At 52.7% G+C, this 55,413-nt stretch carries 58 protein-coding genes and 2 tRNA genes (1 of these 60 only partly in view); 44 read left to right on the forward strand and 16 right to left on the reverse strand.

The window, feature by feature from the left end:
- Positions 1 to 309: GFA family protein (locus ACT3R7_RS09880; protein WP_444280675.1), on the forward strand; the 309-nt coding region annotated here is incomplete at its 5' end.
- A 15-nt stretch (positions 310 to 324) separates the two neighbouring features.
- On the opposite strand, the gene ACT3R7_RS09885 is transcribed toward ACT3R7_RS09880, so the two are convergent.
- Positions 325 to 1,206 (reverse strand): LysR family transcriptional regulator, encoded by an 882-nt coding sequence (locus tag ACT3R7_RS09885; RefSeq protein ID WP_192539852.1) that lies wholly within the window; start codon positions 1,204 to 1,206, stop codon positions 325 to 327.
- A 161-nt stretch (positions 1,207 to 1,367) separates the two neighbouring features.
- Between ACT3R7_RS09885 and leuC the strand changes: the two genes are divergently transcribed.
- The 15 genes from leuC (at position 1,368) to ACT3R7_RS09960 (ending at position 18,068) form a co-directional block, all read left to right on the forward strand.
- Complete coding sequence (gene leuC, locus ACT3R7_RS09890; protein ID WP_192539853.1) at positions 1,368 to 2,819, forward strand: 3-isopropylmalate dehydratase large subunit; 1,452 nt, start codon at positions 1,368 to 1,370, stop codon at positions 2,817 to 2,819.
- 3 nt (positions 2,820 to 2,822) lie between these two features.
- Positions 2,823 to 3,470 (forward strand): 3-isopropylmalate dehydratase small subunit, encoded by a 648-nt coding sequence (gene leuD, locus ACT3R7_RS09895; protein WP_192539854.1) that lies wholly within the window; start codon positions 2,823 to 2,825, stop codon positions 3,468 to 3,470.
- 116 nt (positions 3,471 to 3,586) lie between these two features.
- Positions 3,587 to 4,666: a 3-isopropylmalate dehydrogenase gene (gene leuB, locus ACT3R7_RS09900; RefSeq protein ID WP_192539855.1), complete on the forward strand. Its 1,080-nt coding sequence runs from the start codon at positions 3,587 to 3,589 to the stop codon at positions 4,664 to 4,666.
- A 127-nt stretch (positions 4,667 to 4,793) separates the two neighbouring features.
- Positions 4,794 to 5,906 carry an aspartate-semialdehyde dehydrogenase gene (asd, locus tag ACT3R7_RS09905; RefSeq protein ID WP_192539856.1) on the forward strand — a complete coding sequence of 371 codons (1,113 nt, stop codon included), beginning with the start codon at positions 4,794 to 4,796 and terminating at the stop codon, positions 5,904 to 5,906.
- 192 nt (positions 5,907 to 6,098) lie between these two features.
- Complete coding sequence (locus ACT3R7_RS09910) at positions 6,099 to 7,610, forward strand: type IV pilus assembly protein FimV (protein WP_192539493.1); 1,512 nt, start codon at positions 6,099 to 6,101, stop codon at positions 7,608 to 7,610.
- A gap of 26 nt (positions 7,611 to 7,636) precedes the next feature.
- Entirely contained in the window at positions 7,637 to 8,584 is a 948-nt protein-coding gene (gene truA / locus ACT3R7_RS09915) for a tRNA pseudouridine(38-40) synthase TruA (RefSeq protein ID WP_192539492.1), read from the forward strand.
- Positions 8,571 to 9,209, forward strand: a complete 639-nt coding sequence (locus ACT3R7_RS09920; RefSeq protein ID WP_192539491.1) for a phosphoribosylanthranilate isomerase — start codon at positions 8,571 to 8,573, stop codon at positions 9,207 to 9,209. The genes truA and ACT3R7_RS09920 overlap by 14 nt, the downstream gene beginning before the upstream one ends.
- 186 nt (positions 9,210 to 9,395) lie before the next feature.
- Positions 9,396 to 10,583, forward strand: a complete 1,188-nt coding sequence (gene trpB, locus ACT3R7_RS09925) for a tryptophan synthase subunit beta (protein ID WP_193091697.1) — start codon at positions 9,396 to 9,398, stop codon at positions 10,581 to 10,583.
- Positions 10,584 to 10,642: 59 nt separating this feature from the next.
- Positions 10,643 to 11,446 carry a tryptophan synthase subunit alpha gene (gene trpA, locus ACT3R7_RS09930; protein WP_193091696.1) on the forward strand — a complete coding sequence of 268 codons (804 nt, stop codon included), beginning with the start codon at positions 10,643 to 10,645 and terminating at the stop codon, positions 11,444 to 11,446.
- Between the two features lie 91 nt (positions 11,447 to 11,537).
- Positions 11,538 to 12,545, forward strand: coding sequence for an acetyl-CoA carboxylase, carboxyltransferase subunit beta (accD, locus tag ACT3R7_RS09935; protein WP_193091695.1), 1,008 nt, complete (start codon positions 11,538 to 11,540; stop codon positions 12,543 to 12,545).
- Positions 12,523 to 13,818 (forward strand): bifunctional tetrahydrofolate synthase/dihydrofolate synthase, encoded by a 1,296-nt coding sequence (gene folC, locus ACT3R7_RS09940; RefSeq protein ID WP_226940125.1) that lies wholly within the window; start codon positions 12,523 to 12,525, stop codon positions 13,816 to 13,818. Before accD ends, folC begins: the two co-directional genes overlap by 23 nt.
- Positions 13,819 to 13,852: 34 nt before the next feature.
- Positions 13,853 to 14,521, forward strand: a complete 669-nt coding sequence (locus ACT3R7_RS09945) for an SPOR domain-containing protein (protein ID WP_193091694.1) — start codon at positions 13,853 to 13,855, stop codon at positions 14,519 to 14,521.
- 3 nt (positions 14,522 to 14,524) lie between these two features.
- Positions 14,525 to 15,097, forward strand: coding sequence for a CvpA family protein (locus ACT3R7_RS09950; RefSeq protein ID WP_192539486.1), 573 nt, complete (start codon positions 14,525 to 14,527; stop codon positions 15,095 to 15,097).
- 123 nt (positions 15,098 to 15,220) lie between these two features.
- Positions 15,221 to 16,741, forward strand: coding sequence for an amidophosphoribosyltransferase (gene purF, locus ACT3R7_RS09955; RefSeq protein WP_193091693.1), 1,521 nt, complete (start codon positions 15,221 to 15,223; stop codon positions 16,739 to 16,741).
- Positions 16,742 to 16,868: 127 nt separating this feature from the next.
- Positions 16,869 to 18,068, forward strand: a complete 1,200-nt coding sequence (locus ACT3R7_RS09960) for an O-succinylhomoserine sulfhydrylase (RefSeq protein WP_192539484.1) — start codon at positions 16,869 to 16,871, stop codon at positions 18,066 to 18,068.
- 101 nt (positions 18,069 to 18,169) lie between these two features.
- Here ACT3R7_RS09960 and ACT3R7_RS09965 read toward each other — a convergent pair whose 3' ends face one another.
- Positions 18,170 to 18,448 (reverse strand): hypothetical protein, encoded by a 279-nt coding sequence (locus tag ACT3R7_RS09965; RefSeq protein ID WP_192539483.1) that lies wholly within the window; start codon positions 18,446 to 18,448, stop codon positions 18,170 to 18,172.
- 363 nt (positions 18,449 to 18,811) lie between these two features.
- On the opposite strand from ACT3R7_RS09965, the gene ACT3R7_RS09970 reads away from it, so the two are divergent.
- From ACT3R7_RS09970 to ACT3R7_RS09980, 3 genes are all read left to right on the forward strand, one after another.
- Positions 18,812 to 19,369 (forward strand): cytochrome b, encoded by a 558-nt coding sequence (locus ACT3R7_RS09970; RefSeq protein WP_193091692.1) that lies wholly within the window; start codon positions 18,812 to 18,814, stop codon positions 19,367 to 19,369.
- Between the two features lie 119 nt (positions 19,370 to 19,488).
- Positions 19,489 to 20,073 carry a YceI family protein gene (locus ACT3R7_RS09975; protein ID WP_192539494.1) on the forward strand — a complete coding sequence of 195 codons (585 nt, stop codon included), beginning with the start codon at positions 19,489 to 19,491 and terminating at the stop codon, positions 20,071 to 20,073.
- Between the two features lie 144 nt (positions 20,074 to 20,217).
- Positions 20,218 to 21,504: an MATE family efflux transporter gene (locus ACT3R7_RS09980; RefSeq protein WP_407648061.1), complete on the forward strand. Its 1,287-nt coding sequence runs from the start codon at positions 20,218 to 20,220 to the stop codon at positions 21,502 to 21,504.
- On the opposite strand, the gene ACT3R7_RS09985 is transcribed toward ACT3R7_RS09980, so the two are convergent.
- The 4 genes from ACT3R7_RS09985 to ACT3R7_RS10000 all read right to left on the reverse strand — a co-directional run bounded on the left by ACT3R7_RS09985 (position 21,501) and on the right by ACT3R7_RS10000 (position 25,660).
- Positions 21,501 to 22,985: an NCS2 family permease gene (locus tag ACT3R7_RS09985; RefSeq protein WP_193091690.1), complete on the reverse strand. Its 1,485-nt coding sequence runs from the start codon at positions 22,983 to 22,985 to the stop codon at positions 21,501 to 21,503. The two genes, ACT3R7_RS09980 and ACT3R7_RS09985, sit on opposite strands and share 4 nt — an antisense overlap.
- A 225-nt stretch (positions 22,986 to 23,210) precedes the next feature.
- On the reverse strand, positions 23,211 to 24,401 hold the full coding sequence (locus tag ACT3R7_RS09990) for an amino acid aminotransferase (protein ID WP_192539479.1): 1,191 nt from the start codon (positions 24,399 to 24,401) through the stop codon (positions 23,211 to 23,213).
- Positions 24,402 to 24,740 (reverse strand): 4a-hydroxytetrahydrobiopterin dehydratase, encoded by a 339-nt coding sequence (locus ACT3R7_RS09995; RefSeq protein WP_193091689.1) that lies wholly within the window; start codon positions 24,738 to 24,740, stop codon positions 24,402 to 24,404.
- A 23-nt stretch (positions 24,741 to 24,763) separates the two neighbouring features.
- Positions 24,764 to 25,660, reverse strand: a complete 897-nt coding sequence (locus ACT3R7_RS10000) for a GGDEF domain-containing protein (RefSeq protein WP_192539477.1) — start codon at positions 25,658 to 25,660, stop codon at positions 24,764 to 24,766.
- 295 nt (positions 25,661 to 25,955) lie between these two features.
- On the opposite strand from ACT3R7_RS10000, the gene cobA reads away from it, so the two are divergent.
- The 4 genes from cobA to dcd all read left to right on the forward strand — a co-directional run bounded on the left by cobA (position 25,956) and on the right by dcd (position 29,588).
- Complete coding sequence (gene cobA / locus ACT3R7_RS10005; RefSeq protein ID WP_193091688.1) at positions 25,956 to 26,738, forward strand: uroporphyrinogen-III C-methyltransferase; 783 nt, start codon at positions 25,956 to 25,958, stop codon at positions 26,736 to 26,738.
- Positions 26,739 to 26,876: 138 nt separating this feature from the next.
- A complete protein-coding gene (locus ACT3R7_RS10010; protein ID WP_193091687.1) occupies positions 26,877 to 28,034 on the forward strand; it encodes a coiled-coil domain-containing protein in 1,158 nt (385 codons plus the stop codon).
- Between the two features lie 175 nt (positions 28,035 to 28,209).
- The gene (gene apbC / locus ACT3R7_RS10015; RefSeq protein ID WP_192538290.1) at positions 28,210 to 29,010 is read left to right on the forward strand and encodes an iron-sulfur cluster carrier protein ApbC; all 801 of its coding nucleotides are present in this window, start codon (positions 28,210 to 28,212) and stop codon (positions 29,008 to 29,010) included.
- Between the two features lie 11 nt (positions 29,011 to 29,021).
- Positions 29,022 to 29,588 (forward strand): dCTP deaminase, encoded by a 567-nt coding sequence (gene dcd, locus ACT3R7_RS10020; RefSeq protein ID WP_018917236.1) that lies wholly within the window; start codon positions 29,022 to 29,024, stop codon positions 29,586 to 29,588.
- A gap of 108 nt (positions 29,589 to 29,696) precedes the next feature.
- Here dcd and purN read toward each other — a convergent pair whose 3' ends face one another.
- Together purN and purM are read right to left on the reverse strand one after the other, a co-directional pair.
- A complete protein-coding gene (gene purN / locus ACT3R7_RS10025) occupies positions 29,697 to 30,449 on the reverse strand; it encodes a phosphoribosylglycinamide formyltransferase (protein ID WP_192538285.1) in 753 nt (250 codons plus the stop codon).
- Positions 30,446 to 31,513, reverse strand: coding sequence for a phosphoribosylformylglycinamidine cyclo-ligase (gene purM, locus ACT3R7_RS10030; RefSeq protein WP_193091686.1), 1,068 nt, complete (start codon positions 31,511 to 31,513; stop codon positions 30,446 to 30,448). The genes purN and purM overlap by 4 nt, the downstream gene beginning before the upstream one ends.
- A gap of 198 nt (positions 31,514 to 31,711) precedes the next feature.
- On the opposite strand from purM, the gene ACT3R7_RS10035 reads away from it, so the two are divergent.
- The gene (locus ACT3R7_RS10035; RefSeq protein ID WP_193091685.1) at positions 31,712 to 32,824 is read left to right on the forward strand and encodes an AI-2E family transporter; all 1,113 of its coding nucleotides are present in this window, start codon (positions 31,712 to 31,714) and stop codon (positions 32,822 to 32,824) included.
- On the forward strand, positions 32,821 to 33,525 hold the full coding sequence (gene hda / locus ACT3R7_RS10040; RefSeq protein WP_192538282.1) for a DnaA regulatory inactivator Hda: 705 nt from the start codon (positions 32,821 to 32,823) through the stop codon (positions 33,523 to 33,525). The genes ACT3R7_RS10035 and hda overlap by 4 nt, the downstream gene beginning before the upstream one ends.
- Positions 33,526 to 33,580: 55 nt before the next feature.
- Here hda and ACT3R7_RS10045 read toward each other — a convergent pair whose 3' ends face one another.
- Positions 33,581 to 33,955 carry a phasin family protein gene (locus ACT3R7_RS10045; protein WP_192538281.1) on the reverse strand — a complete coding sequence of 125 codons (375 nt, stop codon included), beginning with the start codon at positions 33,953 to 33,955 and terminating at the stop codon, positions 33,581 to 33,583.
- A 267-nt stretch (positions 33,956 to 34,222) separates the two neighbouring features.
- Here ACT3R7_RS10045 and ACT3R7_RS10050 point away from each other — a divergent pair, with 267 nt between their 5' ends.
- Entirely contained in the window at positions 34,223 to 35,599 is a 1,377-nt protein-coding gene (locus tag ACT3R7_RS10050; protein WP_193091684.1) for a class II fumarate hydratase, read from the forward strand.
- Positions 35,600 to 35,642: 43 nt separating this feature from the next.
- On the opposite strand, the gene ACT3R7_RS10055 is transcribed toward ACT3R7_RS10050, so the two are convergent.
- Positions 35,643 to 36,716 (reverse strand): endonuclease/exonuclease/phosphatase family protein, encoded by a 1,074-nt coding sequence (locus tag ACT3R7_RS10055; protein ID WP_193091683.1) that lies wholly within the window; start codon positions 36,714 to 36,716, stop codon positions 35,643 to 35,645.
- Positions 36,717 to 36,896: 180 nt separating this feature from the next.
- On the opposite strand from ACT3R7_RS10055, the gene ACT3R7_RS10060 reads away from it, so the two are divergent.
- The 3 genes from ACT3R7_RS10060 to ACT3R7_RS10070 all read left to right on the forward strand — a co-directional run bounded on the left by ACT3R7_RS10060 (position 36,897) and on the right by ACT3R7_RS10070 (position 37,640).
- Positions 36,897 to 36,973 (forward strand) — tRNA-Val (locus ACT3R7_RS10060).
- A 19-nt stretch (positions 36,974 to 36,992) separates the two neighbouring features.
- A tRNA-Val gene (locus tag ACT3R7_RS10065) sits at positions 36,993 to 37,069 on the forward strand.
- Between the two features lie 295 nt (positions 37,070 to 37,364).
- The gene (locus tag ACT3R7_RS10070; protein ID WP_192538278.1) at positions 37,365 to 37,640 is read left to right on the forward strand and encodes a hypothetical protein; all 276 of its coding nucleotides are present in this window, start codon (positions 37,365 to 37,367) and stop codon (positions 37,638 to 37,640) included.
- On the opposite strand, the gene ACT3R7_RS10075 is transcribed toward ACT3R7_RS10070, so the two are convergent.
- From ACT3R7_RS10075 to ACT3R7_RS10090, 4 genes are all read right to left on the reverse strand, one after another.
- Positions 37,634 to 38,104: a GAF domain-containing protein gene (locus ACT3R7_RS10075; protein ID WP_193091682.1), complete on the reverse strand. Its 471-nt coding sequence runs from the start codon at positions 38,102 to 38,104 to the stop codon at positions 37,634 to 37,636. The genes ACT3R7_RS10070 and ACT3R7_RS10075 overlap by 7 nt on opposite strands.
- Before the next feature lie 69 nt (positions 38,105 to 38,173).
- The gene (locus ACT3R7_RS10080) at positions 38,174 to 38,965 is read right to left on the reverse strand and encodes a MetQ/NlpA family ABC transporter substrate-binding protein (RefSeq protein WP_193091681.1); all 792 of its coding nucleotides are present in this window, start codon (positions 38,963 to 38,965) and stop codon (positions 38,174 to 38,176) included.
- Between the two features lie 104 nt (positions 38,966 to 39,069).
- The gene (locus ACT3R7_RS10085; RefSeq protein WP_192538275.1) at positions 39,070 to 39,723 is read right to left on the reverse strand and encodes a methionine ABC transporter permease; all 654 of its coding nucleotides are present in this window, start codon (positions 39,721 to 39,723) and stop codon (positions 39,070 to 39,072) included.
- Positions 39,704 to 40,747, reverse strand: a complete 1,044-nt coding sequence (locus ACT3R7_RS10090) for a methionine ABC transporter ATP-binding protein (RefSeq protein ID WP_193091680.1) — start codon at positions 40,745 to 40,747, stop codon at positions 39,704 to 39,706. Before ACT3R7_RS10090 ends, ACT3R7_RS10085 begins: the two co-directional genes overlap by 20 nt.
- A 468-nt stretch (positions 40,748 to 41,215) precedes the next feature.
- Between ACT3R7_RS10090 and ACT3R7_RS10095 the strand changes: the two genes are divergently transcribed.
- The 10 genes from ACT3R7_RS10095 (at position 41,216) to moaE (ending at position 49,038) form a co-directional block, all read left to right on the forward strand.
- Positions 41,216 to 41,842: a riboflavin synthase subunit alpha gene (locus tag ACT3R7_RS10095; RefSeq protein WP_193091679.1), complete on the forward strand. Its 627-nt coding sequence runs from the start codon at positions 41,216 to 41,218 to the stop codon at positions 41,840 to 41,842.
- A gap of 198 nt (positions 41,843 to 42,040) precedes the next feature.
- Positions 42,041 to 43,339, forward strand: a complete 1,299-nt coding sequence (locus ACT3R7_RS10100; protein ID WP_193091678.1) for an NCS2 family permease — start codon at positions 42,041 to 42,043, stop codon at positions 43,337 to 43,339.
- A gap of 38 nt (positions 43,340 to 43,377) precedes the next feature.
- Positions 43,378 to 43,923, forward strand: a complete 546-nt coding sequence (locus ACT3R7_RS10105; protein ID WP_192538271.1) for an adenine phosphoribosyltransferase — start codon at positions 43,378 to 43,380, stop codon at positions 43,921 to 43,923.
- A gap of 8 nt (positions 43,924 to 43,931) precedes the next feature.
- Positions 43,932 to 44,420 (forward strand): xanthine phosphoribosyltransferase, encoded by a 489-nt coding sequence (gene gpt / locus ACT3R7_RS10110; protein WP_018917220.1) that lies wholly within the window; start codon positions 43,932 to 43,934, stop codon positions 44,418 to 44,420.
- On the forward strand, positions 44,413 to 45,096 hold the full coding sequence (gene ung / locus ACT3R7_RS10115; RefSeq protein WP_193091677.1) for a uracil-DNA glycosylase: 684 nt from the start codon (positions 44,413 to 44,415) through the stop codon (positions 45,094 to 45,096). Before gpt ends, ung begins: the two co-directional genes overlap by 8 nt.
- Before the next feature lie 97 nt (positions 45,097 to 45,193).
- Complete coding sequence (upp, locus tag ACT3R7_RS10120) at positions 45,194 to 45,823, forward strand: uracil phosphoribosyltransferase (protein WP_018917218.1); 630 nt, start codon at positions 45,194 to 45,196, stop codon at positions 45,821 to 45,823.
- Positions 45,824 to 45,928: 105 nt separating this feature from the next.
- Positions 45,929 to 47,161, forward strand: coding sequence for a uracil-xanthine permease family protein (locus ACT3R7_RS10125; RefSeq protein ID WP_018917217.1), 1,233 nt, complete (start codon positions 45,929 to 45,931; stop codon positions 47,159 to 47,161).
- Positions 47,162 to 47,200: 39 nt separating this feature from the next.
- Positions 47,201 to 47,749, forward strand: coding sequence for a molybdopterin-guanine dinucleotide biosynthesis protein B (gene mobB, locus ACT3R7_RS10130; protein ID WP_192538268.1), 549 nt, complete (start codon positions 47,201 to 47,203; stop codon positions 47,747 to 47,749).
- 29 nt (positions 47,750 to 47,778) lie between these two features.
- Positions 47,779 to 48,579, forward strand: coding sequence for a cyclic pyranopterin monophosphate synthase MoaC (moaC, locus tag ACT3R7_RS10135; RefSeq protein WP_192538267.1), 801 nt, complete (start codon positions 47,779 to 47,781; stop codon positions 48,577 to 48,579).
- Positions 48,580 to 48,582: 3 nt separating this feature from the next.
- Entirely contained in the window at positions 48,583 to 49,038 is a 456-nt protein-coding gene (moaE, locus tag ACT3R7_RS10140) for a molybdopterin synthase catalytic subunit MoaE (protein WP_193091676.1), read from the forward strand.
- Between the two features lie 53 nt (positions 49,039 to 49,091).
- On the opposite strand, the gene ACT3R7_RS10145 is transcribed toward moaE, so the two are convergent.
- Positions 49,092 to 50,669 (reverse strand): ribonuclease J, encoded by a 1,578-nt coding sequence (locus tag ACT3R7_RS10145; RefSeq protein ID WP_193091699.1) that lies wholly within the window; start codon positions 50,667 to 50,669, stop codon positions 49,092 to 49,094.
- A gap of 335 nt (positions 50,670 to 51,004) precedes the next feature.
- On the opposite strand from ACT3R7_RS10145, the gene purU reads away from it, so the two are divergent.
- Positions 51,005 to 51,859 carry a formyltetrahydrofolate deformylase gene (gene purU / locus ACT3R7_RS10150; protein ID WP_192538265.1) on the forward strand — a complete coding sequence of 285 codons (855 nt, stop codon included), beginning with the start codon at positions 51,005 to 51,007 and terminating at the stop codon, positions 51,857 to 51,859.
- A 149-nt stretch (positions 51,860 to 52,008) separates the two neighbouring features.
- Here purU and lexA read toward each other — a convergent pair whose 3' ends face one another.
- Entirely contained in the window at positions 52,009 to 52,683 is a 675-nt protein-coding gene (gene lexA / locus ACT3R7_RS10155) for a transcriptional repressor LexA (RefSeq protein ID WP_192538264.1), read from the reverse strand.
- Positions 52,684 to 53,000: 317 nt separating this feature from the next.
- On the opposite strand from lexA, the gene ACT3R7_RS10160 reads away from it, so the two are divergent.
- From ACT3R7_RS10160 to ACT3R7_RS10175, 4 genes are all read left to right on the forward strand, one after another.
- A complete protein-coding gene (locus ACT3R7_RS10160) occupies positions 53,001 to 53,678 on the forward strand; it encodes a TetR/AcrR family transcriptional regulator (protein WP_192538263.1) in 678 nt (225 codons plus the stop codon).
- Positions 53,656 to 54,183 (forward strand): L,D-transpeptidase, encoded by a 528-nt coding sequence (locus tag ACT3R7_RS10165; protein WP_193091675.1) that lies wholly within the window; start codon positions 53,656 to 53,658, stop codon positions 54,181 to 54,183. The genes ACT3R7_RS10160 and ACT3R7_RS10165 overlap by 23 nt, the downstream gene beginning before the upstream one ends.
- Positions 54,184 to 54,258: 75 nt before the next feature.
- Positions 54,259 to 55,263, forward strand: a complete 1,005-nt coding sequence (nagZ, locus tag ACT3R7_RS10170) for a beta-N-acetylhexosaminidase (RefSeq protein ID WP_193091674.1) — start codon at positions 54,259 to 54,261, stop codon at positions 55,261 to 55,263.
- A gap of 52 nt (positions 55,264 to 55,315) precedes the next feature.
- Positions 55,316 to 55,413 carry the start of a hypoxanthine-guanine phosphoribosyltransferase gene (locus ACT3R7_RS10175; protein WP_193091673.1) on the forward strand. 481 nt of this gene lie beyond the right edge of the window, so the window shows 98 of its 579 coding nt (coding positions 1–98); its start codon is at positions 55,316 to 55,318; its stop codon lies off the right edge, out of view.

Raw genomic sequence — 55,413 nt, forward strand, 5'->3', positions numbered from 1 at the left:
GGCGGTGGGCCCCTTTTTGCCGCTGAGCCTATCGGTGACGTCAGTTTTATGGGCAATGAGCATATCGCCATCTTTAGTTCCTCCGAGTGGGCTGAGCGTGGGTTCTGCAAGCAGTGTGGTACACACCTGTTTTACCGATTAAAGCAGGAAGAACACTACGCTATCCCTGTCGGTTTGTTGGACGGTAGCGACTGGGACTTTACCGAACAGATTTTTATCGACCAGAAGCCCGAGTTTTATACCTTTGCCAACGATACCCGCATGCTTACGGAGGAAGAAGTGTTTGCTCAGCATGCAAACAAGTCGTAGGCGGTCAGTATTAAGCTATGCAGTTTTTTCCATTGTCGCTTCCAGCGCGTCAATCATTTTTCTTGCCGCATTGGAAAGCGTGCGGTTGGTATGCACCAGATAGCCAAGCGGCCTGTGTATCGGCGCGGTATCGATGCTTAGCTCGACCAGCTCGCTATCCACCATGCCCTCGGGTAACAGGCTCCAGCCAAGCCCGACGCTGCACATCATTTTCAACGTCTCTAGATAGTTGGTCGCCATACTTACCGGTAAGGTAAGCCCGGCTTCAGCAAACCGCTGTTCAATCAAGGTTCGGGTAAACGTCATTGCTCCAGGCAGCACACACTTGTACTGGCATAGCGTTTCAAGCGTAAGCTCAGGCGCCTGGGCTAACGGGTGATCCGGAGCGCAAACAAAGCATAGCCGGTCACGCCAGAGCTTGACCACATGGAGTTGTTCAATAGGGTGGGGCGCAAGCGTTACCACCGCGAGTTCAAGCGTGCCATCCTGTACGCCTTGATAAGCGAACTCTGAATCGAGAAAGTGCAGATCTAGCTCAACCTCCGGATGGTGCTGAGTATAGTGCTTGAGAATGGGCGGCAGGCGGTGCAGGCCAATATGATGGCTGGTCGCCAGCGTTAACCGGCCGCCGACCTGCCCAGAAAGATTGGCAAGCGCGCGTCGGCTGTCCTCTACTGCTGCAAGGATCCGCTTGGCCTGGGGGAGTAATAAATGGCCGGCTTCGGTGAGCGAGATACGCCTACCTATCCGATCAAACAGCCGCGTACTTACCTGTGATTCCAGCGTGGCAATACGTTTACTAACCGCAGGCTGGGTCAGGTAGAGCTGCTCGGCAGCCCGCGAAAAGCTTTGAGTTTCGGCAACGGCTAAAAACGCCTGTAGGCTTTGGGTATCCATGTGTAGTTCCGTCGCTAAATTCTGTCTACTATTCCAATGTGGAATCGTATCTATAAATAACATGAATTGCTTTTATGCGCGACACGCGTAACACTCGTTGCATCACTGGCGCAAAGACGTCAGCGCAAAAAACTAGCAGGGCGCTAGCCCGGGAGAGCCATATGTCAGGTCAAACCCTTTACGACAAACTCTGGAATCAGCACCTGGTGAAGCAGCGTGACGATGGCACCGCGTTGATTTATATCGACCGTCAGCTGCTTCACGAAGTGACCTCCCCACAGGCTTTTGAAGGTCTGCGCCTGGCCAAGCGTAAGCCATGGCGCCTGGATGCCAACCTGGCGACGCCGGACCATAACGTACCTACCACGTTGAAAGAGCGCGCCGAAGGCAACAGCGGCATTAAAGACCCGGTGTCGTTGATTCAGGTGCAAACCCTGGATGACAACTGCGTCGAGTACGGTATCGAAGAGTTCAAGATCAACGACCCGCGCCAGGGCATCGTCCACGTAGTAGGGCCGGAGCAGGGCGCGACACTGCCCGGTATGACCGTGGTATGCGGTGACTCTCACACAGCAACCCATGGTGCGTTTGGCGCGCTGGCCCACGGCATCGGCACTTCTGAAGTCGAGCATGTGCTGGCGACGCAATGCTTGCTGGCGCAAAAGATGAAGAACATGCAGGTGCGCGTGGAAGGTGAACTTGGCCTGGGTGTCACCGCAAAAGACGTGGTGCTGGCGATTATCGGAGAAATTGGCACCGCAGGCGGCACGGGCTACGCGATTGAGTTTGCCGGCAGCGCGATTGCCTCGCTTTCCATGGAAGGCCGCATGACCGTGTGCAACATGGCCATTGAAGCCGGAGCCCGGGTGGGTTTGATTGCTGTTGACGACACCACCATCGATTACCTGGCCGAGCGCCCCTTTGCGCCGACTGCCGAGCAGTGGGAAGCGGCGGTAGCTGACTGGCGTCAGTTGGTATCGGATGACGATGCCTCGTTCGACAAAGTAGTGACGCTGAAAGCTGAAGATATTGAGCCGCAGGTTAGCTGGGGAACCAGCCCTGAAATGGTGACGGGTATTTCAGGCCAGGTACCGGACCCCAAGGCGGCGATGGATGAAACCGTACAGCGCAGCCATACCCGCGCGCTTGAATATATGGGGCTGCACGCCAATCAAAAAATCACCGATATCAAGCTCGATAAAGTGTTTATCGGTTCGTGCACCAACTCGCGTATTGAAGATTTGCGTGAAGCCGCCAAGGTTGCCCAAGGTAATAAAGTGGCCGACACGATCAAACTTGCCATGGTCGTGCCGGGGTCTGGCCTGGTGAAACGTCAGGCGGAAGCCGAAGGGCTGGATAAGATCTTCATCGATGCTGGCTTTGAGTGGCGCGAGCCGGGTTGCTCCATGTGCCTTGCCATGAATGCCGATAAGCTGGGCGCCGGCGAGCACTGCGCATCGACCTCCAACCGCAACTTCGAAGGGCGTCAGGGGTACGGCGGTCGTACGCACCTGGTAAGCCCTGCGATGGCGGCGGCGGCAGCGATTGCTGGCCACTTTGTTGATGTACGCAGTTTATCCGCCAACGATGCTACCCACGCTCAGGAGGCTTGAGCCATGAAAAAGTTTACTCGTTTCGAGGGCGTGGTTGCCCCGCTTGATCGCGCGAACGTCGATACCGACTTAATTATTCCCAAGCAGTTCTTGAAATCGATCAAGCGCACGGGGTTTGGCGTTAACCTGTTTGATGAACTGCGTTATTTAGATGAAGGGCAGCCGGGGCAGGATTGCTCCAATCGCCCACTGAATCCTGATTTCGTGCTCAACCAGCCGCGCTTTAAAGGGGCTGAGGTGTTGCTTGCCCGGCGCAACTTTGGCTGTGGTAGCTCGCGTGAACACGCGCCGTGGGCGCTGGAAGATTTCGGTTTTAAGGTTGTCATTGCGCCAAGCTTTGCGGATATTTTTTACAATAATGCGTTTAAAAACGGCATATTGCTGATCACGTTAAGCGAAGAAGAAGTGGATCGTCTGTTTGCTGGCGTCGATGCTAACGAAGGCTACCAGCTGGATATCGACTTGGAGAACCAGCGAGTCAACACGCCGGGCGGCGAAATTCTGGAGTTTGAAGTGGACGCGTTTCGTAAGCACTGCCTGCTCAACGGCCTGGATGATATTGGCATCACACTGCAAGACGAAGATGCAATTCGTACCTTCGAGCAGAAACACAAGGATGCCCGGCCCTGGCTGTTCCGTCAGCCTGCCTGATTCAGCTCAATAAAAGCTATTTAGAATAGCTAAAAAGACATACATAGCGCGGTGCAACCCGATTGCAACGCGCTAAGCGGCGCCAAGCCGTGCTGACACTCTATTAAGGATTTAACATGACCCACAAGGTGCTTCTGTTACCCGGCGACGGTATTGGCCCAGAGATTGCGGCTCAGGCCGCGCGCTTGTTAAAAGCCTGCCAGGAAGCGGGTTTGGATATTGACGTTGAAGAAGCGCTGGTTGGTGGCTCGGCTTATGATGTGCACGGCGAGCCGCTACCCGCTGAAACGCTTGAAAAAGCCAAGGCGGCCAGCGCAATTCTGCTTGGCGCGGTGGGTGGCCCTAAATGGGACAAGATCGAAGATCTTTCCAAGCGACCCGAAAAAGGCCTGTTGGGCCTGCGCAAGAACCTTGGGCTGTTTGGCAACCTGCGCCCGGCCATGCTCTATCCGCAGTTGGCCAGTGCCTCAAGCCTGAAACCTGAGTTGGTGGCAGGTCTGGATATCATGATCGTGCGTGAATTGACCGGCGGCATTTACTTTGGTCAGCCGCGGGGGATTGAGGAGCGCAACGGTGAGCGTGTGGGCTTTAATACCTACATCTATTCCGAAAGCGAGATTGAGCGCATCGGCCGCGTGGCGTTTGAAATGGCCCAAAAGCGCGGCAAGAAGCTCTGCTCGGTGGACAAGGCCAACGTGCTGGAAGTCACTATCTTGTGGCGTGAAGTGATGGAGCGTCTGGCACCAGAATACCCGGATGTCGAGCTTTCACATATGTACGTGGATAACGCCGCGATGCAGCTGGTGCGCGCCCCGAAACAATTCGATGTGGTCGTGACGGGCAACATGTTTGGCGATATTCTTTCTGATGCCGCCGCCATGCTCACCGGCTCCATCGGTATGCTGCCTTCAGCCTCGCTGAATGAAAGCGGTCAGGGTATGTATGAGCCTTGCCACGGAAGTGCGCCGGATATCGCCGGGCAAAATATTGCCAACCCGCTGGCCATGATGCTGTCTGTTGCCATGATGCTGCGCTATTCGCTTAATGAAACGGCCATGGCAGAGCGTATAGAAGCCGCGGTAGGCAGCGTACTAGACGACGGCCTGCGTACTGCGGATATTGCGTCTGAAGGCATGCAGACTATCGGCACCGATGCGATGGGGGATGCCGTATTGGCCGCATTTGCGAAATGTTAAGTGTGTTTTGAAGCGTGCTAACTAATTGATCTGAAAGTGTGACGGCTCGGCCACTCAAAAGGGTGGCCGACGCCATTTATAAGTTTTGTGTATAATATTGGTCTCATTCTTTGCTGGAGGACTTCACATGTTGAAAGTCGGTTTCGTAGGATGGCGTGGTATGGTCGGCTCTGTGCTGATGCAGCGCATGCAGGAAGATGGCGATTTTAACGGTATTGAACCCATCTTTTTCACGACCTCCCAGGTAGGCCAACCTGGCCCCGATATCGGCGTAGACGTACCTCCGCTTAAAGATGCGTTTGCCCTTGAAGATCTGAAAGCACTTGATGTGATCGTGACGTGCCAAGGGGGCGATTACACCAAGGAAGTCTACGCAGATCTGCGTAAAAACGGCTGGCAGGGCTACTGGATTGATGCGGCTAGTACGCTGCGCATGGAAGACGAAGCCACTATCGTGCTTGACCCGGTTAACCGCAAGGTAATCGATGCGCAGCTTGCTAAAGGCGCCAAGACCTTTGTGGGTGGCAACTGCACCGTTAGCCTGATGCTGATGGGCCTGGGTGGCCTGTTTGAAGCCGATATGGTCGAGTGGATGACCTCCATGACCTATCAGGCGGCTTCCGGCTCTGGCGCCAAGCACATGCGCGAACTGCTCAATCAAATGGGGCAGCTGCGTGATAGCGTCGGTGAAGAGCTCAAGGATACATCGAGTGCAATTCTGGATATCGACCGTAAGGTAACCGCTGCCATGCGCGGTGGCGACTTCCTGACCGATAACTTCGGTGCACCGCTTGCCGGTAGTTTATTGCCGTGGATCGATACCAAGCTTGAGAACGGCCAGAGCCGTGAAGAGTGGAAAGGCTTCGTTGAGACCAACAAAATTCTGGGTCGCGGTGAAAGTCCGGTGCCGATTGACGGTCTTTGCGTGCGAATCGGCGCCATGCGCTCGCACAGCCAAGCCTTTACCATCAAGCTCAAGCAGGATGTACCGCTTGATGAAATCGAAGATCGCATTGCCAAGCACAATGAGTGGGTCAATGTAATTCCCAATGATAAAGACGCCACGGTTGCAGGCTTAACGCCCGCCGCCGCGACCGGTACGCTGAATATTCCGGTGGGCCGTCTGCGCAAGCTGAATATGGGTGGAGAATATCTTTCTGCATTCAGCGTAGGCGACCAGCTGCTGTGGGGCGCCGCCGAGCCGCTCAAGCGGATGCTGAAAATTTTGCGCGAGCAATAAATCAGCAAGGCGAGTGCTAATCAAAACGGGGAGCTTTCAGCTCTCCGTTTTTTTATGTCATTTATAAGATATAAATACATTAGGTCAAATAGGTACAAGCGTTTATTGCTTAATTATGTTAAGTATACTTGGTTATTGTTTTAGGGGCTGCACAGCGCTGTGCATTGATAAATCAAGAATTGGTTGGGTATCGTGCCAAAAAAAACTTCAAACACTCGAGCTGCCCTAAACGCCGCTGCATGGCTGACGCTGACGTCGCTAAGCTCATTTGCATTTGCCATTGAGCTAGGTCCGGCCTCTGTTTCATCACCTCTGGAAAGCCCTCTAAGTGCTTCTTTGCCGCTGCTTGATTCTGGCGCCTATCCGCTAAACGAGTTACATGTGCAGCTTGCCAATGAAGATGCGTTTTCTGCCGCAGGGCTTGAGTGGATCCCATCCATTCAACCGGTGAGTGCTGCGCTTGAAGAGCGAGAGGGCAGTCGGCACATTGTATTGAGCTCTCAGCAGCCGGTTACCGCTCCCTGGCTGGATTTGTTGCTCACGCTTGACTCTCCAGAAGGACAGCTTAACCGTACTGTTACTCTGTTATTCGATCCCGTGGGCTACTCTCCGACAGTTTCAAGCCCAGCGACCCAGAGCAGTGCGGTTGCCATGCTTGATGTGTTGCCGGGGGATACGCTGTGGCGTATCGCCGAGCGTAGCAAGCCAAGTGAGGTCAGTATTCAGCAGATGATGCTGGCCTTGGTCGAGGTCAACTCGGATATTTTTCCTGCCGGTAATATCAATAGTTTGCGTGCGGGGCAGGCGTTGTCTGTGCCCAGTGTAGATCTGGCACTAAGCCGTTCATCTGGTGCTGCCGCTCAGACCGTCCGCGCAATGGTGAATGAGGGGCGACATGCACCTACTTCTGCGCCAGTAGCCTTGCCCGAGTTTGAAGCACCGCCTACGCCGGTAGGCGAGGGTAACCAGCTGGATAAGCCCCTCATAGTAGCCTCATCTGAGGGCGCTACTTCCAATGGCGCAGGTTTCAGTGAGTGGCAAGTCGAGCAAAACAGTGCCATCGCCAAACTTAGCGAGCAGTTGGCGCAAAGCCAAACGAGCCTACTAGAAGCTCAGCAAGACCGCGAGCAGCTCCATATTGAGCTTAATGAGCTGCGTCATGGCATTGGTTTGCTTCAAGACGACATAGCGGCGGCTCAAGCTGCCTTATCCACCCCGCAAGCCTCCAGTACGGGCACTGCCACGGAGGGGGCGCTCGACCGTAATGTGCAGAACACTGGCGGTTTGCTGGCCCGGCTGGAGCGCGCTCAGTGGTTGCCCATCTGGGGCCTAGGCTTGCTGCTGATAGGCCTACTACTATTAGTAGTAGGGCTTGGATGGTTTTTTAAGCGTCGCAAAGTGCTGCCGAATGATGATAAGCAATACATAGAAGGCGCAACATTGGCTGAGCCGACAGTGTTTCGGCCCACCGATGTGGCTTCTGAGAAGGCCGCGTCTCCGTCATCTTCTGGTTCTGAAGAAAACAGCATGCAGGCCGGTGGCGAAATGGTCGATCATAAGCAAGACGCATTCTTCACCAGCGTGGCGAGAAGTCAGGCGGCCGGTTTAGCTGTACCCCTTGCAGCAAAGCCTCTGGCCCCTTCAGAGACGCAGTGGGAGATTGAAGAGGTAGCATTCAAGCCTCGAGGCCGGGATAATAGCTGACCTTTCAAATTTAATGACGTGGCTTGATGACGCTGTTCTACCACTTTGATGAAACACAACCGCTAAAAGGCCGCTTGGCGATGGGCATTGAGTACGATGGCTCACGCTTTTGCGGCTTCCAACGCCTAAAGCATGCTGCTTCTGTGCAAGCGGCTGTAGAAGATGCCCTGACGAAGGTGGCGAGTGCGCCGGTCCAGATTCATGCCAGCGGGCGTACTGATTCGGGTGTTCACGCGACGCGCCAGGTGATTCACTTCGACCCCCCCGCCGAGCGCACTGAGAAAGCCTGGATTTTTGGCGTCAATACAAACCTGCCGCGCGATGTAGCCGTGCGCTGGGTAAAGCCGGTATCGGACGACTTTCATTCACGCTTGGGGGCGCTTGGCAGACGCTATCGCTATTTAGTGCTTAACCAGATCAGCCGCCCCGTTCTTGAGCGTACCAACGTAACGTGGTGCCGTGATCCGTTGGATGCGGACGCCATGCATCGTGCCGCGCAAGCGCTCGTTGGCGAGCATGACTTCTCAAGCTTTCGTGCAGCGGGCTGCCAATCTAAGACACCATGGCGGCAGATGCATTTTATCGATGTGAAGCGTTACGGCCCATTGGTGGTGATTGATATTCAGGGCAATGCGTTTTTGCATCATATGATTCGCAATATCGCCGGAGCGCTGATTAGCGTGGGGCGTGGCGCGCAAGATGATCAGTATATTGAACGTTTGTTGGCGCTTAAGGATCGTAAGAAAGGAGATGTAACAGCACCTGCGTGCGGGCTGCATTTCGTTGACTCGATCTACGACGAGCGTTTTGAACTGCCGATGGAGCCGGTAGGGCCTAATCTGCTCGCGTTTACCGGTGAATGGACCGGCGAGCGTGAACTACCTGACAACCCCAGGATTGCGGCGCGGCGTAAACTTAGCTTTGCCAAGAAAACGCCTGACCCGGCACAGGAGGCGCTCGATGAAGATACTTAGCCCAATGCGCACGCGAATCAAGTTTTGTGGGCTCACCCGCCGTGAAGATATCGCGCAAGCGGTCAGATCGGGAGTGGACGCGCTGGGCTTTGTTATGTGGCCTAAAAGTGCGCGCAGTATCACCGTTGAGCAGTTGGCAGTCCTTTCTGCCGATGTGCCAGCGTTTGTTACCCGGGTTGGGCTATTTGTTGACCAACCTATTGAGTTGATTGAACAGTGTTTGCCGTACCTGGATCTGATTCAGTTCCACGGCAATGAGTCTCCCGAGTTTTGTGCTCAGTTTGGTCGCCCTTGGATAAAGGCCCTGCGCATGCATGAGAGTGTCGATCTGGCGAAAGCGGCGGCTGACTATCATCAAGCGCAGGCACTGCTTCTTGATGCTTATCGTCCGGGCATTCCTGGCGGCACGGGCGAGACGTTTGATTGGGCGAGAATCCCCGCAGAACTTGCAAAACCTGTTATCCTCGCCGGTGGGTTAACGGTTGAAAATATTGCTTCGGCCGTTCAACAGGTAGCGCCTTATGCCGTTGATGTATCTGGTGGAATTGAGCTGACACACGGTTGTAAGGACGTTGATAAAATGGTGTCGTTTGTCAGTCAGGTCGCGTTCGCCGACGCGCGTTAAGCTCACTGCGCAGCTTGCTTCATTTAGCTGCGTCCTATGTTTATTCAATGTTTGCCTTGTCTGGCAATCTCGTGAGGTATCTCTGTGACTATCTCAAGAACTGGCTCCGTAACTGGCTCAGCAACTGGTGATTCTAAAACCGCTTCTGAAACCGTTTCCGAAACCCGGTTCAGCGACCTAACCCGAATGCCCGACGCCCGTGGCCATTTTGGTCCTTATGGTGGCCGGTTTGTATCAGAAACTCTGAGCTTTGCCTTGGAAGACCTGGAAAAGACATACTTAAGTCTGCGTGACGATCCCGCTTTCCAGGCCGAGTTTGATTATGATCTTGCCCATTATGTCGGACGCCCGTCACCGCTCTACCATGCCAAGCGCTGGTCAGAGTCTCTGGGCGGGGCACAAATTTGGTTAAAGCGTGAAGACTTAAACCATACGGGCGCTCACAAGGTGAACAATACGATTGGTCAGGCACTGTTGGCCAAAAAAACCGGTAAGCCCCGGGTAATTGCTGAAACCGGTGCGGGTCAGCACGGCGTGGCGACGGCAACGGTTGCTGCGCGGTTGGGCCTTGAGTGCGACGTGTATATGGGCGCTGAAGACGTACAGCGCCAAAAACTCAATGTCTATCGTATGCGCTTATTAGGCGCGCGAGTAATCCCGGTAGAGTCAGGTACGCGCACCCTGAAAGATGCCATGAACGAAGCGCTGCGCGACTGGGTAACGAATGTCGATAATACGTTTTACATTATCGGTACGGTAGCAGGCCCTCACCCTTATCCGCAGCTGGTGCGTGACTTTAATGCGGTTGTCGGACGTGAAGCGCGGCGCCAGTCGCTTGAGCAGATCGGCCGCCTGCCGGATGCATTGATAGCGTGTGTTGGTGGCGGTTCCAATGCTATCGGTCTGTTTTATCCGTTCGTCGAGGATGACGGTGTTGCGATGTACGGTGTGGAAGCCGGCGGCGACGGCATTGAAACCGGCCGCCATGCAGCCCCGCTCTCGACCAATGCGCCGCGTGGCGTGCTCCACGGTAACCGCACATATTTGATGTCCGATGAGGCGGGGCAGGTGTCGGATACCCATTCGATCTCAGCGGGCCTTGATTATCCAGGTGTTGGCCCTGAACACTCGCTTTGGAAAGATGTTGGCCGAGTTAATTACGTAGCGGCAAACGATAAGGAAGTGTTGGAAGCGTTTCGCGAGCTGACGCAGATGGAAGGCATTATGCCTGCGTTGGAATCCGCTCATGCGCTTGCTCATGCCAAGGTGTTAGCGCCAACGATGCGTCCTGATCAGCACATTGTGGTCAATCTTTCTGGTCGTGGTGATAAAGACATCATGACCGTGGCCAAGATTGATGGCATCGAATTTTAAGAGCAGCTTTTAAGGACCGTTTTTAAGAACAGTTTTTAAGAACCGTTTTAAGGACAAGCATGAACCGTATCGATCAACGCTTCAGTGAACTCAAGCAGCAGAGCCGTAAAGCTCTGATTCCGTATATTACGGCAGGCGACCCGGCCCCGCAGTACACCGTTGGCTTTATGCATGCGCTTGTCGAGGCGGGCGCCGATATTATCGAGCTTGGCGTGCCGTTTTCAGATCCCATGGCAGATGGCCCGGTTATTCAAAAGGCTTGTGAGCGTGCCTTGAAGCACGGCACGCGTTTAGTTGACCTGCTGGATATGGTCGCGGAGTTTCGTCAGGTCGATACTAAAACGCCGGTTGTGCTCATGGGGTACTTGAATCCGATTGAGCGGATTGGCTACGAAACCTTTGCCGATAAGGCGGCGGCAGTAGGGGTTGATGGCGTATTGGTCGTTGATATGCCGCCTGAAGAGGCTGATGAACTTGGTCCGCTATTAAAAGTACGTAATTTAGCTGCGATTTTCCTTGTCGCGCCTACCACTTCCCATGCGCGAGCCGCTACAATATGCGCTCACGGTGAAGGGTACCTTTATTATGTTTCGCTGAAAGGCGTCACCGGTGCGGCAACGTTAAATGCAAACGATGTCGCTGAGCATTTAAAGCCGCTGCGTGATATGACCGATCTGCCGCTTTGTGTGGGCTTCGGTATCCGCGACGGTGTTACGGCGGCTGAAGTCGCCAAGGTGGCTGATGGGGTGATTGTCGGTAGCGCCCTGGTTAATCGTATTGCCGAAAATGTAGAAACGCCTGAAATTATCGCCGGTCAGCTTAGAAGTGTGTTAGCAGAAATGCGCACCGCGATGGACGCCTAACGCTGCCCCTCATCGTCTACACTGAATCGATTGACGACACTCATCAAGCTTGGCGTTGCCAGGCATTGACGTAAACGGAAGACTTTCTGATATGAGCTGGTTAGACAAGATAGTGCCCTCCATGGGGCGTATCCAGCGTAAAGACCGTCGCGCTAGCGTGCCCGACGGCCTCTGGCGTAAATGTCCCAAGTGTGAAGCCGTTCTCTATCTTCCTGAGTTAGAGAAACACAACAGTGTATGTCCTAAATGTGACCATCACTTGCGGCTAACCGCACGCAAACGCTTGGACTGGTTCTTGGATAAAGAAGGGCGTGAAGAAATTGCGGCAGAGCTTGAGCCCAATGATCGTCTTAAGTTCCGCGACTCCAAAAAGTACAAAGACCGTTTTACGGCGGCGCAAAAAGAGACTGGCGAAAAAGATGCGCTGGTCTCCATGCGTGGCAATCTAGACGGCCTGCCGGTCGTTGCCGTTGCCTTTGAGTTTACCTTTATGGGCGGCTCGATGGGGGCTGTGGTCGGCGAAAAGTTTGTCCGCGCGGCGACGCTTGCGCTTGAAGAGCGCATTCCGCTGGTCTGCTTTGCCGCGTCAGGTGGCGCGCGTATGCAGGAAGCACTGTTCTCTCTAATGCAGATGGCGAAAACCTCGGCGGCACTTGAGAAGCTTAAGCAAGCGGGTGTGCCGTATATTTCAGTGCTCACAGACCCTGTTTTTGGTGGCGTGTCTGCGTCACTGGCGATGCTGGGCGACTTGAATATCGCTGAACCCAATGCGCTGATTGGTTTCGCTGGCCCTCGGGTTATCGAGCAGACCGTACGCGAAACATTGCCTGAGGGTTTCCAGCGTAGCGAGTTCCTGCTTGAGCACGGTACGGTGGATATGATCGTGCATCGCCATGAAATGCGATCTCGCGTGGGCGGTATGTTGCGTAAACTGACCCATCACGATGCGCTTTCAATCACCGAGGAGTTGGCAGAAGAAGTAACCGTCGCCGAACCGCTGGTTGATGAAGCCCATATCGCTGATGAGGTGGAAGCACTTCATAACGACACCAGCACAGAGACGACCGATAAGAGCCATGAATCACACCGCAATGCCTAAATCCTTAGCAGAGTGGCTGCATCACTTAGAGACCCTGCATCCTGTAGGGATCGATTTAGGGCTTGAGCGCGTATCACACGTTGCAAAGCGCATGGGGTTGCTTGGCAACCCTATCGCCAAGCGCGTTGTGATTGTGGCAGGTACCAATGGTAAGGGTTCGACCCTTGCCATCATGGATGCCGTTGCCCGAGCACACGGGCAGCGTGTTGGTGCCTATTCTTCCCCCCATTTATTGCGTTATAACGAGCGCGTGCGCATCGATGGCCAAGAGGTGGAAGACGCGCTCTTGGTCGATGGCTTTGAGCGCGTTGAACAGGCGCGCCTGCAGGCGCCTGAAATAAGCCTTACCTATTTTGAAGCGGGCACTCTCTGCGCGCTTTGGTGCCTGGCGAACGCCAACCTTGATCTGGCCGTACTTGAAGTGGGTCTGGGTGGTCGGCTGGATGCCGTCAATATTATTGATGCTGACGTGGCCGTCGTTACCACTATCGCTCAGGATCATGCGAATTTTCTAGGCACCGATATTTCGCAAATCGGGCTTGAAAAAGCGGGTGTTTTCCGGCCTCTTCGCCCAGCGGTGCTAGGCAGTCAGTCGTTACCCAGCAGCGTTGCGGAGACCGCTATTGCACTGGCCGCGCCGGTATATCGGCTAGGCTTGGCGTTTAGCCACAGTGCTGATAAAGAAGGCCGTAAGCCGTGGTGCTGGCATGGATTGACAGCCTCGGGGGAGACGATTTCTATTGATGCACTTCCCGATCCTGGCCTGCCCATTGATAACGCGGCAACCGCGCTGCAAGCGTTGGCAATGACGGGACTTACGCTAATCCCGAAAGCCACGCAGGCTGCTCTGGCTAGCGTGCAACTGCCGGGCCGTATGCAATGGATAGGGCAGTGGTGTCTGGATGTAGGCCATAATCCCCATGCGGCTGCCTATCTGGCGGATCGCTTGCCAGCAACGCCGGAAGGTGGCCGGCAGTGGGCATTAATTGGCATGCTAAATGACAAGGACGCCGATGGGGTGATTGCCGCCCTGGCGCCGCGTATTTCTGACTGGGTCTGTGTAACGCTTGAAGGTGAGCGGGGCCGACCGGCTGCTGAGTTGGCTGAACGTATTACCGCTCAGGGAGGGCGCGTACATCATTGCGCAGACTCGCCTGAAGCCGGAGTGGATTATTTAGCCCCATTGCTTAACGCTCAAGATCGTATTTTGGCAACTGGTTCCTTTTTCACCGTCGCAGCCCTGCTAGCTAAGCCCCTGCCACAGGCTCAGTAGCTCTTTAGGCTAGTCTCGCTCAAGGGAGATGAAGATGAAATACGGTAAAACAGAACGCATCAGCGGTATTGTGATCCTGCTTGCGCTGCTGGCGATTTTTGTGCCCTGGTTGATGAGTGACCCGGCACCTCGCGAGGAGCGCCCGCAGCCTACCTTCATTATTGAGCAGCCGATTGAAACAGCACGGCGCGATGTGGCAGCCCCGCAAATGCCGGCCACGATTAATGCACAGCCTTCCACCAATGTGGCGAGTAACGATGAACTTGATGCGCCGATCAACGCATCCCCTTCATTGCCTCAAACGAATCAAGTTGATCCGCCAAGTCAGGCAGCCACAGCGACGCAAGAGCCAAGCCCTGCCACTAATACAGCAGCGCAGAACGATCCTATTGCTGACCTGGTAGCGGCCAATAGCTCGTCGAGTAGCAGTCAAAGCAGCAGCGCTTCTGCATCAGCCCCTGCTTCAACACAGCAGGGCGAGTGGGCCGTGCAGGTAGGTAGCTTTGGTGATGCAAGCAATGCTGAACGCCTGGGTAATCAGCTTTCAAGCGAAGGGTTTAGCGTTTTTCAGCGTCAGCGAGACAATAATCTGACGACCGTCTTGGTGGGGCCTTATGCCTCATCTGAAGATGGCGAGTCGGCAATGGCGTTGATCAAGCAGCGGGCCAATGTACAGGGCCTGCTAGTACGAGTAAGAGACTAAATAATGGCATTAACGTGGATAGATGCTGTTTTCCTGGCCGTGCTTGCGCTTTCAATGTTGGCCGGGTTTGTACGTGGCTTTGTGAGAGAGGCACTCGGCCTGGGAGCCTGGATTGTCGCCTTGATGGTGGCCCGCGTACTAGCCGAGCCGCTGGCTGAATTCATGGCGGGCTTTATTGAAAGCTTTGATGCCCGGCTTGTATTGGCGTTTGCACTCATCATTTTTGCGGTTATTTTGCTTTGCGGGATTGTGATTCGGTTGGTGCACGCCGCTATTGTCTGGGCGGGTATGGGGCTTTTGAACCGTTTTGCCGGTGCTGTCTTTGGCGTCGCCCGTGGTGCGGTCATTTTATTAGTGGCAACGGTACTTATTACGCTCACGCCCTTTGCTGAACTTCAAGCATGGCAGCAAGCGTCATTACGTCCCACCTTTGTTGAGCTACGCGATTGGGCGGTTAGCCAATTGGATCAGTGGGAGCGTGAATTGCCCGAAGCCCCTGCGTCTCTGCGGGATATTTCATTGCCGGACATTCGTTCGAGAAATGAGTTCGCGCCGCAATCGATTGATAGCCAGTGATATCATAGAGGCTGGTGCAACCAGGCTTTATTGAGTAACGCTTAAAACGCAAGTTTTAAAACGAGTTTCAAGAACGTACGGGCTTGTTTTAGCAAGCCATGGCACTAAAGCGAGGTAACTTGAATGTGCGGTATAGTAGGCCTTCTGGCCAAGCAGGCGGTAAATCAGGGAATCTACGATGCCCTGACCGTACTTCAGCATCGCGGCCAGGACGCTGCCGGCATGATGACCTGGAGCGAGGGACGCTTCCTACTGCGCAAGAGTAATGGGCTGGTGCGCGATGTCTTCCACACTCGCCATATGGCTCGCCTTAAAGGTAACCTGGGCATTGGTCACGTACGTTATCCTACTGCTGGCTCTTCCAGCGAAGCGGAATCCCAGCCGTTTTATGTCAACTCTCCTTACGGCATTGCGTTAGCGCACAACGGTAACCTGACCAACTCCGAGCAGTTGAAGCAGGAGCTTTTCTCGACCGACCTACGTCATATCAATACCAGCTCCGATTCTGAAGTGCTGCTTAACGTGTTTGCCCATGAACTAGGCAAGCAAGGGTTGCACCTGGAAGCGGAAGATATTTTTGACGCGGTACGTAGAGTGCACCGACGCTGCAAAGGCGGCTACGCGGCGGTCGCGATCATTAATGGTTTTGGTATGGTGGCGTTTCGTGATCCTCACGGCATTCGCCCGGTGGTCTTTGGTACTCGCCAAACGGATGCCGGTCAAGATGTCATGATTGCTTCTGAGTCGGTTGCCTTGGATGTGGGCGGCTTTGAACTTGAGCGTGATCTGTCGCCCGGCGAAGCAATTTTTGTGGATATGCAGGGCCAGTTCCATACCCAAGTTTGTGCTGACCGGCCGCAGCTGCGCTCGTGCATTTTCGAGCATGTGTATCTGGCACGTCCAGACTCTATTTTGGACGGTGCCTACGTGTACGGCACGCGTATGCAGATGGGTCGCAAGCTGGGTGATCGCATTCTTAACGAATGGCCGGATCACGATATTGATGTGGTGATTCCGATTCCGGATACGTCGCGCACCTCGGCGCTGGAAATGGCCCAGCACCTTGGGGTGACGTACCGCGAAGGCTTTATGAAGAACCGCTACATTGGCCGTACGTTTATCATGCCGGGCCAAACCCAGCGTAAGAAATCGGTACGCCAAAAACTCAACGCTATCGACGTTGAATTCAAAGGCAAGAACGTGCTGCTGGTGGATGACTCCATTGTGCGTGGCACAACCTGTAAGCAGATCATTCAAATGGCACGCGATGCGGGGGCGCGTAAGGTCTATTTTGCTTCCGCCGCGCCGCCTGTGCGTTATCCCAACGTCTACGGCATCGATATGCCTGCAGCAATCGAGCTGATCGCTCATGGGCGTACTGAAGATGAAGTGGGCGAGCTGATTGGCGCCGATCGCATCTTCTATCAGGATCTAGAAGATCTGAAAGATGCCTGTCGTGAAGTGAACCCCGAAATGGAAGCCTTCGACTGTTCAGTGTTTGACGGTAACTATGTCACTGGGGATATCGACGAGGCCTACTTGGCGGTGCTGGAAGCCAGTCGTAATGATTCGGCAAAAGATCAAAGTGCGGGGAATCACGCCCTGGTAGATATGCATAACCAGGATGATGACCTCGACGATTAATGGGTTTTGAAAAGCCCTAGCTAGGGCTTTTTCAGATTGAGCCGAAACGCTTCACGATGTTTATAGAAACCCGTTTATAGAAACCCGTTTATAGAAACCCGTTTATAAAAAACTAAGGGACACGCCCATGCAGAATAACAGCCCGCAGGATGAGTGGTCGTTAGAGACGCTGGCGATTCGTTCAGGCCACCATCGTACCTTTGAGCAGGAGCATTCGGAGCCGATCTTTCCCACTTCAAGCTTTGTTTATGAAAGTGCCGCTGAGGCGGCGCGCAAGTTTGGTGGCAAGGAGCCGGGCAACGTTTACTCGCGCTTTACTAACCCGAGCGTGCATACCTTCGAGCGGCGGCTAGCCGCCCTTGAAGGCGGCGAGCGCTGCGTGGCGACAAGCTCTGGTATGTCGGCGATTCTCTCCACCGCGCTTGCTCTTTTGTCGGCGGGTGATGAAATCGTGGCGTCGCGTTCGCTGTTTGGCTCAACCGTCAGCCTGTTCGACAAGTACTTGGGTAAGTTCGGGATAACCACGCGTTACGTGGAGCTTTCGAGTCTTGAAGCCTGGGACGCGGCCATCACGCCCAAAACGCGACTGCTGTTTGCTGAAACACCGTCCAATCCGCTTTCTGAGATTGCCGATATCAAGGCGCTTGCCGCCCTTGCCAAGCAGCACGATGCGCTGTTGGCGATTGATAACTGTTTTTTGACTCCCGTACTTCAACAGCCACTGGCATTGGGCGCCGATCTGGTGATTCACTCGGCTACCAAGTATCTGGACGGTCAGGGCAGGGCAATCGGCGGGGCCGTAGTGGGCAGGCACGACCTGTTGGAAGAAATTTTTGGCGTTGTGCGTACTTGTGGCCCGTGCATGAGTCCGTTCAACGCCTGGATCTTTACCAAGGGTCTTGAGACGCTTTCCTTGCGTATGAAGGCTCACTGTGAAAATGCGTTGACACTGGCGCGCTGGTTGGAACAGCACCCGGCCGTTAATAAGGTTTTCTACAGCGGTCTTGAAGCCCATCCGCAGCATGCGCTTGCCACACAGCAGCAGAAAGGATTTGGTGCCGTATTGGGGTTTGAGGTGATTAACGGGCAAGAGGGTGCTTGGCAGGTCATTGATGCCACGCGTCTGCTTTCAATTACGGGCAATCTGGGGGATGTCAAAACCACGATTACCCATCCGGCAACGACCACGCATGGCCGTCTGAGCGATGTGCAAAAAGAAGCTGCTGGTATTTCCCCAGGGCTGATTCGCGTCGCTGTTGGTTTAGAAAGCCAGCAGGATATTCAGCGAGACTTGGCCCGAGGCCTGGATGCTTTAGCTGCTGGTTAATCAAACAATTGGTATGGCTAACGAAAAACCCACCTAGCGGTGGGTTTTTTAGTGCTCATCAAATCTGAGTTTCCGCTGTTTTCAAACAGCGGCTACCGGTTTCAGGAAGCGTTGCGGTGCGGCAGGTCCGACTGGGCAATCTGGTCATTGTTGCTGGCTGAGTGGTGCGCTTCAGAGCTTGGAGCGATAACACGGTTCTTGGCTGCATCGCCATTTACCAGTGGCAGATCAGCTGGCGTGATGGACAGACTGTCGGCGCTGTGGCTTAAGGAGGAACTTGCGTGAACTACTTGGTTGAACTCATCTGAGCCCTGTTCAGCCAGAACAGCGGTCGAAGTCAGAGCCATGGCGATCGCGGCGATAAAGGTAAAGTTTTTCATGAGTGCTGTTCTCTCGTAACAATATGCATTTAGTTTTAAGTCGTAATGACGTGTCGTGTTAGGACATGCGCTAATATTAAGCGCGCAAAACAAATAGTAAAATTGATTTAAAATACCTGATTCATGCTATTTTATAGAATGATTGTAATCTTCCGAACCAGTAGTGATGCAAGCTATCTATAAAAGTCGTTAGCCCGTTATTCAGTGGTTTTTACGAATGATGCATTCAGCTTTTTTCAGCAGTAATGGTTATTACTTGTCAGTATGCTTTGCAGGTAAATTCACAATTTTTCTCATGTTAATCGCATGTGCTGGCCAGTACCCCTGTAGGCGTAATGGGTTACTTGATAAGGAATAAAAACGATGTGGCGTAATTCACGCATGCGCTGGGGGGCGGTAAGTATCTTTTTCCACTGGCTGAGCGCTCTGGCAATTATTGGCCTGTTTGTGCTGGGCTGGTGGATGACTGGGCTTGGCTATTATGACAGCTGGTATAACCTGGGCCCCTGGGTGCATCGCTCAATTGGAGTTTTGCTGCTGCTGGTCACCGTGGTGAGGATTGTCTGGCGTCTGGTGCAGGTGACGCCAGCAGGTGAAGGCAGCCGTCTTGAAAAGCTGGCTGCACACGTGGGGCATATTGCGCTTTATGTGATTTTGCTGCTTGTGCTGGGCAGCGGCTATCTGATCTCTACGGCCAACGGGCGCAGTATCAGCGTATTTGGATGGTTCGATGTACCTGCTCTGGTGCATGGGTTACCGAACCAGGCCAGCATTGCCGGTGATATCCATTGGTATAGCGCGCTGGCGCTCGTTACTCTGGCCGCCGGGCATGCGCTGGCCGCCTTTAAGCATCATTGGGTTAATAAGCACGATACGCTGCTCCGCATGATTAACCCTATGCATCGTTCCAGAAAAATGTAAATGTGAAATTTCTAACGCTTTGATTTTTAATCCGAAATAGTTTAAAGAACGAGTTTTTTGAACGCTGCGATCACGCTCTATTCGTAGTGCCTACTATGGAAAGTCAGGAGATATTAATGATGTTGAAAAAGACTGCATGTGCATCTGCCGTTGCTGCTGCATTACTATTCCCACTGAGTCAGGCGCAAGCGGCCGACTATCAAGTGGATACTGAAGGTCAGCACGCGTTTGTCCAGTTCAAAATCAGCCACCTGGGCATGTCTTACCTGCTGGGCAGCTTCAAGGAGTTTGATGGCCAGTTCACCTACGATGAAGATGACCTGGACGCTTCATCCGTCGAGTTTGAAGTAAAGGTCGACAGCCTGGATTCCAACCATGCTGAGCGTGACCGCCACATCCTGAGCGATGATTTCCTGAATGCGAGCGAGTATCCCACCGCCACGTTCACCTCAACCGGTTTTGAATCAACCGGCGATAACGAAGGTGTTCTCACCGGTGACTTGACGCTGCATGGTGAAACCCAGGAAATCGAAATGCCGGTTACCCTGATTGGTGAAGGCGATGACCCGTGGGGCAATTATCGTGCCGGGTTTGAAGGTAAGACAATGCTGACGCTGAGCGATTTTGGAATCGACATGAGCGATTTTCCCGAGCCGATGCATGAGCTTGAGCTTTACGTGACGTTTGAAGGCATCCGTCAGTAAATTTTAAAGCTTGAAACGCCACTGCCCTTGCCGGGCGGTGGCGTTTTTGTTTATAACCACCCCGTTCAAAAAGGAGTGACTAGCTTGAGCAACACCTTGCAGCAGCACGAGTTGGCCATAACCTTATGGCGCCAGACATGGCCGATGGCAATCGGTGTGTTGGCGTTATTGGGTTTTCAGCTTGTAGATAGTGCCTTTGTTGCCCGCTTGGGAACCGTTCCTTTGGCTGCGCAGTCGTTTACCTTTCCGCTCTCGTTTCTGATCATTGGCATCCAGGTGGGAATGGGAATTGCCATTGCCGCGCTTATCTCACGTGCTCTAGGCGCTGACGAACATGCCAGAGCCAGGCGGTTAAGCAGCCTGGTGCTAATTGCTGGGGGGGCGATTATCGGCGTCATCTGTATAGGCTTGTGGCTTTTCCATGTGCCTATTTTTCGCCAGCTGGGTGCCGATACCACGGCGCTTGGCTACATTCGCGTCTACTGGGCCCCGCAGCTTCTATCCGCCTGGCTCGGCGCGCTGCTTTACTTCATGTATAGCGTATTTCGCGCGCACGGTAATACACGGCTGCCGGGCAAGATGATGGTGTTGAGCAGCGTTGCCAACCTGGTGCTCGACCCGCTGCTAATCTTTGGAGTGGGCTCCTGGGAGGGCTGGGGGCTACCGGGTGCGGCCTGGGCTACCTGCATTGCCTTTACCCTGGGGCTTTTAATAACCACTCAGAAACTGATTCGCAAGCAGTGGGTAGCCTGGGTAGGGCTCTGGGAGGAAGCGGGGCGCTCCTGGCGGCCTTATCTCGGCATTGCCGCCCCGGCCATGATAAGCCAGCTGATGCCGCCTCTAGCGGGGATGTTAACCATTTCTGTGGTGGCTGGTCTTGGGGATACCCAGGTAGCAGCATGGGGCCTGGCAAGCCGGCTGGAAACGCTCTCGCTGATGGTGATACTGGCGATGACCATGTCGCTGCCGCCTTGGCTCGGCCGCTGCTATGGCGCCGGTGATTGGGGACAGATTCAACAGCTAATGCGTCTAGCGCTGAAAGTAGCGCTTGCCTGGCAGCTGGCACTTGGTGTGCTACTTGCACTGTGCGCGCCCTGGCTTGCCATGGTACTGGCGGGCACGCCGAACGTTCAGAGCGAACTGACCCTGTTGATCCGGTTTTTGCTACCAAGCTATGCGGCTCTTGGGGTATGCATGCTGGTGGTTTCGGCGGGTAATGCGCTGGGCTGGCCGCTACGCGCCATGCTGCTCTCCAGCGCGCGCCTGTTTGCCTTCTATTTACCCTGTTTATGGATAGGTGCGCAGCTGTTTGGCTGGCTGGGCTTGGCCGTTGGCGCGGCGCTGGGTAATCTATTGGCAGGGCTGGCCGCATGGGCCGTATTGCAGCGTATATTATCCCGCCCGCATCGGCAGGCGGGATATAACGGCTAGCGTTTGTGAGGCGCTTCCTGAAACGAGAAGTACATAAACAGGAGTGCCATTGCTAGATAGCCCAGCATAAAGTCAGGTGCGGCATTAAAGGCGAGTTTGGGGGCGTGCATCAAGCCCACAAAGGAAAAGCCTGAGGCAATGGCTGCAAACACGGCGGCGCGCCGGAATTGATGATCGATGACAGAAACGGTCATGGCGCCCAGTAAAATAGCCATGAACATGGCGCCTTGCCCCATCACCACAATCGCGCTGGAAATATCGCTGACAACTTCACCTGCACCGCGATTAAAACGCGTCATGATGTAGTTGGCGAAGTAGGGTAGCATGGCGAGCGCCACCGCCGGATAGTAACGTGTGTCGTTAGCTTGAAACGCCGTTGCGATCATAGACATGCCTACAAACACTAATATGGGGGCGACCACCGAAACCGGAATGATCGCTGCCAAAGCGGCAATTAAGCCTGTCATGGTGGCAAGAGCGTAAACGGCGCCATTTAACAGGCTGTAACCGCGCCCTGCACCCATCCATTTAGCGCCTACCGTGGCGATGTAAACCGTTGTGGGGAAGACCCCGCCAAACAGCGCGCCGATCATTGTGCCTACACCATCCACTGCTTGGCATTCACGGACATCGTATTTATCACCTGCGGCCTCCATTGCTTCCACGTTATTCATGGTTTCAATGGCATTATACAGCGTGATGGGAAGCACAACGGTAAGTACCGCCAGCATGCCGGAAAATAAAAGGCCCAGGCCTTCAAACCAAGCCATATTAGGTAACAGTGGGTAAAAACCTAAGTGGGTAAACGCATCACTAAAGCGTTCGCTACCCGCGTCACCAATCAAATATGCCATCGCCGTTCCAACCACAATGGCAAACAGGGAGGTGGGCAGCTTGAATGGCATGCTGACACGAGCGACGAGGCCAACAATAATAATCGCTAGTACTAAAAGGCCAATAATCGGCACTTCCAGAGTCTTGAACAGCATTTCACCGGCAATAAAGGTAAGCGCAACCCCGGCAACGGCGCCCAGCATGGCCGCGCGCGGCAGATGATACTGGACCCAACGCCCAATAATGCTGATAGCCGCTTCAATGGCGCCGCTAATAAAGCAGGCGGCTACCGCCACTTTCCAGGCAAGCTCGGTATCACCGGTTAGCTGTTTGGCCGGCAGCAATACGCCAAACAAAAATACAAACATGACCGGGGTGGAGATCCCGTACGAAAGGGCGGTAACATCAGTGCGGCTTTCTCTACGCGCAAGTCGCGCAGCGCTCCAGGCGTAATAGAAGTTGCCGACCATCACCGCGATGGCGGCACCAGGCAGTACCTGGCCATAAACAATTGAGGCGGGAAATCCCATACCCAGCATGGTGATCGCAATAACAATAAAGTTAGCGATATTGTTCTGAAAAAGTGCGAAGAACGCATCGGTATCTTCTTTTTTATACCAGGGATAGCGTGTGCTGGCTGCCGCCATGGAAGGCCTCATTGAATTGAGTGTTCACAACGCAATATCCTTAGGTTGACCATTAAAAAGGTTCAGGCTTGACTGATCGGTCAAGTATTGCGCTGTATAGGACGCCGCACGGGCGCCCCAGGCTCTGGCGGCAAGCGGACAATTGTACACAACAATAAAACGCTTCCCAAGATACAAAAACGCCCAGGCATAGCCTAGGCGTTTTAACATGCATAAAGCTAACGGTTAGTCGTTAACCGCCGCAATGGCTTTAGCAAGGTAAGGCAGGTTTTCATGTGAGAAACCCGCTACGTTGGCACGGCCAGAACGAACCATGTAAATACCAAACTCATCACGCAGACGATCTACCTGTTCAGGCGTAAGGCCTGTATAAGAGAACATGCCACGCTGCTCTGCAACGCAAGCGTACTTCTGATCAAGTCCGTAAGGCTTTAAAGCTTCCACGAAATCACGACGCAGCGTATTAATGCGATCACGCATTTCGGTCAGTTCTTCACGCCAGATAGCCGTGAGCTCTGCATCGCCTAAAATTTCGCTTACGATGGCCCCGCCGTGAGCAGGTGGGTTCGAGTAGTTCTCACGGGCAACAATAGCGACCTGAGAGCGCACGCTTTCCATCTGCTCTGTGTCTTTGGCCACGGTGATTAGGCAGCCCGTACGCTCGCAGTAAATGCCGAAGTTCTTGGAGCAGGAGCTGGTGATAATCACTTCATCCAGCTTTTCGGCCAGCAGACGTACGCCGTAAGCGTCTTCGTCCAGACCCTCGCCAAAGCCCTGGTAGGCGAAGTCAATCAGCGGCAACAGTTTGCGTTCACGCAGAACGTCCAGCACTTCCTGCCACTGCTCCTGGGAAAGATCAAAGCCGGTCGGGTTATGGCAGCACGCATGCAGTACAACTACATCGCCTTCAGGAATCTTTTTCAGCGCAGCCAGCATGCCTGAGAAATCAAGACGGTTATCCGGATCTACATAGGGGTATTTATGCAGTTCAATGCCGGCGGAAGTGAAAATGCCGTGGTGGTTCGGCCAGGTCGGGTCACTTACCCAAATGCCTTTGCCCGGTAACTGGCTGGCAATGAAGTCTGCTGCTAAGCGTAAAGCGCCTGTTCCGCCCGGTGACTGGGTAGCGCTGGCACGCTTGGCGTTCAATACCGGTGAGTCGGCACCCAATACCATGGGCAGCACGACGTCGCTGTAGGCAGGCGCGCCGTGTGAGCCAATATAGGTTTTGGTGGTTTCATTATTGAGCAGGCGAGCTTCGGCTTCTTTGACCGCGCGCATGACCGGTGTATTACCGTTTGAATCGCGGTAAACGCCTACGCCCAGGTCAACTTTTTGTGGATTGGTGTCTTTTTTGAAAGCTTCAATCAGTCCGAGAATGGCATCTCCTGGGACTCGCTCAATATGCTCAAACATTTACTTAGCTACCTCGTCGGTTCTGGCGGCAAGAATGAAATCATTATGATGCAGGCCGTTAATTTGATGGGTCCACCACATCACGGTGGCTTTGCCCCACTCAGTGATAATGACGGGGTGGTGCCCAGCCTGCTCAGCAAGTTCGCCAACACGCTGGGTAAAGAGTAGCGCCCTGGCAAAGTCACGAAACGAAAAGCTTCGTGATAGCTTCATGATGCCATCGCGTTCGACAATCCGCCACTCTGGTAACTGTTTAAGATAGGCCTCTCGCTCATTTTCCTGGAGAGGCGGCATATGTTTGTTGCAGGCTTCACAAGCCTTACGAGCGAGCTTTTCCATTACCATACTCCCTAAAAAATCGACTAGGATAGAAGAAAAACGCAATCTCGGCCTACATCTTTAGCGCTATAAAGTGCCTGATCGGTGCGCTCTATAAGATTTGTCAGGGGTTCACCGCAACGATATTCGGCCACGCCAATACTGAGTGTGACTTCACCTTTGCCGACTCCAAAATCGTGCCTGGAAATGGCCTCGCGTAATCGATCTGCAAGCTTATGGCATTGCTGTAGCGGTGTAAGCGGCAACACTACCATAAACTCTTCACCACCCAAGCGGGCTACCATATCTTCACATCGTAAATGGGCTTTCATTTCCGTTGCTAGCTGCTTAAGCACTTCATCGCCCTGTAGATGTCCCCAACGGTCATTGAGCAATTTAAAATGATCAATATCAATCATCATGATAGACAGGGGGGTGCCGTGTCGCGTACTAATCGATGTTAAATGGGCTAAATGCACCATTAATTTACGTCGATTTGGCAGGCCGGTGAGAACATCGGTATCGCAGAGTTTGCGAAGTCGCTGCTCTTCGATCACTTGATCGGTAATATCCATCATGACGCCTGTCCAAAGTACCCCGTCGCCAGATAATTCAGGATTACCACATACGGCGATCCAGTGAGATTTGGCGTTTGGCAGGGGAAGCTTGAAGCGAGTGGTTAGCGGTAACATCCAGCGTGCCGAACGCTCAATCGCAGACATGACTTTTGGGTACTCATTACCTGTTAAGTGCTCAAGTAGTTCACCCGCATCATTAGCCAGCTGTACACGATCAATATGCTTAAGCAGCTCGCCACCACCCTCAAGGTAAGGGAACTGCATATGACCATTGCGCGAGCGATAGAACTGAAAAATGACCCCGGGTATAAGCGGAATGAGACAGTCAGCACTCAAAGCCCTAGGGTAGTCATTCACGGACATGCATAAAGCTCCAATATGAATGCCAAAAGTTGATTGTGAAGACTAGCGCTATTTAGGTAATAGAGTTGTAAGCCATTGCTGACAAATTGATACCTTATCAATAATAAATATGAATTAACTAATTCTCTTTTGGAATATAAGACAATAGTTTGTTATCTAATGAGGCTTGTATGTAAGCTTGATGTTATTTTAATTTACTTTTGTGGGTTTAAGTGTGTTTTTGTTAAATATTTTGTTGTTATTCTATTAACCTTAGTGGTGTTAAGTAAAGTGTAGGGATTCTTCAGGAGGCATGATGAGTGGTTTTGTCAGTTTGGTTGGTGCAGGGCCAGGTGATGCTGAATTATTAACCTTAAAAGCCTATAAACGGTTACAGCAAGCCGATGTGGTGCTATATGACAGACTGGTGAGTGACGATATCCTGGCGCTCATCCCTACTAGTGTGCAGCGTTTTTACGTAGGTAAGGAGCGTTCTTTACATAGCGTTCCTCAGCATGAAATTAATCATACATTAGTCGTGTGGGCAAATGAGGGGAAACAAGTCGTTAGACTTAAGGGAGGGGATCCTTTCATTTTTGGGCGTGGCGGTGAAGAACTCGAAATACTCATGGCGAAAAATATAGCGGTAGAAGTAATTCCAGGCATAACGGCGGCATCAGGCTGCGCCGCTTATGCGGGAATACCGCTCACGCATCGTGATCATGCCCAGGCCGTTCATTTTGTCACCGGCCACTTGGCCCATGATGAGCACGCAATTGATTGGCATGCATTAGCTCACGAAGGGCTGACGCTGGTCTTTTATATGGGGCTAGGCAGTGTTGAGATAATTAGTCGCGAGCTTATTGCCCATGGTTTACCGTGTGATACGCCTCTCGCTTTGATCGAAAACGGCACCACAACGGCCCAACAGACCCATATCGGCACGCTACAAGCTCTACCAGAGGCACTAATCGCTGGGCGTATTAAATCACCGGCATTATTAATCGTGGGCAGCGTGGTTTCACTGCATGAGAAGCTAGCGTGGTTTAAAGGCGCTCAGACCCCAGCATCAGCGCGCCATAATGATCTACACTCATAAGCGAGCCAACGTTAATACGTTGAATTAGCTAATGGACTGGCTAGATGCCATTTGCTGTGTATGCTAGTAATGAGTGTTAGGTCATAAGCGAACAATTTACGCTGCTGGTATCGGTAGCCAAGACGAGAGGGACGCAGAATGCCAGAAACAAGCCACCCGGATCATCAGACGCCTGCCACCAGGCTGGATACCAAAACCTTATTTAAAGATAACCGTGTTAGAGCTATTGCAGGTATCGCGGCTATCGCGGTTATCTGGGCAATCATGGCCCAATCTAACGCCGGCACTCATAAAGATCGCGTTGAAACGCTTGAAGAGCAGCTTGCTACAGTAGAGCAGGATAACCGCCGGTACAGCCGCCGTATTCAGGAAATAGACCAAGCAGAAACCAACCTGTCCGATATGCAGGCAGAGATGGCATCCTTGGAAGAGCAGCGCAATGAGGCAAGCGCATCGCTTGAAAGTGCTCAAAATGATGTAACTACCACCCAGTCACGTCTTGAAGAACTGGAAGCTGAGCGCACAACGCTACAGCAGGAAGTGGACTCCCTCAATCAGCAGCTTGAAAGCGCACAAGGCGAAATGCAGTCGCTACGTGATGAGCGTGATCAAATCGAGACGACTCAAGAAGAGGCTGAAGCTTCGCTTCAACAAGTAGAAGATGCGCGTGAAAGTGCTGATCAAGCTCGCCAAGAGGCAGAAGCTGCTCGGCAGCAGGCTGAAGAGCAGCGTCAAGAAGCTGTAGATGAGCTGAACAGTGCCGAGGAGGAGTTAGCTGCACTTGAAGATAAAATCAGTCAGGCTAATGAAGAGCTTTCAAGCTTAGAAGAGCAGATATCCAATACTCAGGCCGAGCTTGACGAGCTGCAAAGCACGCGTGATTCGGTTACGGCGGAGCGCGATGAGCTACAACAGGAAGTCGATTCGCTAACTGAACTGCGCGAGCAGGAAGATCAAAGCCTCACCCAGGTTCGTAACGAGATGGAAGACCTCATGGTTGCCCTTGACCTTGGCCGCAACGAAGTTGCAAACGTTGAGAGCGATATTGAAGCGCGCGAAAATCAGTTGTCTCGCTTGGAGTCTCAATTGAGCGAGTGGCGCGAAGAGCTTTCCTCACTCGATCAGCGTCTGGGTAGTGTTGATGATGCCGCCAATGATGAAGTCCCCACGTTAGCGGGCGAAGCGTCAGAAGATAGCGCCTCAGAAAGTAGTAATACTGAGCAGGAAACGGCCAGCGATGAAGACAATAGCCAGCCGCAGGAGCAGCAGCAAAACCAGCAGCAGAACACTAACTAGTAAAAAGTTCGTCTAAAACGTTTGTATAGCTAAAACGATAAATAGCTAGTACGGACGAACCATCAAACGGATGCTGGTATCCCCAGCATCCGTTTTGTTTGTTTATGAATACTCGTTCAGAGAGTATCATTTATCCCAATGTTCATGATCTACCCAGATATAGGAGAGCGACTAAATGGATGGCGTTAAACACATCGTCGCAGTGGCATCGGGCAAAGGTGGGGTTGGCAAGTCGACCGTAACCGTTAACCTGGCACTGGCGCTTTCTGCCCAAGGTTATCGCGTAGGGGTTCTTGATGCGGACATTTATGGACCAAGCCAAGCCCAAATGCTGGGTGTTAAAGAGGGCGTTCGCCCTGAATCCACGGGTGATAATAAATTCTTGCCCTTAACAGCACATGGCCTTCAGGCAATGTCCATGGCTTTTTTGGCGAATACCCGAGAGGCCATGGTATGGCGTGGGCCGATGGTCGTAGGGGCTTTTCAGCAAATGCTCACGCAAACGCAGTGGGATAATCTGGATTTTCTGTTGATCGATATGCCACCGGGTACCGGTGATATTCAGCTGACGTTGGCTCAGAAAGTACCGGTAAGCGGGGCTGTCATTGTCACTACGCCACAAGATATTGCGCTTTTAGATGCTCGTAAAGGCATTGAAATGTTTCGCAAAGTGAACGTGCCGGTACTTGGTGTGGTTGAAAACATGAGCCTCTATCACTGTGAGAACTGTGGCCATGAAGCCGCGATCTTCGGTACCGGCGGTGGCGATAGTATCGCTGAAGAGTATCAGACGACGGTACTAGGACGGTTACCTTTGACGCTGTCTATCCGTGAGTTGGCAGACTCGGGCAGCCCAAGTGTTGTATCAGAACCTGATAGCTCGGTAAGCCAAACGTTTGCTGAGATTGCCAGGCAAGTTGCCCAATCAGTGAGTGCCAGCGAAAGCGGTGGTCCCACTATTTCTTTTAGCGAGTGATGAAGTAATACATGAGTATCAAATCAGATAAGTGGATTCGTCGCATGGCGCAAAGCGACGCCATGATCGAGCCTTTTGAAGCCGAGCAGGTTCGCTATGTGAATGATCAGCGAGTGATCTCTTACGGTACTTCAAGCTACGGTTATGATGTGCGCTGTGCCGATGAGTTTAAAGTGTTTACCAATATTCACTCGGCTATCGTTGATCCCAAGGCGTTCGATGAGAAAAGCTTTGTAGATATTAAAGGCGATGTCTGCATCATTCCGCCCAACTCATTTGCTTTGGCAAGAACCGTTGAGTACTTCCGCATTCCGCGTAGCGTGCTGACTATCTGCCTGGGAAAATCAACCTACGCGCGCTGTGGCATCATTGTGAACGTCACGCCGCTTGAGCCTGAGTGGGAAGGCCATGTCACGCTTGAGTTCTCTAATACGACCAATTTGCCTGCCAAGATTTATGCTCACGAAGGTGTAGCGCAAATGTTGTTTTTAGAGTCTGATGAAGTCTGCGAAACCTCGTATAAAGATCGCGGGGGCAAATATATGGGCCAGCGCGGAGTAACCTTGCCGCGCACTTAATGAATGAGCGTTATTGATCAGCCCAAAAGCAAGGCCTTACGGGGAACCGTAAGGCCTTGTTGTTTACTGCAGGTGTTTGCCGCAATCATTTATTGATTAAGCAATAAGCTACTCTTCGGCGTCTTCGTCCAGTTCTTCATCCAACTCTTCAGCTGCATCAGCATGTGAGAGGCGCATACCATGGGTAGGCAGCAGGTGACCATCCATTTTGGCGCCTTCAGCGCTAAACTGAAGCCGTCCCTCTAAAAACCACTGCACCGCAATCGGATAAATCAGATGCTCACGTGCGTGGACCTTCTCTTTAAGCGTCTCTTCACTATCATCCGCGCTTACAGACAATTCCGCCTGAAGAACCACCGGGCCGCCATCCAGCTCTTCGGTAACAAAGTGCACGCTACAGCCGTGGCTGGTTACCTGGTCGGCCAGCGCCCTTACGTGGGTATTTAACCCCTGGTACTCGGGCAGCAGTGAAGGATGAATATTGAGCATCCGACCCATAAAGCGTTGTACAAAGCGTGGCGTTAAAATACGCATAAAGCCCGCCAATACGATCAAGTCGGGCTCGTGGCGCTCAATGACTTTAATCAGCGCGCCATCGTAAGCCTCGCGAGTATCATATTCGCGATGGGGCAGGGCAACTGCTTCGATGCCAGCCTCGTGAGCGCGCTTCAAGCCGTAAGCGTCTGCCACGTTGGAAATCACTGCGACAATCTCACCGCCTAGGCGGTCATGAGACTGCGCATCGATCAGCGCCTGAAGATTGCTGCCACTGCCAGAAATAAGCACGACTACCCGACGTGGGCCGGTCGGCTCTGGCGCCATATCGGTAATCGTATCGCTGGGGTAATCGGTACCACTCATACGGGCAGGTTCTCCAGCACCACGGCTTCATCCTGGCGCTTGATAATATGACCGATGCGATAAACCGTTTCACCCTGGGCTTGTAAATGGGTCATGGCTTGCTCTGCCTCTGCGGCAGGCACCACGATGACCATGCCGATACCGCAGTTAAGTACACGGTGCATTTCAACTTCGTTAACGTTGCCTTGAGCCTGTAGCCAGTCAAATACCGCAGGACGCTGCCATGTAGCAATATCAACGTGTGCCGCGAGCTCTTCAGGCAGTACGCGGGGGATGTTTTCGAGCAGGCCGCCACCGGTAATGTGGGAAAGTGCATGCACAGGAATAGAAGTATCACGCATCAAGGAAAGCAGCGACTTCACATAAATGCGGGTTGGCGCCATTAGTGCATCGGCTAACGGGGTATTATCTACCTGCGTTTCAAGCGAGGCATTGCTCACTTCCAGGATCTTGCGAATTAACGAGTAGCCGTTAGAGTGAGGGCCTGAAGAGGCAAGGCCCAGCAGGACATCGCCTTCGCTTACTTTGCTACCGTCAAGAATTTCGGATTTTTCCACAACGCCGACGCAAAAACCCGCCAGGTCATAGTCACTACCTTCGTACATGCCGGGCATTTCGGCTGTTTCACCACCAACCAATGCACAGCCAGCCAGCTCACAACCGGCGCCAATGCCGGTTACTACGTCGGCAGCGATATCCACATCCAGCTTACCCGTGGCATAGTAGTCGAGGAACAGCAGCGGTTCGGCACCTGCGACAATCAAATCATTAACGCACATTGCCACTAAATCGATGCCAATGGTGTCGTGCTTGCCAAGGTCCATCGCAAGGCGCAGTTTGGTGCCCACTCCATCAGTGCCAGATACCAGAACAGGCTGCTTGTAGCCTGCGGGTAGCTCGCATAAAGCGCCAAAACCGCCCAAGCCGCCCATTACTTCGGGGCGAGTGGTACGTTTGGCAACGTGTTTGATGCGATCAACTAGGGCATTTCCGGCATCAATATCGACACCTGCATCCTTATAGCTGAGCGAAGGAGTAGCCGGAGAAGTGGAAGTCTCGGTCATGACAGTTCCTGTGAAGCCTATAGCAGTACGGGTAGTGCTGGCGAGATGGCCAGTGCTGGGCAATAACTGACGTGGATTGTAACACCGAGCGGCGTGGCCCGCATCGCCGGTATACATGTTGCGCCTACGTTCCTACAACTTTTGTTATTATTCAGTGCATAAAGCGCTTTTGATGGATCCAGGAAGGAGAGTCATACAATGCGAAGTTCATGGTTAGGGGGAGTGCTGCTAGTCGTGTTTGTTGGACTGGTGTATGTCCTGAATTCAGTTTTAATGCCCTTTATTGCCAGCATGGTATTGGCGTATCTGGCTGATCCACTGTCTAATTATTTCCAGCGGCTAGGCATGAAGCGCACGCTGGCCGTTTGCCTCGTCTTCTTGATACTGCTGATTGTATTGACGGCGAGTTTATTAATTCTCATACCGCTTATCGTCCAGCAGATTAAGCAGTTGGGCGATGCGGTGCCGGGTATTTTTAGCTGGGTTGAAAACGTGCTGGCGCCTCAGGTTCAGGAGTGGACTGGCTACGATTTACGTGGTGAGTTAACCAACGTACGTGAAGTACTGGTTGAAAACTGGCGTGATGCGGGAGGCTATCTAGCTCAGGCTTTAGGGCATATTGGCCGCTCCGGAATGGCATTTATGACCTGGATTACTTATATCGCACTGATTCCGGTCGTTACCTTCTATCTGCTTCTCGACTGGAATCGCATGCTAAGCAACATCGCAAGCTTGGTGCCGCGGCAATGGGCAAGCGACACGTTTCGTTTAGCACGCCGCTGTGATGAGGTGCTGTCATCTTTTTTACGTGGTCAGCTTTTAGTCATGCTGTGTTTAGGCGTTATTTATGCCACAGGGCTTACCTTGATGGGGCTTAACTTTGGCTTGCTTATTGGGTTTGTGGCCGGGCTGGTTAGCTTTGTACCGTTTTTGGGCTTTATCGTAGGGATTGCCGTCGCCCTAATTGTTGCGTTATTTCAATACGGTACGTGGTGGGCGATACTCGGTGTCATCGTGGTATTTAGTATCGGTCAAGCCGCCGAAAGTGTCATACTACAGCCCAAACTTTTGGGAGATAAAATTGGCTTGCATCCTGTTGCCGTTATTTTTGCAGTATTAGCGGGTGGCAACCTGTTTGGGTTTACTGGCGTACTGTTAGCATTGCCTGTTGCCGCCGTATTTATGGTACTTCTCCGCGAGTTAAACGACCGTTATAAGCACAGTTCGCTTTATACTGCTGAGCAACGTTCATTAACGCCTTTAAACCACCATGATGGGCTGGATCGTCACGACGAAAGGGAATCATCATGAGCCGAGTGCCGGCACAGCTGCCGTTAGGAGTAGGGTTGCGTGATGATGCAACCTTCAATAATTATTACGCTTCAGGCGCAAATGCACTGCTGGTTGAACATCTGACGCAACAATTTCAGCCGAGTGCCGAGCCTTTTATCTATTTATGGGGCGCCCAGGGGAGTGGGCGAAGCCATCTTCTTCAAGCGGCCTGCCATGCTGCCTCCGATGCCGATAAACGAGCTTTGTATCTACCGTTAGCTGATCTGGGCCACTTTCCACCTCTGATGCTTGAAGATATTGAGCGACTAGATTTGGTAGCGATTGATGATCTGGAATATGTCGTTGGCCGAAAGCGTTGGGAAGAAGCGCTATTTCATGCATTTAATCGATTGCGTGATGCAGGCAAACAGCTTGTAATTGCTTCCAATGCCCCTCCACGCCAGCTTAATGTTGTGCTGCCTGACCTGGCGTCACGATTAACGTGGGGCGTCACCTTTCATCTTCATCCGCTCAATGACGAGGAGCGCCTCGCGGCACTGCGGTTACGTGCGAATGTTAGGGGAATGCAGCTGCCCGACGATGTCGGGCGTTATATTTTGCATCGTGGGCCGCGTGAGTTAGGCGATTTATGCCGAGCCATTGAAACGCTTGATCAAGCGTCTTTATCTGCTAAGCGAAAGCTAACGATTCCATTTGTTAAGTCGTCGCTTAACTGGTGAACCTTACCCGCTTATTAATTTAGCGGGTAAGGTCCATGCTTGAATAGATAGTGGCTTAGGCGGGTTTGCGCATTTTACTAGCCGCTGTCTGGGCTTGCTTTACATTGTCTTCAGTTAGCTTCTGGCTTTTTTGAAAATAGTCCTGGTGAAGCGCAACCACTTTATCCGTATCGCCTTTAGCCTGTTCTGCTAGTTGTTTTACAACCTGCTGCTGGCCTTCCATATAACTACGTAGCCCTTCTGGGTCTTTTACGCTGGTTAGCTGGCGCAGCTGCGCGATGCCGGTTTCAGCATAGGCTTGGCTGGCGTTAACTTGTGCATTTAGCATCTTCTCTGCGTAATCGAGAGTCAGGGCGGCATACGCGCGCGCAGGGGCCATAAAGAAATTATCAAACTGCTGGTTCATTTCATTTGTATTGAACGTGTTCATTGTAAAACTCCTAAATCAAGATAGTGCTTTTAAGCATTCCGTTTAACAACAGCCGCTATGAATATTAAGCTTTCTTGCGTTGCAGCATAGCAGTCGTTTTTGTGCAGTGCAACATGGGGCGTGAGGCGTTATTTCTAGCCTAAAGCGGTTAATGTTTACCCCGGCGTTGAGAGCGTCTAGCTTGAATAGCTGCAGATATTGCGAAAGGACTTGCCGACGTGATCAGTTGTAAATAAGATTGATTACTATTTAAAAGGAGCATAAATAATGGATACTCGTACCGAACGCGACAGCATGGGTGAGCTTGAAGTACCGGCTAATGCCCTTTATGGAGCCCAAACACAGCGGGCTATCAATAACTTTCCCGTTTCCCATTCACCTATGCCTGCGGCCTTTGTACACGCTGTGGCGCGGATTAAACTGGCCGCCGCGCGCACTAATCAACAATTAGGCTTGTTAGATGAGGCTAGATCGAGCGCCATCCAAAAAGCTGCACAGGCAGTGATTAATGGTGAACACGACGATCAGTTCCCGATTGACGTATTTCAAACGGGGTCAGGCACATCGACCAATATGAACGTCAATGAAGTGTTGGCTACCCTGGCAAGCCGTGAAGGTGTTGAAGTAACACCTAATGATCACGTGAATATGGGGCAGTCAAGCAACGATGTTATCCCGACGGCTATTCATGTTTCAGCGGCAGTTGCCGTGAATGAGTCGCTACGGCCTGCGCTTGAGCATTTAAAAGCGTGTATTGATCAGCGCGCGAGCGAACTTAAGCATGTTGTTAAAACAGGGCGTACGCATTTGATGGATGCCATGCCGCTGCGTATGGACCAGGAGCTTGGGGCATGGTCAAGCCAGCTAGGCCAAGCCATTGAGCGCTTTGATAGCGCGATGAGCCGTCTGTGTCGTTTAGCGCAGGGTGGAACGGCGGTGGGTACCGGTATCAATGCGCCGGAAGGCTTTGCCAATCAGATTGCCAAGGAGCTAAGTGAGCAAACCGGGTTAAGCTTTGCCCCTAACGATAGCTTTTTTGCTAGCCTCTCCTCCCAGGATGCGGCCGTTGAGCTTTCCGGCCAATTAAAGGGCTTGGCCTGCGTCATCATGAAAATTGCCAATGATCTGCGCTGGATGAATTCAGGTCCTTTAGCAGGCTTGGGTGAAATAGAGCTTGAAGCGCTGCAGCCGGGAAGCTCGATCATGCCGGGCAAGGTCAACCCTGTGATCCCAGAATCGGCCGCCCAAGCGGCCGCCCAGGTCATTGGCCTGGATGCGGCTATTACGGTGGCAGGCCAGAGCGGCAACTTCCAGCTAAATGTCATGCTGCCGCTGGTGGCGACCAATCTGCTGACCTCCATTACCTTGATGAGCAATACCTCACGGCTGCTTGCGGACCGGGCAATTGCGACGTTTAAGGTGCGGGAGGATAACCTGCAGGGGCCTTTGGCGCGTAACCCTATTTTAGTGACGGCGCTCAACAGTGTGATTGGCTATAACGCGGCGGCCGCCATTGCTAAAAAAGCCTACCAGGCAGGGCGTCCGATTATTGATGTCGCGGAAGAGCAAACCGACCTGGATCGGGAAACGTTGGAAAGACTGTTAGATCCAACGGTGCTAACCCAGGGGGGAATTCCTGAATAGGTTTTCGAGCATAAATAACTCGTTCTAGATCGCCAGCGGCGCCTCAGGTTTTCTGCTTTTCTATTTTACCCTGTTGTATGGTTTCGCTGGCCTCTTCGCGCTCTTCGCTGTCTGCTTGAGGTTTCTCCTGCTCAACTTGGCGCGTAGGCTGGTAACAAAAGGTTGCCAGGATAGGGAAGTGGTCAGAACCAAACGCTCCCAGCCGCTGCATGTTTACCAGCGTGAAGTGGTTGGTCACAAAGATGTGGTCAAGCGGCCAGCGCAACAGTCGATTCTTGGCGTGAAAGGTGCTAAACATACCTCGACCCCGCCGCGGGTCGAGCATACCGCTAATGCGGCAGAATAAACGCGTGGTGCTTGACCAGGCCACATCGTTAAGATCACCTGCCACTAACGTAGGCTGAGGTTTTTTGTGGACTTCTTGCCCCACCCATAAGAGTTCAGCATCTCGCCATAACGATTTTTCACTTTCCGCCGGAGCAGGGGGGCGGGGATGAACGGCATACAGACGAATAGAGTCGCCATTTTCAAGCGTTACCATGGTATGAATAGATGGGATGTCTTTTTGGATTAGCCATTTAACCGAGGTGTTTTCCAGCGGTAGACGTGAATAAAGGTGCATGCCATAGAGATTGTCGAGCGGCACTTTAACGCTATAGGGCCATTTTTCATCAAGTGCGGGATCTAACTGATCCTGCCACCATTGATCTGACTCAAGGGTTAAAATGATATCCGGCTGGCGCTGTTGAATCATTTTGATCAGATCCTCAGCGCGCCGGTTGGGCGTCAATACATTGGCAATTAAAAGCGTAATGTGGCGATCTTGGGAGCTTTCTTTATCAGCTGTTTTAACCTGAGCACGCCAAAGGCGTGTCCAGGGTAAAATATAGCGACCCTGCAAGCCCACCGTAATAAGAACGATAATCCAGGCGGCTGAGCGCCAATCGCTGGGTTCTAAAAACACTAATGCCATTAGGCCGAAGAGAAGTGATAGGAGCGCTATTTGCACGCGAGGAAATTCAAAACACCGTATCCACCACCAGCGCAACGGTACTCGAGCGACCAATGTTGCCAGTAAGGGCAGGAGTGCAAGGCACATAATTAGTGGGGCAAGCATATTTGATCTTCCTATTGAGTAAGGTAACTAAAATAAATTTTATTAGTTGTTTATAAATATTAAACACGCTATCAAGCCATGATTTTATCGAGATATACAGCGTAAATCTGGTTCTTGCGTAAGAAAAAAGTTTCTTGCAATACTGTGATAAATAAGTAGAATACGCATCCGTTGCACGACAGGACCATAGCTCAGTTGGTTAGAGCGCCACGTTGACATCGTGGAGGTCGGCGGTTCAAATCCGCCTGGTCCTACCATTCTCGCAACCCATTTTTCAGGACCATAGCTCAGTTGGTTAGAGCGCCACGTTGACATCGTGGAGGTCGGCGGTTCAAATCCGCCTGGTCCTACCAAATTGTTAGCCCCGTGCTTTTTAAGCGCGGGGTTTTTGTTCGTTTAGCATTGTTTTTCATACCGTATTCGTTTATTTCGCGCAGCAAATTAATTCAGGCAGCTTTCTTTGCCAGGCTTAACGTCTAGTGATGAGAATGCCTGATTAGGGATATTTACGTGCGTGAAATGGTGCCTGTCACGATAACGTCATGCTGTATAATGTATAATGCGCGTATAGAAATTGGCCTGAAGTTGTACTGGAATTTGCGCTGCGATGAACTACTTTACCTATGAACATAATTCAAGGATGAAGCTATGTATCTTAATTTAATGCCCAGCTTGGCCTCTGCCTTGGGTGGTCTCAAATCAGGCCTTAAATCTGCAAACAAACCGTCGCTAATGCGTGATGGCGTGGATGATGCAGAGCTGGATGAATATTTTCATACGGCTCAAGAGCTAGGGTTGAGCCGCTATAAAGCAGAAGAAATATTCAACCATTCACTTAGAAAGGCGCGCCGCCGCTCTGATCTATCCATGAGCGACGTTATTTTTCGTGCTTACTGCACCATCCATCTGCATACTTATCATTGATGGGGCGACAGATCCGTTTGGCGCTGAAAAGTAGCTATTAGTGCTTCGATTCCAGCCTGATCGTCTTCGGTAAAGCGGGCAGGTAGTGGGCTATCCAGGTCTAGAACGCCCCACAGGTAGCCCTTTAGAACGACAGGAATCACCAGCTCGGAGCGAGAGTCCGTATCGCAGGCAATGTGGTCTGCGATGGCGTGAACATCATCGACCCGCTGTGTTTTCTGCTGGCGTGCTGCGGCTCCGCATACGCCCTTGCTAAAGGGAATCGGGTGGCAGGCCGGTTTACCCTGAAAAGGCCCTAGCCCCAAGACCTCATGCTGTCGCTGAAGATAGAATCCCACCCAGTTTAGGTTAGGTACTTCCTGCTGAATAAAAGCGCAGATTTGAGCGCTATTGGTAAGCCAGTCGCGTGTATCAAGCAGGGCTTCAAGCTGGCGGTTGAGTAGCGCGTAGTTGGTGATCGGCATAATCATCTCGTTATAAAACGCATCAGGCCGACACAAAGGTCGGCCTGATATAAGTGCTTTCTAAAGGGGTTATTCGGTCCAGCTCGGTACGGCAGCGCCTTTAAATAACTCTTCAGCTTTAGCCGCGACTTCGTCGCGCTGATAAGCATCAACCAGCTGACGAATATCTTCACGCTCTTCGTCACCACCGCGAACGGCAATAAGGTTCACGTAGGGCGATTCAGGGCCTTCTTTGATCAGGGCATCGTCAAGCTTCAAGCCAGCTGGCTGAGCGAAGGTGTTATTGATAAAAGCCATATCCACATCGCGCAGTATACGGGGAAGCTGGGCGGCCTCAATCTCACGGAAGCGGAAGTTGTGCGGATTCTCGGCGATATCGATCGGCGTGGCTTCCAGGTTCTCCGGATCGTTCAGTGTGATCAGGCCTTCGTTATGCATCAAAATCAGCGCACGCCCTTCGTTGGACGGGTCATTGGGCAGAGCAATCTGCGCTCCGTCGGGCAGGTCTTCAATGCTGTCGAATTTTTCTGAATAAGCACCGATCGGGTAAACAAAGGTATAGCCCGCAACGGCAAGATCATAGCCGCGGTCGCTAACCATGGCATTCAGGTAGGGGGCGTGCTGATAAGCATTGGCATCAAGGCTACCGTCTGCTAGTGCAACATTGGGGGTTACGTAATCGGTAAATTCGATAATTTCGACATTAAGGTCGTATTCTTCTTTAGCAATACGCGCTGCCACTTCCATAACTTCGGTTTCAGGGCCGGCAACGGTGCCCATTTTGAGCGTGCGCGTTTCTGCATTTGCCACGTTAACTGCCAGTGCCAAAGCTGTCAGGCTACCAATTATAAGTTTTTGCATATAAGTCTCCTAATGCGTTGTTCCACCATGAATTGATAATGCTGGAATAAGAAAAATAATTCTAATGTTTTTTTGTTATAAATCCGTATAGGCAATGTCTATCATTATTTACGGTCGCTTTTACGCACCAAGTAATCACCCAGGCTTTGAAAGCCTTGCACCATGATCACCAAAATAATTACGGTAATCAGCATGATAGTAGGGTTGAAACGGTTGTACCCATAACGGATACCCAGATCCCCCAGGCCGCCACCGCCTACAGCGCCCGCCATGGCAGAATAGCTAACAAGTGTTACCAGCGTAATGGTAAGGCCCGTAATAATGCCGCCCCGCGCTTCGGGGATAAGCACCTTGCGAATAACCTGCCAGGGCGTTGCGCCCATGGATTGAGCAGACTCAACCAAGCCTGGAGATACCTCATTGAGCGCACCTTCTATCAGGCGCGCCACAAAAGGGATGGCCGCAATGGTTAAGGGTACCGAGGCGGCATTAATCCCTATGGAGGTGCCCACCAGCATGCGCGTGAAGGGGATGATGGCCACCATCAATATAATGAAGGGAATCGAGCGGCCAATATTGGTAATAATGCTTAACGTCTGATTAAGTACCGGCTGGGCTAGAATTTGGCGTGGGCGTGTCACATACAGCAAGACGCCTAACGGTAGGCCGAGCAGCGTTGATATGACGCCGGAGATCGCCACCATATACAGCGTATCCAGCGTGGCCTGTAAAATAAGGTCAAACATTGCGCTGGACATAACCAAGTACCTCGACTTCTAACTGGTGAGACTGAAGATAATTCATCGCTTTTTGCGTCTGCTCGGTGGTGCCGAGTAGTTCCGCAATCATAAGCCCTAAGGTGCGGTCCTGAATGGACTCCACTTTGGCTTGTAGAATGCTTACATCTACATTGCATTCACGCGCCAGGCGCGAAATAAGCGGTGTCGAAACGGCATCGCCCGAGAACGTCAGGCGCACCACAGGATGAGTGGCCTCGCTTGGCGTTGCGCTCAAGCGTTCAATAAGCTCCTTGGGCGGGCTGAGTTGAAGAAAATCGTTCAGGAACTCACGACCCAGCTGGGTGCGTGGCGCGGTAAAGAAGTCGCCGACTTCCGCATCTTCCACCAGTTTGCCGTTAGAGATAAGACTCACTCGGTGGCAAATTGACTTAACCACTTCCATTTCATGGGTGATCAATAAAATAGTGATACCCAACTGCTGGTTGATATCGCGCAGAAGCTCAAGAATGGAGCCGGTGGTTTGCGGGTCGAGTGCTGACGTTGCTTCATCGCATAACAGGACGTTGGGCTTGCTAGCCAGGGCGCGAGCGATAGCAACGCGCTGCTTTTGACCACCAGATAGCTGGGCAGGATACTGTTTGGCTTTATCAGCCAACCCTACCATTTCAAGTAATGGCAATACGCGGCTTTGAATAGCGTTGCGCTTTTCACCCATCAGTTCAAGGGGCAGGGCAACGTTATCAAACACGTTACGCGTGGTCAGTAGGTTGAAATGTTGGAAAATCATGCCAATGCGATGGCGCGCCTGGTTCAGAGCACCGCCGCTCAAGCGGGTCATTTCCTGGCCATCTACCGTGACGCTGCCTTGGGTAGGGCGCTCAAGAAGGTTCACGCAGCGAATTAGCGTTGACTTGCCCGCACCGGATAAGCCGATAACGCCATGGATAGTACCTTTGGGCACACATAAATTAACATCGCTCAGGGCATGAACGGCACTGTCGCCGCTGCCATAGGTTTTACTAACGTTACTAAGTTCAATCATAGCGTCTGCCTTAATGGGAGGCCTTAGACGGAGTGCGAGGGAGCAAGCGCAGGGCGGGATATAAAAAAAAGGCCACCCTGACGGGTGGCCATCAACGCTGGACACACCCTTTTAGCTGCACTTCACCAAATCATTGATTTGATGGACGCCCGCAATATGGGTACAAATCGGCGTCATTACATGGGCCAAAAGTCTAAAGAGCAGCCCCCAGGTTGTCAATTGAAACCGGCTGATTTTACGTTGGACATCGCTTCGTCAGAGGTATTTGGTAAATTTAGCCACTGTTTTGGTGTATTTAACTTTTCATAGCGGAATCAAGGCTGATAATTAATGCCAGGGCGAGCCATATATTCTTAGGCTTATTAGCCGCGCGATAAGCGCATTATTTTGTTCAGGAGCGTAAACTTGCGCCTTTGTTAATTCATGTTTGAATAAGCGCTTTCAAGATGACGTACTAGAGGATTCATTATGTTTACCGGCATCGTGCAGGGTATCGCGACCGTAGTAGAGGTGCATGAACTTGACGAGTTTCGAACCCATGTAGTGGCTATGCCTGCGGCCATGCGCGAGGGATTGGAAATCGGTGCCTCAGTGGCCCATAACGGGGTGTGCCTCACCGTTACCGGGATTAACGGCGATAACGTTAGTTTCGACTTGATGCGGGAAACCCTACGATTGACTAATCTTGGTGCACTTGCACCGGGAGGAGGCGTCAATATTGAGCGTGCCGCCCGGTTTGGTGATGAGATTGGTGGGCACTCCATGTCTGGTCACATTATTTGTATGGCAAACGTGGTGGCCATCGAAGAAGCGCCTAATAATCGTCGGCTATGGTTTGCCTTACCTGACACGATTGGCCGCTTCGTTTTTGAGAAAGGCTATATCGGGGTGGATGGTATTAGCTTAACGGTTGGGGATGTACGCTGTGCATCAGACGACAACGGTATTGAGTTCAGCGTTAATCTGATTCCGGAAACGCTTTCTCGCACAATGCTCAGCGAGCGCCTGCCTGGCGATGACGTCAATATTGAGATTGACCCGCAAACCCAGGTCATTGTTGAAACCGTTGAGCGTGTGTTGGCCAAGCGCGCATAACGATTTGGAACCAAGCTAACTGACCGATTGGTTAGTTGATGGCCTGAAGATTGCTAGCGTTATTACTGGCGGAGGCTCTTCCGCCTCAACTGGCTGCGCGTTTGGTACTCGCATCACACGGTACCTTTCGGTAACATGTGCGGCTTTTCTCGCTCCAAGGGGACGCATTTTGCGTTTGCGCGAAGGATAAAAACATTCATGAAACTTCTGGATAACTATTTCAATCTGACCGAGCTGAACACGAATGTGAAGACGGAGGTTGTTGCCGGGATCACGACGTTCCTGACCATGGCCTATATCATATTCGTGAACCCCAGTATTTTGTCAGAAGCGGGCATGGACTACGGCGCCGTCTTTGTGGCGACCTGCTTGGCGGCGGCGATTGGCTGCTTCGTCATGGGGCTTTGGGCTAATTACCCTATCGCTCAGGCACCCGGTATGGGGCTTAACGCCTTTTTCACCTATGGCGTGGTACTGGGCATGGGCTACACCTGGGAAGCCGCACTGGGCGCGGTCTTCTTTTCGGGCCTGACCTTTTTCTTGCTGAGTATTTTTAAGATTCGCGAGTGGATCATTAACTCCATTCCCATGTCGCTGCGTTTAGGGATCGCGGCGGGGATTGGTCTTTTCCTGGCCATGATTGCGCTTAAAAACTCCGGCATTGTGGTCGCTAATCCGGCGACCTTTGTCTCAATGGGCGATCTGTCACAGCCTGCGCCTTTATATGCCCTGCTAGGCTTTTTTGTGATCACTGCGCTGTCTTACCTGCGGATCAAAGGTGCAGTGTTGATCGGTATCCTGGGTATTACTCTGCTGGCGATGCTGCTGGGTCACAATGAGTATGCAGGGTTGATGTCAATGCCACCGTCTATCGCGCCTACCTTTATGGCGATGGATTTGATGGGCGCATTGGATGTCGCAATGCTTAGCGTTATCTTCGCGTTTTTGTTCGTGGACCTGTTTGATACATCCGGCACGCTAGTGGGCGTTGCTCACCGGGGCAAGCTGTTGGATAAAGATGGTAAATTGCCGCGTATCGGGCGCGCCATGATGGCAGATAGTACCGCGTCCATGGCTGGGGCGGCGCTGGGCACCTCGACCACCACCAGCTATATCGAATCAACCGCGGGTATCGCCTCTGGTGGGCGAACCGGGTTAACCGCCGTAGTGGTTGGCGTGTTGTTTTTAATCAGCCTTTTCTTTGCGCCTCTGGCGGGCTCCATACCCGCGTATGCCACGGCAGGCGCTCTATTGTACGTGGCGGTTCTTATGGCCGGCAGTTTGGCTCATGCGAACTGGGAAGATCCGACCGATGCAGCACCGGTACTGATTGCTGCACTGGCGATGCCGCTCACGTTCTCTATTGCTGACGGTATTGCCTTAGGGTTTATAAGCTTTGTGGGTATTAAAGCGCTGTCTGGCCGGTTTAGTGACCTGAACCCGGCCGTTGTGATCCTTGCATTGCTGTTTGCAGCGAAGTTTCTATTCTTGGGTTAAGCGCCCAGGCTATTTATTATTAATCTATGAGAGACGCGATGAGCATCTACGGCGACTACATTAAGTCGGTTATTCGCACCGTTCCTGATTGGCCTGAGCAGGGGGTGAACTTTCGAGATATCACTCCGTTATTACAAAACAGTGCGGCTTTTCGCAAGCTGATCGACAGTTTTGTACATCGCTATCAGGAAATGAATTTAGATGCCATCGCGGCGATTGATGCGCGTGGTTTCATTATCGGTGCGCCGCTTGCCTATGAGCTGGGCTGTAGCTTTGTACCGGTTCGTAAAAAAGGCAAACTGCCTTTTAAAACGATCAGTGAAACCTACAAGCTGGAATACGGCCATTCTGAAGTTGAGCTGCATTCTGATGCGTTTCAGGAGGGTGACCGGATCCTGCTGATGGATGACCTGATTGCCACTGGTGGCACTATGTTGGCCGCCGCCAACCTTATCCAGCGTTCTGGCGGACAAGTAGTAGAAACTGCCACGATTATTGACCTACCCGAGTTGGGCGGTTCTCAGAAAATTCGCGATGCTGGTTTTAGCGTATTCGCGGTATGTTCTTTCAACGAAGACGAGTAACGCCTCTCATGAGCAGCGAACGCTATCACCAGCATTTCACCATTTCCTGGGACCAGTTGCACCGCGATGTGCGCCAGCTTTGCCATCAAATGATCGAGCGGGACTTTAAAGGTATTGTGGCGATCACCCGGGGTGGATTAATTCCGGCGGCACTCATTGCCCGCGAACTTAACGTGCGCCTGATTGATACGATCTGTATTAAAAGCTATGACCATATGGATCAGGGCGGCCTGAATATCATGAAGGGCGTTGACCACGATGGTGAAGGTTGGCTGTTGGTCGATGATCTGGTGGATACTGGTAAAACCGCGCGTGCAGTGCGTGAAATGATGCCGAAAGCCCATTTTGTGACTATCTATGCTAAGCCAGAAGGGCGTCCTTTAGTGGACCAATATCTCACTGAAGTGGCTCAGCAATGCTGGATCCAGTTCCCTTGGGATATGGGCGTTGCATATGTAGAGCCACTTGTTGACCAAGTTAAAAGGAATTATGACTAATCCACTGACGAACGACTGGGGCCAATGGCTCGGTGATGAGTTTCAAGCAGATTACATGAAGGCTTTGAAACAGTTTTTGGCCCAAGAGAAAACGGCTAAAAAAGTTATTTATCCCCACTCTTCCAATTGGTTTCGGGCGTTTGAGCTGACGCCATTGAAAGATGTAAAAGTCGTTATCCTCGGTCAGGACCCCTATCACGGGCCTAACCAGGCGCATGGATTAAGCTTTTCCGTTCAGTCGGGGGTGAAAATCCCCCCGTCACTTGTCAATATTTATAAAGAGTTGGCAAGCGATGTAGGCTTTAAGCCGGTACGCCATGGCAGCCTGGTTAGCTGGGCTACCCAGGGAGTGCTGCTGTTAAACACGGCCTTGACCGTTGAGCAGGGTAATGCTGCCTCTCACCGGGGCAAAGGTTGGGAGCAGTTTACGGATCGAGCAATCGAAACGGTAAGCCAGCATGCTCCGCCGTGCGTGTTTTTATTGTGGGGCAGCCATGCGCGCCAGAAAAAAGCGCTAATCGATCAGCAGCGCCATTTAGTGTTGGAGTCGCCCCATCCTTCGCCGCTGTCTGCTCATCGTGGTTTTTTTGGCAACCACCAGTTTTCTCAAGCGAATCAGTTCCTGGTAGAACAGGGGCGTTCGCCTATTGACTGGCAACTGCCCGAAAGCGCTTAACCTAGTGGTCAGATACAGGTAGAATGGCGCGCAATTTTGTATGCCTGAAGATGCGACCTACGTCGCCATCCTGATATCCCTGCAGTGAGGAAGCCCCATGAGTGTCTACGCCATTAACCATCCGCTTGTTCAACATAAGCTGGGACTGATGCGCGAAGTTGATTTAAGCACTAAAAGCTTTCGTGAACTGGCAGGTGAAGTGGCCAAGCTCTTGACCTATGAGGCGACCAAAGGCCTGGAGCTTGAAGACCATGAGATTCAAGGTTGGAATGGCGAGCCTATCGCTACGCGCCGCCTTAAAGGTAAAAAGGTCACTGTCGTCCCTATTTTGCGCGCTGGCTTAGGTATGCTTGAAGGCGTGACGGATCTGATTCCCAGTGCGCGCGTCAGTGTTGTGGGCCTTTACCGTGATGAAGAAACCCTGCAGCCGGTTCCTTACTTTGCGAAATTCGCCAACGATATTGAAGAGCGTATGGCACTGGTCATTGATCCGATGTTGGCAACCGGCGGCTCGATGGTCGCAACGCTTGATATGCTGCGCGAGCGTGGCTGCGAGCATATGAAAGTGATTGTTCTGGTCGCGGCACCAGAAGGGATCAAACGGGTGCAGGAGGCTTATCCCGATGTTGAAATTTATACCGCGTCGGTAGACGACCGGTTGGATGAAAACGGCTATATCGTCCCAGGCTTGGGAGATGCCGGAGACAAGATTTTTGGAACGCGCTAAGCGCTCCGTCTGATATTGCCCCTTGCGCTTCGCGCTAGGGGCATTTTTTTGCCCTCTCAATTTTTGCCCCCTCAATATGAATAACAAACCCTTAGGAGTTGTGTGATGAGTGATGCTGTCAGCCAGCCAGAGTCATGGCCAAAGGTACTGCTGACCGGTGCGCAAATGCTGTTTGTCGCCTTTGGCGCGTTGGTGTTAGTGCCGCTGTTAACCGGGCTGGATCCAAGCGTCGCGCTGTTCACTGCCGGTGTGGGTACGTTGGTATTTCACGCGGTCACGAAAAAGACGGTGCCGGTATTTCTGGCCTCCTCGTTTGCTTTTATCGCGCCCATACAAGGCTCCATTGCAAGCTTTGGGGTATCGGCCACCATGGGCGGGTTAATGGTGGCAGGCTTGGTGTATGTCGCCATTTCTCAGGCCGTGCGTCTACGTGGGGTTGGCTGGCTTAACCGCTTACTGCCTGCTGTCGTGGTGGGGCCGGTCATCATGGTGATTGGCTTGGCGCTGGCGCCTGTTGCGGTAAGCATGGCAACCGGTGAAACCAGCGATAATATCAGCTATGGACAAGCCATTTTCTTATCGATGGCTAGTCTGCTGGTCACCTTGGTCTTGGCGGTCTTCGGCCGTGGCCTGTTACGCCTGGTGCCCATTATGGGAGGGATTTTTACGGGTTATACGCTGGCGTTGATTATGGGAGTCGTCGATTTCACCCCGGTTCGCGAAGCGGCCTGGCTGGCGCTACCCAGCTTTACCGCGCCCAGTTTTCATTGGGCGGCCATTTTATTCATGATTCCTGTCGCCATTGCGCCTGCGGTCGAACATATCGGTGATATGGTCGCGATTGGCTCGGTAACGCGGAAAAACTATTTGGAAAAACCAGGCCTGCATCGCACGTTATTAGGCGATGGTTTGGCGACGACGGTCGCGGCGTTGTTTGGCGGGCCACCCAATACAACGTATTCCGAAGTGACTGGGGCGGTAACGCTAACCCGTGCCTTTAACCCTACCTACATGATTGTGGCAGCCGTGCTTGCCATCGTACTGGCGTTTGTGGCCAAGCTGGGGGCGCTTTTGCAAACCATCCCTGGACCCGTGATGGGCGGTATCATGACACTGCTGTTTGGCTCAATCGCCGTGGTGGGAATGAATACGCTGGTACGTGCCGGGCAGTCGTTAACGGCGCCACGTAATCTGGTGGTGGTATCCTTGATTTTGGTTTTCGGGATTGGCGGCATGCAGTTTGGCGAAGGTCAGTTCACGCTACAGGGCGTTAGCCTGGCCGCACTTGTGGGGATTGCGTTAAATTGGCTACTGCCGCGCGAGCGGGAAGGTGAGTAAGCGACGCATGTTAAACGCTGTTAGAAGGAGTATGGGGAGATGGTAGGCAGCATAACGACAACGTTTCCTGTACTAGGTATTGCCGCCTGGAGTGGAACGGGTAAAACCACGCTACTGACCCAATTACTGCCGCGATTACGCGAGGCAGGGCTGGATGTTGGCGTTATCAAGCATGCCCACCACAACTTTGATGTAGATAAGCCTGGCAAAGACAGCTATCGGCTGCGCAGTGCCGGGGCGTCTCCAATGCTGGTCGCATCACGGCAACGCTTTGCACTCATGCAGGAAACGCCCGACCAAGAGGAGCCTGACCTGGGCGCGTTACTGGCGATGATGGCTCATCATCAGCCGGATCTGGTCATTGTAGAAGGATTTAAAGCATGGCCCATTCCCAAACTTGTACTGTATCGTAAGGGCATTGGAGAGACATCAATTCTTGATGATGCAACGCTACAAGCCGTCGCGCTCGACGCAGAGGCACCGATTGAACTTAGCCCCTCAGTGGCCCTGTTAGACCTGAATGATCTTGATGCGATTACCCGCTGGGTGCTTGCCTGGGTGAGCACCCAACCCAACAGTCCAGCTTAAAACGATGGCTTCAAACGATAGGTGAAAACATGCAGCTAACCCACCTCAATACGCGTGGTGAGGCTAATATGGTTGATGTTGGTGATAAGCGCGAAACGCGCCGTGAGGCAGTCGCTTCGGGGCGGATTATCATGCAGCCTGAAACGCTTAACTTGCTAAGTGACGGCAAGCTTCCCAAGGGCGATGTTATTGCCACTGCGCGTATCGCCGGTATACAGGCCGCCAAACGTACCCATGAGCTGATTCCGCTTTGCCACTCCCTAGCGCTTTCTAAAGTATCGATAGAGTTTGAGATCGACCAGCAAGACAGCTGCGTCAAGGTGACGGCGCTATGCCGTTTGAATGGGCGTACCGGTGTTGAGATGGAAGCGCTGACTGCCGTATCGGTTGCTTGTTTGACGCTTTACGATATGTGCAAAGCCGTGGATAAAGATATGCGCATCGATGCTGTCCAATTGGAAAGCAAACACGGCGGCGTGCGGGGAGATTATCAGCGTGATGCCCGCCCAGCGGCGCCAATCGTAACAGGTGATGGGGCAACGGGAGAGGTAACCCTAGGAGAGCGCTGTGCCTCGCCTTGCGTTCGGGTAAAGTTCTTGGCCGAGCTGCGTGAGCGAGTAGGCGTGAGTGATATCGTGCTCGATCTGGAGCAAGTGCCCAGCTGCGATATTGCCGGTTTAAAAGCCGCTTTAAGCCAGCGTGATCCGCGCTTTAGCGTGCTCAACGACCAGCGTACGCTATGTGCGATTAATCAGGTCATGGCCAACGACAGTGCGCGTATTACCAACGAGGATGAGGTGGCGTTTTTTCCACCGGTGACCGGAGGCTAGATCATGAATATCCGGGTGCATGTTCAGGCTACACCGTTTGCGTTAGCTGATGGCTATGAGCAAGTGCTGGCACAGCGTACCGACATTGGCGCTGTCGTGAGTTTTACCGGCTTGGTGCGTGATTTCAATGAAACCCCGGATGTGACGGGGTTGACCCTTGAACACTATCCGGGCATGACGGAGCGAACGCTGGAAAGTATTGGTGAGCAGGCCTGGCAGCGCTGGTCGCTGCAGGCCGTGTACATCGTTCATCGTGTTGGGTATCTCACGCCAGGCGACCCGATCGTACGTGTGCTGGTCGCCAGCGCCCACCGACGCGAAGCCTTTGAGGCGTGCGACTTCATAATGGATTTTTTAAAGACCCAAGCGCCATTCTGGAAGAAAGAGCACTCGGGACAAGGCGAATACTGGGTAAAAGAGCGCACCACAGATACCCAGGATGCGGCTCGCTGGACGTAGGGCGGGCCTATGCTCTGGAACGCTAGCGCTTAGCCCTAAAACAAGGCTTACATTTATAAGGGCGCTTCGGCCGCCATAATTTGCAAATGTACGTCGGGCATATGCTGCATATGTTCTGCCAGCCAATGAATCAAGCGCGGCTGAAGCGCAAAGCGTAGGTCCGCTAACGTATCGGCTTCAATATCCTCAAGCTGATCATCCAGCCATTCACTAAAGCTATCTTCATCCAGGGGGCTTGCACTGCTGGTATCTAGCATCAGGCGGCCTATGCGCCACCAGCCTGTCTCACTAGCCGTGACCGGTAGCGCAAGGTACAAACTGCCTCGGCGGGCCGTGGCTTTAGCGTTTTCCAAGCCTGGATGTGGCACAACACTATTTTGATTAACGATGCAGGGTGGTTGGGGGTGGCGCGCTTCACAGCGGAGCCCCTGACCATCCAGCACGATAATGTCGCCATTCACGGGCGCTAAAGGCGCGCTAATATCAAGGGCTTGGGCAATGGCCTGATGCGCCTGCTGATGGCGAGCCTCGCCGTGTACCGGGATAAGGTGTTTTGGCCGTACCCACTGATAAAACTTGGTTAGTTCTTCCTGCGCCGGGTGCCCGGTAGCATGCAGCTCCGGGTGATTTATCTCATCAAAAATCGTCACCCCTAACTGCTTTAGACGCCGTTTTAGCTGCTCAATTGGGCGTTCGTTACCCGGAATGGTTTTGGCGGAGAAAATAACGTTATCGCCGGGCTCAAGGTCAATAAACGGATGGCGCCCCTGAGCAAGCCTTTGCAGGGCTGCACGCGGTTCACCCTGGCTGCCTGTAGCGATAATGACCACTTCATCTGGAGGTAAATAGCCAAGATCATGCGATGGAACGAGGGCTGGCAAGTCATCCATATAGCCAAGGCCTCGTGCAACACCCACCATCCGCTCCATTGAGCGACCCATTAAACTAATTCGGCGTCCACACTGGTGCGCCGCCCGGCCAATGGCTAATACTCGCGCTAGGTTGCTTGCAAAGCAGGAGACCACCACGCGGCCCTTGCATTCGCCCAAGGTTTTAGACAGCGCTTTAGCCACATCGCCTTCACTGCCCGAGTGACCCGGCAGAGGAGCATTAGTTGAATCCCCAACCACTAAATCAACCGGGGCGAGCGCCCGAAAATGGGCCGCATTAATGGGGTCACCAATAAGGGGGTTAGGATCCAGCTTCCAGTCACCGGTATGCAGTACGCGGTAGCCGCCAATCAGTATCATCAGCGCGCAGCTTTCAGGAATCGAATGGGTCAGAGGCATGTAGCGTACCGAAAACGGCGTGCTTTCCATTGCTTCGCCGGGCTCGATTACCTTGATGGCCGTACTGCTTAACTGATGTTCGGCGAATTTTAAGCGTAACAGGCCTGCGGCTAGCGGCGTTGCATAAATTGGACAGTTCCACTTGGGCCATAGCCAGGCAACCGCGCCAATATGGTCTTCGTGGCCATGGGTGATAAATAGCGCCTGGGGAGTGATGCCCAGGGCCTCCGGGGTATCCAGATTGGGCACTTGAAGTGGTGAATTGGGCAGATCCTGGCGAATCATCATGCCGCAGTCGACCGCGATCCAATGATCGTCGTATCCATATAGCGTTAGATTCATGCCGATTTCACCACACCCACCCAGCGGCAGTAGGCGCAGAGGAGGGCGACGGCGGGGACGAAGTTGAACGCGTGGTGGATGCATCAGTTATGAAAAGCCTAAAAAGTAATGCCTTAACTATACGGGAAGGCAGGGGCGGCTAACAATGACCATGGCATATGAGGCCGGTGCTTCGTGAAAGGTGTTCCGGTACACTAGGCGGTCTTTATTGTCGGCGCAGTGCTAGGTCTGTTCGCTGCGCCGTTGAACTGCCTTTGGCATTATCCTTTGTATGATCCATTGAGCTAACTACTGCATTACGTCAAAAGTATTTCGCAGATCAAAGAGTATCCCGTATGTCTCATTATTATCGTTTGGTCGTTTCCTGCCCTGATCAGGTAGGCATTGTTGCTCGTGTATCAAGTTTTATAGCTCAGCAGGGCGGTTCGATTACCGAAGCCAGCCAGCACTCTGACTTGCAAACGGGCCGGTTTTTTATGCGTTACGAAATATTGGCTGATTCACTAGGGATGTCCGCTGAAACGTTGCGCAGTGCCTTTGAACCGATCGCTCAAGAGTTTTCTATGCAATGGTCGCTGGTCGATACTCAAAAGCGCCGTCGGGTGGTACTGATGGTCTCGCGTGAGTCCCATTGCCTGGTGGATCTGCTGTATCGCTGGCAGGCGGGTGAGCTGGATTGCGATATCGCCGGTGTGATTTCCAATCACGAAGACATGCGTTCAATCGCCGAGTGGTACGGTATTCCTTATCACCATGTGCCGGTTGATCCGAACAATAAAGAAGCGTCGTTTGCCCAAGTGAAAGAGCATATCGATCATGCGCGCGCGGATTGCATCGTGCTGGCACGTTATATGCAGATTCTGCCGCCGTCACTATGCGAGCGGTATGCCGGTCAGGTGATCAATATTCACCACAGCTTCCTGCCCTCTTTTGCGGGTGCCAAGCCTTATCATCAGGCCTATGAGCGCGGTGTAAAACTGATTGGTGCGACCTGTCACTATGTGACCGAGGAGCTGGATGCGGGGCCGATTATCGAGCAGGATATCCATCGCGTGAGCCATTGCCATACACCCACTGATCTGGTTCGTTTTGGCCGCGATGTGGAAAAAGCCGTGCTGGCACGTGGCTTGCGCTGGCACCTGGAAGACCGCGTATTGATTCACGGTAATAAGACGGTGGTATTCAGCTAAACGCCCGTAGTTGCGTTTAAGCCAAAAAAAAGCGGGTGGCCATGGAAATGGCCACCCGCTTGAAAGCTATCAAGACGCTGTATTCTCTGTTCTTAAGAAATTATATTCTTAACACGATGCTCTGCCGCCAACTCACCACAAGCGGTACATTAGCCGAGTGCTTGACCGTTGCCGCCCCGGATAACGCCCACCCCGACGCCTTCAATATCCAGTGACTGAGTGCGCAAGTCGATTTCGATAGGGGCAAAATCAGCGTTTTCGGCCATTAACGTTACCTGATGGCCCTGACGCTTAAAGCGCTTCACGGTAACTTCATCTTCCAGGCGCGCGACAACGATCTGCCCGTCACGTACGCGGTCAGTGCGATGCACTGCCAGCAAGTCGCCTTCAAGAATGCCAACATCCTTCATCGACAGGCCGCGCACACGCAGCAGGTAGTCGGCCTTGGGCGTGAAGTACTCTGCTGGCAGCGGGCAGTAGCGGTCAATGTGTTCAGCCGCCAAGATGGGGCTGCCCGCGGCAACTTCGCCAATAACGGGCAAGCCGGCCGGGGGAAGATCACTATTGGCCGCCACAGGAGCAGGCGAATCGCTCACTTCCTGAACATCCTGGTTAGGCAGACGAATCCCGCGTGATGTATTGCGAATAATGCGGATCACACCCTTGCGCTCAAGCGCGCGCAAATGCTCTTCAGCAGCATTGGGCGATTTAAACCCTAGCGCTTTGGCAATTTCTGCGCGAGTGGGTGGATATCCGAATTCACCCATGGTTTTTACGATAAAATCAAAAACATGCTGTTGACGTGCTGTGAGTGGTCGAGACATACCAAACTCCATAAACGATAAAAGACAGTCGGTATCTGCCTGCTTGAACAATATGTGTTTAAGTATACAGTATGTTCCTCTGTCCAGTACACGGATAAAAATAGTGCTTAATAGAGGTTAGACAAGGACCTGGCGTCATTTGGCTAACGGCTAGGCTCAAACGTCAGCCGACCCCAATTCAGCGATGAGGTGTTTGAATTAACTTTAATGAGTTTTCTCATCGATTACAGGAGCTTCTCGTATCTAGGATTGAGCCCGTTAGGGTTATGGCATACTATTTCGGCATGTTTTAAACACTCGTTTTTCTGGAGGCCGAAATGGCACAATCTGATACGGTGTCGCGTATTCTTGATACCGCTGAGGTGCTGTTTGCAGAGCGTGGTTTTGCTGAAACGTCGCTGCGCAACATCACTAGCAAAGCCCGGGTCAATTTAGCGGCCGTCAACTATCACTTTGGCTCTAAAAAAGCCTTGATTCAGGCGGTCTTCTCACGCTATCTGGATCCCTTCACTCTGCGCTTTCATACTGCGCTCGACGAGCTAGAAGCTCGCTATACCGATAGCCATATCCCGTTGGAGGAACTGCTCGAAACCATGGCAACAACGGTGCTGGCAGTGCCCGCTGAGCGCAATAGTCTAAAAGTGTTTATGCGCTTGCTCGGGCTGGCCTATAGCCAGGCTCAAGGGCATTTACGGCGTCATATTCAAGAGCAGTATGGCGAGGTGTTCGCGCGCTTTACTGAGCTGGTCCGCCAGGCCACGCCGGATCTTCCTGATTCAGAACGCTTCTGGCGGCTACACTTTATGCTGGGTACCGTCATCTTTACCTTGTCGGGTCTGGATGCTCTACGGGATATTGCGGCTAAAGATTATCAAGAACAGGTCACCGTGCGTGATCTGGTACGTCGCTTGCGGCCAGTGGTCGTCGCCGCCATGAACGCGCCATTACCTCCGGCTGTAGAAGAGGGGCATCATGCGAACGCCAACGCTAGCTGAGCTGCCACCTAGCCAAACTGGCTGGATCGAGATTGATACCGATACACAGCAGTTGCGTTGGTGGCAGGGGCAAAAGGTGTGCTTTGAATGCGAAATATCGTCAGGCAAAGCGGGTGTAGGCCAACAGGAAGGTAGCGGTCAAACGCCACATGGCTGGCACTATGTGCGAGCGGCGATTGGCAAGGACCTGCCGATCAACGCGGTGTTTAGAGGTCGACGTTTTACCGGCGAGGTGTTTTCAACGCCGCTGGCCGAAGCAAACCCGACGCGTGACTGGATTTTGACACGCATTTTATGGTTGTGCGGTCTGGAGCGGGGATTCAACCGCGCAGGCTCGGTTGATTCTCAGCGCCGCTATATCTATTTGCACGGTACACCACCCAATCAGCCAATGGGAATGCCGGCTTCCCATGGCTGTATACGCTTACGCAATCAGGATCTGCTGTATGTCTTTGAGCGCGCGCTGCCTGGCACCCCCGTATGGCTTCATGGCAGCGATCAATAGCGGTCGCGGGTAAGGTTTTTTGACTCTGAGCGTTGATCGTCTAAAATCACCGGCCCTTTTGTTGGATCCATGATAATGACTCAACCTATTGGCCCGGTCATGCTCGACCTGGAAGGGCCGCGATTGAACAGCGCTGAAAAGCGCTTACTGCTTGAACCCGCCGTTGGTGGCGTCATTCTGTTTGCCCGTAATGTGGAAGACGCCTACCAGGTGCGCAAGCTGTGCAGTGATATCCGGCGTGTGCGCGGTGATCTGCTGCTGGCGGTAGACCAAGAGGGAGGCCGCGTTCAACGCATTAAAAAGGGGCTTACCCGGCTGCCAGCCATGGCCCGCATTGGTGAGCGCTATGTTCAGGACCCCGAAGAAGGCACCTTGCTTGCCATTGATGCGGGCTGGCTGCTAGGTATGGAAATGGCCGCGTGCGGGCTGGATATCAGTTTTGCGCCGGTACTCGATGTCGATAGCGGCATTTCCAGCGTGATAGGCGATCGTAGCTTTAGTGGTGACCCTCACCACGTAGCCCAACTAGGCGCGGCCTTTGTGGAAGGCTTGCACCAGGCAGGTATGGCGGCGGTAGGTAAGCATTTTCCTGGTCACGGCGGTGTAGCCGCAGATTCCCACGTTGCCTTGCCTGTCGATGAGCGTTCAATGGAGACGATTAAGCAACGCGACCTTGTCCCCTTTGAACGACTTGCCCCTAAGCTTGATGGCATCATGCCCGCGCATGTGATTTATCGAGCGTTTGATACACGCCCGGCGGGTTTTTCACCCAGCTGGCTGGGCATGCTGCGTGAATCGCTGGGCTTTAAAGGCTGCATTTTTTCAGATGATTTAAGTATGGCGGGCGCTCACGAAGCGGGCGAGCCACGTGAACGTGCCGCTGCTGCGCTCGCGGCTGGTTGCGATATGTTGTTGGTGTGTAACGACCGCGCCGCTGCCCTGGATGTGATAGATGCCTGCCAGGGGGTTGCCAATAAGCGACCTGCAAAACTGCGCTATGGGCGTGCACGCCCTGATTTGGATGCGCTGACGGCGCTGGGGCGCTGGCGACGAACGCATGCCAAGCTCGAAGCGCTCTAATCCCACCTGATTTTTCTTTTCGTAATACTGCTACTTTTTGGGGAGTAACCCAATGTCTAAACTGGATAAAGAGGCCCTTGAGTCGCTGGACTCGATGCGCCAGCTCATGGATACCGCCGACTGTTTGATTTCCCAGCAGCAGGTTGAGCG

Source organism: Halomonas sp. AOP43-A1-21, from assembly GCF_052376775.1.
GTDB classification, from domain to species: Bacteria; Pseudomonadota; Gammaproteobacteria; order Pseudomonadales; family Halomonadaceae; genus Vreelandella; species Vreelandella colorata.

Bases quoted from the DNA above. Each gene is read 5' to 3' on its own strand.
- ACT3R7_RS09885 (WP_192539852.1), bottom strand. From the start codon at position 1,206: ATGGATACCCAAAGCCTACAGGCGTTTTTAGCCGTTGCCGAAACTCAA.
- leuC (WP_192539853.1), top strand. From the start codon at position 1,368: ATGTCAGGTCAAACCCTTTACGACAAACTCTGGAATCAGCACCTGGTG.
- leuD (WP_192539854.1), top strand. From the start codon at position 2,823: ATGAAAAAGTTTACTCGTTTCGAGGGCGTGGTTGCCCCGCTTGATCGC.
- leuB (WP_192539855.1), top strand. From the start codon at position 3,587: ATGACCCACAAGGTGCTTCTGTTACCCGGCGACGGTATTGGCCCAGAG.
- asd (WP_192539856.1), top strand. From the start codon at position 4,794: ATGTTGAAAGTCGGTTTCGTAGGATGGCGTGGTATGGTCGGCTCTGTG.
- truA (WP_192539492.1), top strand. From the start codon at position 7,637: ATGACGCTGTTCTACCACTTTGATGAAACACAACCGCTAAAAGGCCGC.
- ACT3R7_RS09920 (WP_192539491.1), top strand. From the start codon at position 8,571: ATGAAGATACTTAGCCCAATGCGCACGCGAATCAAGTTTTGTGGGCTC.
- trpB (WP_193091697.1), top strand. From the start codon at position 9,396: ATGCCCGACGCCCGTGGCCATTTTGGTCCTTATGGTGGCCGGTTTGTA.
- trpA (WP_193091696.1), top strand. From the start codon at position 10,643: ATGAACCGTATCGATCAACGCTTCAGTGAACTCAAGCAGCAGAGCCGT.
- accD (WP_193091695.1), top strand. From the start codon at position 11,538: ATGAGCTGGTTAGACAAGATAGTGCCCTCCATGGGGCGTATCCAGCGT.
- folC (WP_226940125.1), top strand. From the start codon at position 12,523: ATGAATCACACCGCAATGCCTAAATCCTTAGCAGAGTGGCTGCATCAC.
- ACT3R7_RS09945 (WP_193091694.1), top strand. From the start codon at position 13,853: ATGAAATACGGTAAAACAGAACGCATCAGCGGTATTGTGATCCTGCTT.
- ACT3R7_RS09950 (WP_192539486.1), top strand. From the start codon at position 14,525: ATGGCATTAACGTGGATAGATGCTGTTTTCCTGGCCGTGCTTGCGCTT.
- purF (WP_193091693.1), top strand. From the start codon at position 15,221: ATGTGCGGTATAGTAGGCCTTCTGGCCAAGCAGGCGGTAAATCAGGGA.
- ACT3R7_RS09960 (WP_192539484.1), top strand. From the start codon at position 16,869: ATGCAGAATAACAGCCCGCAGGATGAGTGGTCGTTAGAGACGCTGGCG.
- ACT3R7_RS09965 (WP_192539483.1), bottom strand. From the start codon at position 18,448: ATGAAAAACTTTACCTTTATCGCCGCGATCGCCATGGCTCTGACTTCG.
- ACT3R7_RS09970 (WP_193091692.1), top strand. From the start codon at position 18,812: ATGTGGCGTAATTCACGCATGCGCTGGGGGGCGGTAAGTATCTTTTTC.
- ACT3R7_RS09975 (WP_192539494.1), top strand. From the start codon at position 19,489: ATGTTGAAAAAGACTGCATGTGCATCTGCCGTTGCTGCTGCATTACTA.
- ACT3R7_RS09980 (WP_407648061.1), top strand. From the start codon at position 20,218: ATGGCAATCGGTGTGTTGGCGTTATTGGGTTTTCAGCTTGTAGATAGT.
- ACT3R7_RS09985 (WP_193091690.1), bottom strand. From the start codon at position 22,985: ATGGCGGCAGCCAGCACACGCTATCCCTGGTATAAAAAAGAAGATACC.
- ACT3R7_RS09990 (WP_192539479.1), bottom strand. From the start codon at position 24,401: ATGTTTGAGCATATTGAGCGAGTCCCAGGAGATGCCATTCTCGGACTG.
- ACT3R7_RS09995 (WP_193091689.1), bottom strand. From the start codon at position 24,740: ATGGAAAAGCTCGCTCGTAAGGCTTGTGAAGCCTGCAACAAACATATG.
- ACT3R7_RS10000 (WP_192539477.1), bottom strand. From the start codon at position 25,660: ATGTCCGTGAATGACTACCCTAGGGCTTTGAGTGCTGACTGTCTCATT.
- cobA (WP_193091688.1), top strand. From the start codon at position 25,956: ATGAGTGGTTTTGTCAGTTTGGTTGGTGCAGGGCCAGGTGATGCTGAA.
- ACT3R7_RS10010 (WP_193091687.1), top strand. From the start codon at position 26,877: ATGCCAGAAACAAGCCACCCGGATCATCAGACGCCTGCCACCAGGCTG.
- apbC (WP_192538290.1), top strand. From the start codon at position 28,210: ATGGATGGCGTTAAACACATCGTCGCAGTGGCATCGGGCAAAGGTGGG.
- dcd (WP_018917236.1), top strand. From the start codon at position 29,022: ATGAGTATCAAATCAGATAAGTGGATTCGTCGCATGGCGCAAAGCGAC.
- purN (WP_192538285.1), bottom strand. From the start codon at position 30,449: ATGAGTGGTACCGATTACCCCAGCGATACGATTACCGATATGGCGCCA.
- purM (WP_193091686.1), bottom strand. From the start codon at position 31,513: ATGACCGAGACTTCCACTTCTCCGGCTACTCCTTCGCTCAGCTATAAG.
- ACT3R7_RS10035 (WP_193091685.1), top strand. From the start codon at position 31,712: ATGCGAAGTTCATGGTTAGGGGGAGTGCTGCTAGTCGTGTTTGTTGGA.
- hda (WP_192538282.1), top strand. From the start codon at position 32,821: ATGAGCCGAGTGCCGGCACAGCTGCCGTTAGGAGTAGGGTTGCGTGAT.
- ACT3R7_RS10045 (WP_192538281.1), bottom strand. From the start codon at position 33,955: ATGAACACGTTCAATACAAATGAAATGAACCAGCAGTTTGATAATTTC.
- ACT3R7_RS10050 (WP_193091684.1), top strand. From the start codon at position 34,223: ATGGATACTCGTACCGAACGCGACAGCATGGGTGAGCTTGAAGTACCG.
- ACT3R7_RS10055 (WP_193091683.1), bottom strand. From the start codon at position 36,716: ATGCTTGCCCCACTAATTATGTGCCTTGCACTCCTGCCCTTACTGGCA.
- ACT3R7_RS10070 (WP_192538278.1), top strand. From the start codon at position 37,365: ATGTATCTTAATTTAATGCCCAGCTTGGCCTCTGCCTTGGGTGGTCTC.
- ACT3R7_RS10075 (WP_193091682.1), bottom strand. From the start codon at position 38,104: ATGCCGATCACCAACTACGCGCTACTCAACCGCCAGCTTGAAGCCCTG.
- ACT3R7_RS10080 (WP_193091681.1), bottom strand. From the start codon at position 38,965: ATGCAAAAACTTATAATTGGTAGCCTGACAGCTTTGGCACTGGCAGTT.
- ACT3R7_RS10085 (WP_192538275.1), bottom strand. From the start codon at position 39,723: ATGTCCAGCGCAATGTTTGACCTTATTTTACAGGCCACGCTGGATACG.
- ACT3R7_RS10090 (WP_193091680.1), bottom strand. From the start codon at position 40,747: ATGATTGAACTTAGTAACGTTAGTAAAACCTATGGCAGCGGCGACAGT.
- ACT3R7_RS10095 (WP_193091679.1), top strand. From the start codon at position 41,216: ATGTTTACCGGCATCGTGCAGGGTATCGCGACCGTAGTAGAGGTGCAT.
- ACT3R7_RS10100 (WP_193091678.1), top strand. From the start codon at position 42,041: ATGAAACTTCTGGATAACTATTTCAATCTGACCGAGCTGAACACGAAT.
- ACT3R7_RS10105 (WP_192538271.1), top strand. From the start codon at position 43,378: ATGAGCATCTACGGCGACTACATTAAGTCGGTTATTCGCACCGTTCCT.
- gpt (WP_018917220.1), top strand. From the start codon at position 43,932: ATGAGCAGCGAACGCTATCACCAGCATTTCACCATTTCCTGGGACCAG.
- ung (WP_193091677.1), top strand. From the start codon at position 44,413: ATGACTAATCCACTGACGAACGACTGGGGCCAATGGCTCGGTGATGAG.
- upp (WP_018917218.1), top strand. From the start codon at position 45,194: ATGAGTGTCTACGCCATTAACCATCCGCTTGTTCAACATAAGCTGGGA.
- ACT3R7_RS10125 (WP_018917217.1), top strand. From the start codon at position 45,929: ATGAGTGATGCTGTCAGCCAGCCAGAGTCATGGCCAAAGGTACTGCTG.
- mobB (WP_192538268.1), top strand. From the start codon at position 47,201: ATGGTAGGCAGCATAACGACAACGTTTCCTGTACTAGGTATTGCCGCC.
- moaC (WP_192538267.1), top strand. From the start codon at position 47,779: ATGCAGCTAACCCACCTCAATACGCGTGGTGAGGCTAATATGGTTGAT.
- moaE (WP_193091676.1), top strand. From the start codon at position 48,583: ATGAATATCCGGGTGCATGTTCAGGCTACACCGTTTGCGTTAGCTGAT.
- ACT3R7_RS10145 (WP_193091699.1), bottom strand. From the start codon at position 50,669: ATGAATCTAACGCTATATGGATACGACGATCATTGGATCGCGGTCGAC.
- purU (WP_192538265.1), top strand. From the start codon at position 51,005: ATGTCTCATTATTATCGTTTGGTCGTTTCCTGCCCTGATCAGGTAGGC.
- lexA (WP_192538264.1), bottom strand. From the start codon at position 52,683: ATGTCTCGACCACTCACAGCACGTCAACAGCATGTTTTTGATTTTATC.
- ACT3R7_RS10160 (WP_192538263.1), top strand. From the start codon at position 53,001: ATGGCACAATCTGATACGGTGTCGCGTATTCTTGATACCGCTGAGGTG.
- ACT3R7_RS10165 (WP_193091675.1), top strand. From the start codon at position 53,656: ATGCGAACGCCAACGCTAGCTGAGCTGCCACCTAGCCAAACTGGCTGG.
- nagZ (WP_193091674.1), top strand. From the start codon at position 54,259: ATGACTCAACCTATTGGCCCGGTCATGCTCGACCTGGAAGGGCCGCGA.